This is a genomic window from Opitutaceae bacterium TAV5 (assembly GCA_000242935.3).
GTDB lineage: Bacteria > Verrucomicrobiota > Verrucomicrobiia > Opitutales > Opitutaceae > Geminisphaera.
The window spans coordinates 2,556,999-2,614,669 of sequence record CP007053.1 but is presented as its reverse complement, the minus strand read 5'-3'; the positions used below and the strand labels follow the sequence as shown (position 1 = coordinate 2,614,669).

Annotated in this window: 46 protein-coding genes and 1 pseudogene (2 of these 47 cut by a window edge); 15 read left to right on the top strand and 32 right to left on the bottom strand. The window is 62.1% G+C overall.

What is annotated here, in order from left to right; genetic code table 11:
* Window positions 1-4,162, bottom strand: the 5' portion of a protein-coding gene (locus tag OPIT5_11435) for a glutamate synthase (protein ID AHF90720.1). Its footprint begins 518 nt before the window's first position; 4,162 of the gene's 4,680 nt are visible here — the first part of the coding sequence; its start codon is at window positions 4,160-4,162; its stop codon lies off the left edge, out of view.
* A gap of 820 nt (window positions 4,163-4,982) precedes the next feature.
* Between OPIT5_11435 and OPIT5_11430 the strand changes: the two genes are divergently transcribed.
* Window positions 4,983-6,455: a general secretion pathway protein E gene (locus tag OPIT5_11430; protein AHF90719.1), complete on the top strand. Its 1,473-nt coding sequence runs from the start codon at window positions 4,983-4,985 to the stop codon at window positions 6,453-6,455.
* Between the two features lie 113 nt (window positions 6,456-6,568).
* On the opposite strand, the gene OPIT5_11425 is transcribed toward OPIT5_11430, so the two are convergent.
* The 6 genes from OPIT5_11425 to OPIT5_11400 form a co-directional block, all read right to left on the bottom strand.
* Window positions 6,569-7,075, bottom strand: a complete 507-nt coding sequence (locus OPIT5_11425) for a hypothetical protein (GenBank protein AHF94312.1) — start codon at window positions 7,073-7,075, stop codon at window positions 6,569-6,571.
* Window positions 7,076-7,217: 142 nt separating this feature from the next.
* The gene (locus OPIT5_11420; GenBank protein ID AHF90718.1) at window positions 7,218-8,174 is read right to left on the bottom strand and encodes an NAD(P)H quinone oxidoreductase; all 957 of its coding nucleotides are present in this window, start codon (window positions 8,172-8,174) and stop codon (window positions 7,218-7,220) included.
* Window positions 8,175-8,238: 64 nt separating this feature from the next.
* Entirely contained in the window at window positions 8,239-9,243 is a 1,005-nt protein-coding gene (locus tag OPIT5_11415; GenBank protein AHF90717.1) for a dehydrogenase, read from the bottom strand.
* Window positions 9,244-9,247: 4 nt separating this feature from the next.
* Complete coding sequence (locus OPIT5_11410; GenBank protein ID AHF90716.1) at window positions 9,248-10,330, bottom strand: oxidoreductase; 1,083 nt, start codon at window positions 10,328-10,330, stop codon at window positions 9,248-9,250.
* A 22-nt stretch (window positions 10,331-10,352) separates the two neighbouring features.
* A complete protein-coding gene (locus OPIT5_11405) occupies window positions 10,353-11,123 on the bottom strand; it encodes a 3-dehydroquinate dehydratase (GenBank protein ID AHF90715.1) in 771 nt (256 codons plus the stop codon).
* Between the two features lie 50 nt (window positions 11,124-11,173).
* On the bottom strand, window positions 11,174-12,199 hold the full coding sequence (locus OPIT5_11400) for a threonine dehydrogenase (protein ID AHF90714.1): 1,026 nt from the start codon (window positions 12,197-12,199) through the stop codon (window positions 11,174-11,176).
* A 299-nt stretch (window positions 12,200-12,498) separates the two neighbouring features.
* Here OPIT5_11400 and OPIT5_11395 point away from each other — a divergent pair, with 299 nt between their 5' ends.
* Window positions 12,499-13,446 (top strand): transcriptional regulator, encoded by a 948-nt coding sequence (locus OPIT5_11395; protein AHF90713.1) that lies wholly within the window; start codon window positions 12,499-12,501, stop codon window positions 13,444-13,446.
* 216 nt (window positions 13,447-13,662) lie between these two features.
* Here OPIT5_11395 and OPIT5_11390 read toward each other — a convergent pair whose 3' ends face one another.
* Window positions 13,663-14,640: an AraC family transcriptional regulator gene (locus OPIT5_11390; protein AHF90712.1), complete on the bottom strand. Its 978-nt coding sequence runs from the start codon at window positions 14,638-14,640 to the stop codon at window positions 13,663-13,665.
* A 91-nt stretch (window positions 14,641-14,731) separates the two neighbouring features.
* Between OPIT5_11390 and OPIT5_11385 the strand changes: the two genes are divergently transcribed.
* The 4 genes and pseudogenes from OPIT5_11385 (at window position 14,732) to OPIT5_11370 (ending at window position 17,725) form a co-directional block, all read left to right on the top strand.
* Window positions 14,732-15,772 (top strand): threonine dehydrogenase, encoded by a 1,041-nt coding sequence (locus OPIT5_11385; protein ID AHF90711.1) that lies wholly within the window; start codon window positions 14,732-14,734, stop codon window positions 15,770-15,772.
* Between the two features lie 5 nt (window positions 15,773-15,777).
* Entirely contained in the window at window positions 15,778-16,746 is a 969-nt protein-coding gene (locus OPIT5_11380) for a dehydrogenase (protein AHF90710.1), read from the top strand.
* Between the two features lie 10 nt (window positions 16,747-16,756).
* Window positions 16,757-16,852, top strand: a complete 96-nt coding sequence (locus OPIT5_11375) for a hypothetical protein (protein ID AHF94311.1) — start codon at window positions 16,757-16,759, stop codon at window positions 16,850-16,852.
* Window positions 16,853-16,945: 93 nt separating this feature from the next.
* Window positions 16,946-17,725: pseudogene (locus tag OPIT5_11370) on the top strand (glycosidase).
* A 27-nt stretch (window positions 17,726-17,752) separates the two neighbouring features.
* Here the strand turns inward: OPIT5_11370 and OPIT5_11365 are convergent.
* The 4 genes from OPIT5_11365 to OPIT5_11350 all read right to left on the bottom strand — a co-directional run bounded on the left by OPIT5_11365 (window position 17,753) and on the right by OPIT5_11350 (window position 23,017).
* Window positions 17,753-19,846, bottom strand: a complete 2,094-nt coding sequence (locus OPIT5_11365; protein ID AHF90709.1) for a 9-O-acetylesterase — start codon at window positions 19,844-19,846, stop codon at window positions 17,753-17,755.
* 39 nt (window positions 19,847-19,885) lie between these two features.
* Window positions 19,886-20,551 carry an N-terminal cleavage protein gene (locus OPIT5_11360; protein AHF90708.1) on the bottom strand — a complete coding sequence of 222 codons (666 nt, stop codon included), beginning with the start codon at window positions 20,549-20,551 and terminating at the stop codon, window positions 19,886-19,888.
* A 124-nt stretch (window positions 20,552-20,675) separates the two neighbouring features.
* A complete protein-coding gene (locus OPIT5_11355) occupies window positions 20,676-21,569 on the bottom strand; it encodes a hypothetical protein (protein ID AHF94310.1) in 894 nt (297 codons plus the stop codon).
* A gap of 20 nt (window positions 21,570-21,589) precedes the next feature.
* The gene (locus OPIT5_11350) at window positions 21,590-23,017 is read right to left on the bottom strand and encodes a glycoside hydrolase family 10 (protein AHF90707.1); all 1,428 of its coding nucleotides are present in this window, start codon (window positions 23,015-23,017) and stop codon (window positions 21,590-21,592) included.
* A gap of 116 nt (window positions 23,018-23,133) precedes the next feature.
* Between OPIT5_11350 and OPIT5_11345 the strand changes: the two genes are divergently transcribed.
* A complete protein-coding gene (locus OPIT5_11345; GenBank protein AHF90706.1) occupies window positions 23,134-24,234 on the top strand; it encodes a LacI family transcriptional regulator in 1,101 nt (366 codons plus the stop codon).
* On the opposite strand, the gene OPIT5_11340 is transcribed toward OPIT5_11345, so the two are convergent.
* Genes OPIT5_11340 through OPIT5_11320 form a run of 5 tightly spaced genes read right to left on the bottom strand, consistent with a single transcriptional unit; the run spans window position 24,213 to window position 30,956 of the window.
* Complete coding sequence (locus OPIT5_11340) at window positions 24,213-25,754, bottom strand: MFS transporter (GenBank protein ID AHF90705.1); 1,542 nt, start codon at window positions 25,752-25,754, stop codon at window positions 24,213-24,215. The two genes, OPIT5_11345 and OPIT5_11340, sit on opposite strands and share 22 nt — an antisense overlap.
* 1 nt (window position 25,755) lies before the next feature.
* A complete protein-coding gene (locus tag OPIT5_11335) occupies window positions 25,756-27,750 on the bottom strand; it encodes a heparinase (GenBank protein AHF90704.1) in 1,995 nt (664 codons plus the stop codon).
* A gap of 21 nt (window positions 27,751-27,771) precedes the next feature.
* On the bottom strand, window positions 27,772-28,383 hold the full coding sequence (locus OPIT5_11330; protein AHF90703.1) for a carbohydrate-binding protein: 612 nt from the start codon (window positions 28,381-28,383) through the stop codon (window positions 27,772-27,774).
* A 29-nt stretch (window positions 28,384-28,412) separates the two neighbouring features.
* Complete coding sequence (locus OPIT5_11325) at window positions 28,413-30,260, bottom strand: anchor protein (protein ID AHF90702.1); 1,848 nt, start codon at window positions 30,258-30,260, stop codon at window positions 28,413-28,415.
* 30 nt (window positions 30,261-30,290) lie between these two features.
* Window positions 30,291-30,956: an N-terminal cleavage protein gene (locus tag OPIT5_11320; protein AHF90701.1), complete on the bottom strand. Its 666-nt coding sequence runs from the start codon at window positions 30,954-30,956 to the stop codon at window positions 30,291-30,293.
* Window positions 30,957-31,276: 320 nt separating this feature from the next.
* On the opposite strand from OPIT5_11320, the gene OPIT5_11315 reads away from it, so the two are divergent.
* Window positions 31,277-31,528: a DNA-binding protein gene (locus OPIT5_11315; protein AHF90700.1), complete on the top strand. Its 252-nt coding sequence runs from the start codon at window positions 31,277-31,279 to the stop codon at window positions 31,526-31,528.
* Between the two features lie 181 nt (window positions 31,529-31,709).
* Window positions 31,710-33,098 (top strand): hypothetical protein, encoded by a 1,389-nt coding sequence (locus OPIT5_11310; GenBank protein AHF90699.1) that lies wholly within the window; start codon window positions 31,710-31,712, stop codon window positions 33,096-33,098.
* A gap of 158 nt (window positions 33,099-33,256) precedes the next feature.
* Here the strand turns inward: OPIT5_11310 and OPIT5_11305 are convergent, their stop codons facing one another.
* From OPIT5_11305 to OPIT5_11285, 5 genes are all read right to left on the bottom strand, one after another.
* Window positions 33,257-34,753, bottom strand: a complete 1,497-nt coding sequence (locus OPIT5_11305) for a glutamate synthase subunit beta (GenBank protein AHF90698.1) — start codon at window positions 34,751-34,753, stop codon at window positions 33,257-33,259.
* A gap of 47 nt (window positions 34,754-34,800) precedes the next feature.
* Window positions 34,801-35,556: a DNA topoisomerase gene (locus OPIT5_11300; GenBank protein ID AHF90697.1), complete on the bottom strand. Its 756-nt coding sequence runs from the start codon at window positions 35,554-35,556 to the stop codon at window positions 34,801-34,803.
* Between the two features lie 75 nt (window positions 35,557-35,631).
* On the bottom strand, window positions 35,632-40,389 hold the full coding sequence (locus OPIT5_11295; protein ID AHF90696.1) for a glutamate synthase: 4,758 nt from the start codon (window positions 40,387-40,389) through the stop codon (window positions 35,632-35,634).
* Window positions 40,390-40,498: 109 nt separating this feature from the next.
* Window positions 40,499-40,660, bottom strand: coding sequence for a hypothetical protein (locus OPIT5_11290; protein AHF90695.1), 162 nt, complete (start codon window positions 40,658-40,660; stop codon window positions 40,499-40,501).
* A gap of 61 nt (window positions 40,661-40,721) precedes the next feature.
* Window positions 40,722-41,066, bottom strand: coding sequence for a glutaredoxin (locus OPIT5_11285; GenBank protein ID AHF90694.1), 345 nt, complete (start codon window positions 41,064-41,066; stop codon window positions 40,722-40,724).
* A gap of 250 nt (window positions 41,067-41,316) precedes the next feature.
* Between OPIT5_11285 and OPIT5_11280 the strand changes: the two genes are divergently transcribed.
* Window positions 41,317-41,577: a hypothetical protein gene (locus tag OPIT5_11280; GenBank protein ID AHF90693.1), complete on the top strand. Its 261-nt coding sequence runs from the start codon at window positions 41,317-41,319 to the stop codon at window positions 41,575-41,577.
* An 80-nt stretch (window positions 41,578-41,657) separates the two neighbouring features.
* Here the strand turns inward: OPIT5_11280 and OPIT5_11275 are convergent, their stop codons facing one another.
* The 3 genes from OPIT5_11275 to OPIT5_11265 all read right to left on the bottom strand — a co-directional run bounded on the left by OPIT5_11275 (window position 41,658) and on the right by OPIT5_11265 (window position 45,146).
* Complete coding sequence (locus tag OPIT5_11275) at window positions 41,658-42,884, bottom strand: 6-phosphogluconolactonase (protein AHF90692.1); 1,227 nt, start codon at window positions 42,882-42,884, stop codon at window positions 41,658-41,660.
* Window positions 42,885-43,130: 246 nt separating this feature from the next.
* The gene (locus OPIT5_11270; GenBank protein AHF90691.1) at window positions 43,131-43,901 is read right to left on the bottom strand and encodes a sugar phosphate isomerase; all 771 of its coding nucleotides are present in this window, start codon (window positions 43,899-43,901) and stop codon (window positions 43,131-43,133) included.
* Between the two features lie 111 nt (window positions 43,902-44,012).
* Complete coding sequence (locus tag OPIT5_11265) at window positions 44,013-45,146, bottom strand: oxidoreductase (GenBank protein ID AHF90690.1); 1,134 nt, start codon at window positions 45,144-45,146, stop codon at window positions 44,013-44,015.
* 30 nt (window positions 45,147-45,176) lie between these two features.
* On the opposite strand from OPIT5_11265, the gene OPIT5_11260 reads away from it, so the two are divergent.
* Both OPIT5_11260 and OPIT5_11255 read left to right on the top strand, forming a co-directional pair.
* Complete coding sequence (locus tag OPIT5_11260) at window positions 45,177-45,296, top strand: hypothetical protein (GenBank protein AHF94309.1); 120 nt, start codon at window positions 45,177-45,179, stop codon at window positions 45,294-45,296.
* A 326-nt stretch (window positions 45,297-45,622) separates the two neighbouring features.
* Window positions 45,623-47,062: a hypothetical protein gene (locus OPIT5_11255; protein ID AHF90689.1), complete on the top strand. Its 1,440-nt coding sequence runs from the start codon at window positions 45,623-45,625 to the stop codon at window positions 47,060-47,062.
* 164 nt (window positions 47,063-47,226) lie between these two features.
* Here the strand turns inward: OPIT5_11255 and OPIT5_11250 are convergent, their stop codons facing one another.
* The 3 genes from OPIT5_11250 to OPIT5_11240 all read right to left on the bottom strand — a co-directional run bounded on the left by OPIT5_11250 (window position 47,227) and on the right by OPIT5_11240 (window position 50,020).
* Window positions 47,227-47,604 carry a transposase IS4 gene (locus tag OPIT5_11250; GenBank protein ID AHF90688.1) on the bottom strand — a complete coding sequence of 126 codons (378 nt, stop codon included), beginning with the start codon at window positions 47,602-47,604 and terminating at the stop codon, window positions 47,227-47,229.
* Between the two features lie 498 nt (window positions 47,605-48,102).
* Entirely contained in the window at window positions 48,103-48,978 is an 876-nt protein-coding gene (locus OPIT5_11245) for an AraC family transcriptional regulator (protein AHF90687.1), read from the bottom strand.
* Window positions 48,979-49,237: 259 nt separating this feature from the next.
* Window positions 49,238-50,020 carry a hypothetical protein gene (locus tag OPIT5_11240; protein AHF94308.1) on the bottom strand — a complete coding sequence of 261 codons (783 nt, stop codon included), beginning with the start codon at window positions 50,018-50,020 and terminating at the stop codon, window positions 49,238-49,240.
* A 287-nt stretch (window positions 50,021-50,307) separates the two neighbouring features.
* Between OPIT5_11240 and OPIT5_11235 the strand changes: the two genes are divergently transcribed.
* The 3 genes from OPIT5_11235 (at window position 50,308) to OPIT5_11225 (ending at window position 53,384) form a co-directional block, all read left to right on the top strand.
* Entirely contained in the window at window positions 50,308-50,427 is a 120-nt protein-coding gene (locus OPIT5_11235) for a hypothetical protein (protein ID AHF94307.1), read from the top strand.
* Window positions 50,428-50,568: 141 nt separating this feature from the next.
* The gene (locus OPIT5_11230) at window positions 50,569-51,963 is read left to right on the top strand and encodes a hypothetical protein (protein AHF90686.1); all 1,395 of its coding nucleotides are present in this window, start codon (window positions 50,569-50,571) and stop codon (window positions 51,961-51,963) included.
* A gap of 71 nt (window positions 51,964-52,034) precedes the next feature.
* Window positions 52,035-53,384 carry a hypothetical protein gene (locus tag OPIT5_11225; GenBank protein ID AHF90685.1) on the top strand — a complete coding sequence of 450 codons (1,350 nt, stop codon included), beginning with the start codon at window positions 52,035-52,037 and terminating at the stop codon, window positions 53,382-53,384.
* 70 nt (window positions 53,385-53,454) lie between these two features.
* Here OPIT5_11225 and OPIT5_11220 read toward each other — a convergent pair whose 3' ends face one another.
* From OPIT5_11220 to OPIT5_11205, 4 genes are all read right to left on the bottom strand, one after another.
* Window positions 53,455-54,861 (bottom strand): sodium:melibiose symporter, encoded by a 1,407-nt coding sequence (locus tag OPIT5_11220; GenBank protein ID AHF90684.1) that lies wholly within the window; start codon window positions 54,859-54,861, stop codon window positions 53,455-53,457.
* Between the two features lie 77 nt (window positions 54,862-54,938).
* Complete coding sequence (locus tag OPIT5_11215) at window positions 54,939-55,859, bottom strand: hypothetical protein (protein AHF94306.1); 921 nt, start codon at window positions 55,857-55,859, stop codon at window positions 54,939-54,941.
* A gap of 200 nt (window positions 55,860-56,059) precedes the next feature.
* Window positions 56,060-57,604: a sialate O-acetylesterase gene (locus tag OPIT5_11210; GenBank protein AHF90683.1), complete on the bottom strand. Its 1,545-nt coding sequence runs from the start codon at window positions 57,602-57,604 to the stop codon at window positions 56,060-56,062.
* Between the two features lie 20 nt (window positions 57,605-57,624).
* Window positions 57,625-57,671, bottom strand: the 3' end of a protein-coding gene (locus tag OPIT5_11205; GenBank protein AHF90682.1) for a lipase. The gene runs 910 nt beyond the window's last position; the window shows 47 of its 957 coding nt (coding positions 911-957); the start codon falls outside the window, past its right edge; its stop codon occupies window positions 57,625-57,627.

The window sequence follows — 57,671 nt, the reverse complement described above, 5'->3', positions numbered from 1 at the left end:
CGCTGGGCTTGGGCCGGATGATGATCTCGCCGCCGTTCATGCCCTTGCCGACGTAATCGTTGGCCTCGCCGTTGAGCGTGAGGCGGATGCCGTTGACGAGGAAGGTGCCGAACGACTGGCCGGCCGAACCGGTGAAGGTGAGGTCGATCGTGCCGGGCGGGAGGCCGGTGTTGCCGCGCACGTAGGCGATCTGGCCGGAGAGGAAGGTGCCGATGTCGCGATTGACGTTGGTGACCTTGTAGCGGCCCACGAGGCGGGCGGACTTGCCGAGAATGACGTCGCGCGCCTCCTGCGTGATCGCTTCGTCGAGCGAGCCTTCGTTGCCGAAGCGTTCGTTGCGTTCGCGGGTGTGGTGGCGGTCGTGCTCGCCGGCCGGGTCCGGGTTGTGGAGGAGGCCGGCGAGATCGAGGTACTTCGTCTTCGGGTTGGCGGGATCATCGATCTGTTCGAGGAGGTCCACGCGGCCGATGATTTCGTTGATCGTGCGCGCGCCGAGGCGGGCGAGGTAGTGGCGGACGTCCTCGGCGACGGCGTTGAAGAAGTTGATGATGTTTTCCGGCTTGCCGCGGAACTTGGCGCGCAGGTCCTCGCGCTGGGTGGCGACACCGACCGGGCACGTATTCAGATGGCAAACACGGAACATGGCGCAGCCGCCGGCGATGAGGGCGGCGGTGCCGAAGTTGAACTCCTCGGCGCCGAGCAGGGCGGCGATGACGATGTCGCGGCCGGTCTTCATGCCGCCGTCGGTGCGGAGGACGACGCGGCCGCGCAGGCCGTTCATCATGAGCACCTGGTGCGCCTCGGCGACGCCGATCTCCCAGGCGGAGCCGGCGTTCTTGATCGAGGCGATGGGCGAGGCGCCGGTGCCGCCATCGTGTCCGGAGACGAGCACGACGTCGGCGTAGGCCTTGGCCACGCCGGCGGCCACGGTGCCGACGCCGCTGCTGCTGACGAGCTTCACGCAGACCTTGGCGCGCGGATTCACTTCCTTGAGATCGAAGATGAGCTGCGCGAGATCCTCGATGGAGTAGATGTCGTGGTGCGGCGGCGGCGAGATGAGCATGACGCCGGGCACGCTGTGGCGGAGGCGCGCGATCAGCGGTGTGACCTTGTTGCCGGGAAGCTGGCCGCCTTCGCCGGGCTTGGCGCCTTGGGCCATCTTGATCTCGATTTCCTTGGCGTTGGCGAGGTACTCGGCAGTGACGCCGAAGCGGCCGGAGGCAACCTGCTTGATGGCGGAGTTGGCGTTATCGCCGTTTTCGCGGATGGAAAAGCGCGCCGGGTCCTCGCCGCCTTCGCCGGAGTTGGATTTTCCCCCGATGCGGTTCATCGCGATGGCGAGGGCTTCGTGCATCTCGGGCGAGAGCGCGCCGAGCGACATGCCGGCCGTGGTGAAGCGGCGGCGGATTTCCTCGATCGTCTCGACTTCGTCGAGTTCGACGGGTGTGCGTCCGTCGAAGCGGATCTTGAGGAGGTCCTTGATGGCGACGGGCTGGTGGTCGTCACCTTGCGTGCGCCAGTCGGTCCAGGATTCGTACGTCCCGCCGCGGATGAACTTGTTCATCGAGGCGACCACCTTCGGGTTCCAGCCGTGGAACTCGCCTTCGCCCTTCTTGTTGACGCGGTAGTAGCCTTCGGGCGCGAGGGTGGGCACGGCGGTGGCGGCGGCGAGCTCGGCCGTGCCGGAAGCAGGCGGGACGCCTGCGGCCCGGTCGGAGGCGGGCGAGACGCCCGCGCCACCCTGCGGAGAGGCAACGCCCACGGGCTGGAAGCCCGTGCCACTTGCCTGCGGCCAGGCACGGGCGTGGCGGCGGAGGGTTTCTTCGGCGATCTGTTCGTAACCGATGCCGCCGACAGGCGACGGGGTGCCGGTGAAACACTCCTCGACGACGTCGCGGCCGACACCGAGGGCTTCGAAGATCTGCGAGCCGCGGTAGCTGGCGAGCGTGGAGATGCCCATCTTGGCCATGATCTTGAGCAGGCCGGCGTCGATCGTCGTGCGATAGTTGATACGCGCGGTGAGAGGATCGACCGGCTTGCCGGTCTTTTCCGTGACAGCGAGGTCGCTGACGGTGTCGAGCGCGAGGTACGGGTTGACGGCGTTGACGCCGAAGGCGAGCAGCGTGGCGATCTGGTGGACTTCGCGGGCTTCGCCGGTCTCGGCCACGAGGTCGCAGCGGAGGCGGAGGCCGGCGCGGACGATCTGTTGATGCACGGCGCCGACGGCGAGGAGCATCGGGAGGGGCGCGTGTTGCGCATCGACGCCCTTGTCGGTGATGACGATGAGCTTGGCGCCGTCGTCGCGGACGGCCTTCCCGGCGGCGGCGGCGAGGGCCTTGAGCGCGGGCTCGAGTCCGGCAGGGCCGGCGGCGGCATCAAAATGCGCGGCGAGGCGGACGACGCGGCCCTTGAGCGCGGGCAGATCGGCGAGGGCGGCGAGTTCGCTGTTGAAGAGGATGGGCGTGTCGAGTTCGACGAAGCCGGTGGTTTCCGGAAGTTCCTCGAAGAGGCCGAGGCGGCCGCCGAGGATCATCGAGAGCGACATGACGGCCTTCTCGCGAATGGAGTCGATCGGCGGGTTGGTGACCTGCGCGAAGAGCTGCTTGAAATAGGTGTAGAGGAGGCGCGGGCGGCGCGAGAGGACGGCGAGCGGAGTGTCGTCGCCCATCGACCCGGTGGGGTCGAGGCCTTCGGCCAGCGGGGTGAGAACAAGTTCGAGTTCGTCGGTTTCGTAACCGAAGGCGAGTTGTTCGCGGACATCGGGCGCGGCGGGCGTGTCGACGAGGTTTTGCCCGGCGGCGTGAGCCTGGAGATTGGCGAGGTGCTCCTCGCACCAGTCCTTGAGATCGCCGGAGCGGGGATGGCGGGTGATGGCGCCCTTGATCTCGTCGTCGCGCAGGAAGGCGCCGGATGTCAGATCAATGGCGATCATGCGGCCGGGGCCGAGGCGGCCGGCTTCGGTGACCTTGCCGGGGAAGTCGTGCACGAGGCCGGCTTCGGAGGCGAGGATGACGTAGCCGTCGTCGAAGATCTTGTAGCGGGCGGGGCGGAGGCCGTTGCGGTCGAGGGCGGCGCCGATGGTGCGGCCATCGGTGAAGATGATGGCGGCGGGGCCGTCCCAGGGCTCCATGATACAGGCGTGGTAGCGGAAGAAGGCGCGCGCCTCGGGGGTGAGGGTATTGTCCTTTTCCCACGCGGGCGGCATCATCATCATGGCGGCGTGGAGAGGATTGCGTCCGCCAAGGGTGATGGCCTGGAGGGCGTTGTCGAAGGTGGCGGAGTCGCTCATGCCGGGCTGGATGAGCGGCTTGAGGTCGTGGAAACGCTCGCCCCAGACGCCGAAGGCGGTGGAGTTCTCGCGGGCGCGCATGAGGTTGCGGTTGCCGCGGATGGTGTTGATCTCGCCGTTGTGCGCCATCATCCGGAACGGGTGGGCGAGCTCCCAGGTGGGGAAGGTGTTGGTCGAGAAACGCTGGTGGAAAATCGCAAAGGCGGTCTGGAAGAGCGGCGACTTCAGGTCGGGATAGAACCGGGCGATCTGGGCCGGGGTGAGCAGACCCTTGTAGACGATGGTGCGCGAGGAGAAGGAACAGATGTAGAGGCCGCTGAAGTTTTGCGCGTAGGTCTTGTTCTCGATGGTGTTCTGCGCGAGGAAGAGCTTCCGTTCGAATTCGTCGTCGGAGACCGCTTCGTCGGTGCGGGCGACGAGCGCCTGGACGATGAGCGGCTGGGTGTCGAGGGCCTTGCGACCGAGGCAGGAGGCGTTGACGGGAACATCGCGCCAGCCGAGGAGGGTGAGGCCTTCGGCCTGGATGGAATCGACGATGAGCTTGCGGGCGTTGATCTCGGTGTAGGCGTCGCGACGCGAGATGAAGAACATGCCAACGCCGAGGTCGCTGTCACGACGGAGCGGAGGAAGGCCCTTTTGCGCGAGGTAGTCCTTGAACAGCGGGAGCGGGAGCTGGGTGAGCAGGCCGGCGCCGTCACCGGTCACGGCATCGGCATCGATCGCGCCGCGATGGGCGAGGGCCTTGAGAGCGGCCACGGCGCGGGCCACGACGTCGTAGGAGCGTTCGCCGTTGAGCTTGGCGATGAAGCCGACGCCGCAGGCGTCGTGCTCCTGCTCGGAGTGGTAAAGGGGAGACGGGATGATGTTGGCCATGTTGGTAAACGGGTGTGGTCGCGTCGGGCGGGAGGATGGAGGGAGGGAAACGGATTTGAAAAGGGCGGATGCCGGATTCTGGCGTTAAGTGGCGGTGAGAGTGTTGCCGGTTTTTCTGGTTCTGGACGGTCGGGTTTCGGAGAGATTGGCTGCCGGAACGCGTAGCAGGATGCATGCGCACACAAAAAAGCCGGTCTCGTCGCTGGTTCTGCGAGGCCGGCCTGATCGGTTGCTAGTCGTCTTGGTAGGGTCGGGTCTCGTCAGAAAAACCGGATGGTTTTAATCGTGGCAGTCGTCGTTTTGGAGCGTTTGGAGTCAACCGGGGCTACGGCAAGGATGCCAGTGACAGGGTCATCAGCAGGATGGTCGTCGAGCGATTTGCAGGTGGCTCCGATACTCATTCGTTCTTGTTTTGGTCGAGACAGGGGTCCAACCAGTAGGCGGAGCGACCTGCTGTTCAAGTGAAACCTTCACGCCCGGGCGCAGCAATTTCCCGACCGTATCTCGCGTCTCACTACTATAAGCAGGGAAAATCACAATCGCGGGCAGCCCGCGAACGGTCACGAGGATGCGCAACCACCAGGGGAAGCCTCCCCGGAATTGCGACACCCCGGAGCGGCCCGGAAGAAGGCTCCGCCACCTCGCAAACCGGCAGTCATGCCTGCGACACAATGACTCACCCGGAACGGACCCGGCGACCCGGTTTGCGGAAATCCTGACTCGCCGCCAATGCCAGCCTGACACACAAGATATTGTCCACGAATATCATAATTACGAAGTACCGGTTGGCATGTTTTATGAAGGGGTACCCGGTCAAGCTATGGCGACCGCGACCCGAAAACAGAGATCCCTGTCCACGGACGCGAAGCCGGCAGCCTCACCGGAGCCGGCCTCTCCGGCCGCGCGGCAAGGCAGCCCCGCCCCGGCGGCAGCAGCCGGCGCCGCGCCCGGCACGCACGCCAATCCGCGCGGCCCCTCCGGCAACGGGCCGGATACGGAAACACCGCGTGCACTCCGCCTCCATCTCTCCCGGGAGCTGAACGCGCTCCTGCACGAGGGGCCGACAGATAACGACGACACCGCACGGACAAGCGCTCTGGTGGGAGCCTTGTTGAAAGACGCCGTGCGCGAAAATGTTTCGGACATCCATCTCGACCCCGCGCCGGACGGTTACCGGCTGCGCGTGAGGATCGACGGGGAATTGTCGGACACGGCCCGGCTGGATACGGATACAGGCCTGCACGTTCTGCGCTCCTTCAAGAGCAATGCCAGCATCGAGCCCGCTTTCGCCCTCGCACCCCGGGAAGGGCGGGCGGAATTCGCGGTCGATGACCGCACGGTCGCCGTGCGTGTGGCCACAGTCCCGACGGTGATCGGCGAGAAGCTGGCCTTGCGGCTTCTTTTCACGGAGCCGGCACGGATGCAGTTCGAAGAGCTGGGCCTGAGTCCCGCCGACCACCGGACGCTTTCCGCCGCGCTTCACGATGCGCGGGGCATGATCCTGATCAGCGGCCCCACGGGCACCGGCAAGACGACGACGGCCTACGCCCTCCTGCACGAACTCCGGAAAACCGGCCGGGCCATCGTGACCATCGAGGAGCCGGTCGAATACACCATCGAGGACGTCACCCAGATTCAGGTGAATCCGCAACAGGGCCTGGGTTTCGCCGAAGGGGTGAAGGCCTTGCTGCGGCTCGATCCCGACGTCATCTTCATGGGCGAGATGCGCGACGCCGTCTCCGCCCGTGCGGCGCTGGACGCGGCCGACAGCGGTCATACGTTTATCAGTACACTGCACGCGCGGGACGCGGCCGGCACCATCACCGTCCTGCGCAACTTCGGCCTGGCCGATCACGAAATCGCCGCTTCGCTCGATCTGATCGTGGCGCAGCGTCTCGTGCGCCGGCTCTGCCCCGCCTGCCGCCGGCAGGAGCCGCCCACCCCGGCCGAAGCGCAATGGCTGGAAGACTGCGGGCAGCCGGTGCCCGCGCTCACCTGGCATGCCGGCGGTTGCGAGGAATGCCGGCACGCCGGCTATCGCGGGCGGATCGGCATTTTCGAGGTTTACCGCCTCAGGGAGAAAGATGCCGACATGATCCTGCAACACGTGGACGAGCACACCCTGCGCCGCCGCATCCGCCGCGGCGGGACACTCTCCTTCGTGCAGGACGACCTGCTCAAGGTGGCCAGGGGCCTCACCACGCTTTCGGAAATCCGGTCCGTCGGAGGCACGGGTTTCTACCTCCCGACGACCCGGAAAAGAACAACGACATCAACCCGTCAACCCGCCTGACATCATGCGCTGGTCAACCCTGATCGCCCGTATCGCGGGCACCGAAATCCGGATACATCTCACTTTCTGGCTTTTCCTGGCATGGATCGGCCTCGGCTATTATCACGCCGAGATCATGCGCAGCGATTCTGCCGTCCGTCGCTGCGGATGCGCCGTTGGAGGACGCCTTCCGCGAAATGCAGGGATACGGGTGCCCGGTGCTGACGGTCACGGACCGGCACGGGCGTTTTGTCGGGCTGATGACGATGGAAAACGTGGGCGAGCTGATGCGGGTGCGCTCGTTGCTCCCGGTCGGTGACCACCCGGGCTGGAGGCAACGGGAAGCAGCCTGCCATCAGGCCGGCTGAATCTCCGGACGGGCGCCGTGGAGGCAATACCCGACGCCGCCGCAGAGCCGGAAAATTATCGTAATATCCTTTCGGATACGTCGGCATTCGCCGACTCCGGTTCACGGGAGTTGCGGTCTCCCGGCCGAGTTTTTTCAAGAGCGGCTGCTCGGGGGCGAAAAAACCCATCGCGAGCAGGACGAGTTGCGCGGAGAGGGTCTTTTCGGGGCCGGGCTGCCCGACGGGGACGAACTGTCCCTTGTCGTTCTTGCCCCACTTGATCTGCACGGTCACGGTAACCCTCTTCGGGGGACGAATCCGTCGAGCGACTTTTCGAAGATTTTTGTGATGATGGCATCGCCCGCCGAGTAGCGTCGACTGGCGATGGTTGATGGAATTGCTGCCATGCCAGTGCGCATCGGGCTTCCGATTGCTTTCACAGCGTCATGACGACTTTGCCGATGTTTTCCTGGTTTTGCAGAATGGCATGGGCTTCCTCCGCGTGAGTGCGCATCGGCAGTATCTTGTGAATGACCGGGCAGAGTTTCCCCGTCGCAAATTTTTCCCAGAGCAGGGATTCCAGGCCGGACAGGATTTTTGCCTTCTCCTCCGACGTGCGGCTGCGCAGCGTGCTGCCGATCAGCCTGAGGCCGCGCCGGAAAAATGCGTTCATATCGATCTCCGTCTTCGCCCCGCCCAGCGTGGCGATCACGATCCAGCGTCCGCCCGGCGCCATTCTGACGACGTTTGCGCCGAGCCCGGCGCCGGCCACGCAATCCATCGCCAGGTTGACAGGATGTCGCTCCATGATCGCCCCCAGGTCGTCCGTCCGGCGGTTGACGACAATGTCCGCGCCGATGGTTCGCACGAAGCACGCCTTTTCTTCCGAACCAACGGTGGTCATGACCGTCGCGCCGAGTTCTCTGGCCAACTGGATGGCGGCGATGCCGAGTCCGCTGGCGCCGGCCTGGATCAAGACCGTGTCGCCCGCCTTCATGCCGCCTTCCAGGCAGAGGTTGAGCCAGGAGGTGGCAAACGCTTCGGGAATCGCCGCCGCCTCCGCCATCGACAAGCCGGGCGGGACGGGAAGCGCCATGTCCGCGGGTACGGCCACCTTTTCCGCATAACCACCGCCGCCGAGCAGCGCACACACCGGGTCGCCCCGCCGGAAACGGCCCTGCGCGGGCGCTTCGAGCACGACGCCCGCGACCTCGAGGCCCATCCATTCCGGCCAGCCGGGCGGCGGCGGATACTCTCCGGCCCGTTGCATCAGGTCCGCGCGGTTCAACGCCGCCGCGTGCACTTCGATCAGCAGTTCGTTTTCCCTGGCCACCGGATCGGGCACTTCGCTCCAGATCAGGTTCTGTTGTCGATCAATGAGGATGGCGTGCATTGCGTATTATGATTCAAACTATAATACTTCCCCCCCCCCGGGGGGGGCCGAGGCAACGGAAAATTCACCCGGACCAGTCCCCGCAGGCATCGAGGAAACAGCGCTGGACCCGGAGTTCATGCGCGTAAGGCCAAGGGTTCGGGATTTCGCCACGAACAATGCGGGCGAACTCCAGCAACTGCCCGTCGTAACGGCCCTCGGGTGGCGGCTGAGGCACTTCCTGCGTGCCCTTTCTGAAACCGCCGGCATCTTCCAGCAAGGTCACGAAGACGCGTCCGCCAGTCATGTTCCCCTGAAGCTCCAGAGGCTGCACCACCAGCGTGCCCCTGTCGCCGCAGATCACCAGGTTTCGCCGCTGGAAGCCGCCGGCTTCCACAATCGAAGTCCGCAAGGTCGCAGTGAGCCCCCCGGCGAACTCCATCACGGCGAGACCGTTGTCCACCACGCCGTCGTCGCGCGTGCACGTGGACATGGGGACAACGCGTTTCGGCTCGCCAAACAGGATGACCGCCAGATCGACGAGATGACAAATGAAGATCCAGGGCGCGCCGGCTTTGAAGGTCTTGATAACCCTGCGAAACTCCTCGCCGTCGTGGCGGCTCATCACCGCGTCGAACGTGGAGATGTTTCCCAACAGACCGCTCTTGACGGCATCGATGCAGAACTGAATCGCGGGACTGTTGCGATACATGTAACCCATCTGGACCGCGAGACGGCGCGTCTCCGCCTCCGCCAGAAGTTCCTGAAACGGCGGCAGGGTTTCGCCGCCGGGCTTGTCGAGGTGGATGTGCTTGCCCGCGCGGATACAACGCAGGGCGGCAGGGACGAGCGCGTGCTCTTCTGTCTCGACCATCACCGCGTCGAGACCGGGGAGCGACAGCAGTTCGTCGCTATTCATCCACGGCAGGCCGTCATACATGGCGTGATGACCGAACGCGGCCTTTTGCTCCGGGTCGTCCTCGGCCACGCCGACCACGTCGAACACCTCGGAAAACTGGCGCAGCGTTTTGATTTTGTAGGCGTGCATGTGGCCGACGCCGAGTTGGCCGATCCGGATCTTTTTCATCATTCCATCATCCGAGCCAGCTGAATTGAGGATTCTGTTTTTTCACGATCTCGGTAATGCGGACGACTTCCAGCGCGTCGGCATTTTTCACGGGAAACGGGATGCCGAGGCGGAGCGCCGAATGGAGGTGTCGTGCGATTTCAACTTCGACTTGTTCCCACATGTTGCCTTCGGGTTCGACGGGGCGTGTTTCCTCGACCCACGGCAGCAGCGGGTCGCTATTCCAACGCTGACCGGGCTGCGGCGTTTCCGCGTTGGCGGCGGCGGCTGTCCATTGAAATTCCGGATGGAGATAACGCAGCCGAATCTGCTTCTGGTCTTGTCCGTAAGTCAGCGTTCCGCGATCGCCATAGAGCACGCAATACGAACCGTCCTGCGCGACGATGTTGCTGATCTCGATCTCTCCGGAAATGCCGCTGGCCCCGGTGAGCATAATTCGCAGGTGGTCGTCGGCGTCCCCCGACGTGAGCACGCGCCGCAGCGAACTCCACACGTCGCGCGTTGGCACGCCGATGAGTTGCAACGTTTGGTCGAGCAGGTGCGGCGCCCAGACGAAGAGTTGTCCGCCGCCGCAATCGAGCCGCATTTGCCAGTCGTTGCGCCGTAAAAACCCGTGCGATTTGGAAAATTTAGCGACGTGGATTTTTCCCAGAATGCCCGACGCGACAATCGCGAGCGTGTTTTGAAACGCCGGCTCGAAGCGGTGATTATGCCCGAAAAAAAGTTTTCCCGGATACGCCTTGTCGAGGCGTTTGAGCAACTCGAAATCCGCCGCGGTCACGCCGACAGGTTTTTCCAGAAGGACAATTTTTCCGGCGGCGAGCGCCTGTCCGGCGTGACGCGCGTGATCGAGCGACCGCGTGGCAATGATGACCAATTCCATTTCAGGCCGCGCGAGAAATTCCGCGAAGTCCGAAAACGGTTTGCCTCCGAATTTTCGGGCGATGTCGCGAGCGCGTTGGGCGTCAATATCGCAAAACGCGACGGGTTGATACCGTTTGCGGTCTTCGGAGAAGACCCGGCTATGCTGCATGCCGATACGGCCAAGGCCGCAGACGCCAAATTTAACGGGGAATGTGGATGTATTCATAATGTTTGGACAGGGGGGACGATTATGTGGCGTTAATGTTCCAGTGAAGGTTGTCCAGAACCGCCTTTACCGCGGTGATAGTGGGCTGGGAGCCGGCGCCGCTTTCATAGCGTTGCACGGCGAAGAAAATGGATACGCCGAGCGCCGGTCCGAAAAACCGGTGCGGACGGGCAAACTTTCCGTTGCACAGATGGATGAACGGCACCTTCAACTCGCGCCGCAGGGCGAGCGTGGTGCGGATCGCCTCCTCCAGTTCCTGTTCGGTATCGGCAGTGTGGACAAGCTTCACCACGTCGGCCCCGCGTGCCTCCACGGTTTTGAGGTGTTCGACCACCTGTTCGGTGGAACGAAAACAGGCCATGTGAGAGGAAATGACCACATCGGCGCCCCTGGCGTGAATGGCGTCAATCAGGCGCATCTGTTTTTCGACGGCGGCGGGAGCGCGCGTGAGTTCGAGCGGCGACGGATCATACAAATCACCCATTACATCGATCATCGATGCGCCGGCATCCGCGGCGGCGAGCAGGAGTTCCTGGCGTGCGTCGTCGTCGCGATTCTCCCATGAGTCCTTGCGGTAAAAGCAAGCCATGAACGGCAGGTTGACCGCCTCGATGATGCTTTTCAGGGACTTGCGGTTGCGAAATTCCGGTTCAAGGTCGTGCAGTTCGATCGCGATGCCGCCCGCGCCGTCAAATTCGGAATTGGCCGCCTTGGCAATCAGCTCCTGCGGCGTTGCTCCACTGAAAAGCGATGTGATGACCGGAGGACTCTGGTTCAGAAATGTTTTTTTCATTACACGGGTGCGTGTGGGGGGGATTGAACAGAAGACGGCGTCTTCATTTCTTATAGTTTTCTCCAGTCGAACACGGCCCCGACAGGAAAATCAGCAGGGGCCCTGGCGAGCCGGTCATAAACCGCCGGCGCTTCGTGCGGCGAATAGACCGCCGATAAAATTTTCGCCATGTCCAGACGTCCGTCCGCCATGAAATCCAGCAACGCCCGCGCGTCATCCTTCCAGGTCCAGGCGTGCGGGCGCGACTCCTGTTTCGCCCGCGCATCCGTGTGCGCGCCGATCAGCTCGATGCCCGGACGATGGACGTCCTGATAGAAATCGATGTCATTTTCCGCGACGCGGGTGCAGCCCAGCAATGCCACGCGTCCGAACTTCGCGGTGAAGGCCAAGGCCTGCTTCAACGCGGCCGACACTCCCGTGACTTCCACAACCGCGTTTACACCGCCGCGCGAGGCATCCCGGACTTTCCGGATGTGGTCCTTGTCGGCAGGATCGAACGCGTGATGGGCGCCAAGCGAGAGCGCCAGGGCGCGACGCCGCTCGCTCAAATCCGTGGCGATCACCGGCGCGCCGCCGGCGATGCGGCACAGCGCCACCGCAAACGCGCCAAGGATGCCCATGCCGACCACCGCCGCGCTTTCGCCAAGCTCCAGCCGCGTCTTGCGCAGGCCATTGAGCGAGAAGCCGGCGATCACCGCAAAAACCGCGTGCTCGGAGGCAAGCGCCTCGTTGTCGATTTTCAGCAGGTTGGCTTCGGTGATGTCGTTGTAGTTTGAATGCATGCTCCCCCAATGAGTCAGAACACGGTCGCCGATTTTCACGTTGCCGACATTTCTCCCGGCTTCGACGATGCGCCCCACGCCACTGTAGCCGAGACATTTCGGAAATTGTCCGGAAGGTGCGTCGGCGAGGTTTGGCAAATCCAGCAGGCAGGCGCGTTCCGTGCCGGCGCTGATGGCGGACACCTCGTTTCTGACGAGCACCCTGTCGTCATCGAGTTCGCCCTGCTCGATATCGGTCAGTTTCGCCGTTCCTGCGGAGGTGAATAAAACTGCTTTTCGTTTTGCGGGGGTCATCGTCTGCGTGTGTGGGGCAAGGGGAAGGAACCTTGTTTGTGTGGAATGAAGGGTTTCATATCACGCATGATAACAGAAAGGTTTTCAGAATTATCATTGAAAATAATCTTTCTTTTCCGAAAGAAAGAAAAGTTTTCCAGGAACCGGAACAGATTTTCAAAAGAATGAAGACGACCCAATCGACACGGAAAGGCAAGGTGGCAGGAAGCCAAAGGAACGGACGATTGGAGGAAAAGGCCGCGGAACCGGCGGCGCCCGCGGTCAAAATCGAGGAGGTCGCCCGGATCGCCGGCGTCTCCATGGCAACCGTCTCACGTGTATTTAACCATCACCCGAATATTCGCCCCGAACTCCGGCGGCATGTGCTGGCCGTGGCGCGCGAGCACGGCTACCTCCCCCGACTTTCCCTCAAGCAAAAAAACGTCGTCATCATCACGCCTTACAGCCCGGTGTATCCGGTCCACAGTTGCGTGGACATGATCCTGATGGCCCTCACGCAGGAGATGCCCCGGCGCGGTTTTCGGCTGGAAATCCTGCCTGCCGACAATTGCGAGCGGCTTGACGACATCCAGTTCTGCGCGGCCGTGGCCATCGGGGCGGAGCCGGCTTCATTCGCCGACTGGCCGGACCGTTTTCCGGTGCCGCTGGTGATTCTCGATCGCGAGGGCGCGGCCAATCCACCCCATGTGTATTACATCCGCTCGGACGAGGAGCAGGGCATGGAGCTTGCGATCGGGCATCTTCACGAACGCGGCTGTCGCAAGATCGGCTGCATTATTCACGGCGAGCCCGGCACGGGCAACACCGGCCAACGTCACGCGGCCATTGTTCGTGCGCTGAAATCCCGAAAACTCCCTTGCGAGGATTCGCTGATTTTTTTCTCGGGACCGGGCGACGAAAGCTATGTCGAGTTGACGGGAAAACTTCTGAAACAGGGGATTGATGCCCTGTTTTGTCCGGGAGGGAACGCCGGGATCATCTCGCTTTATGCATTTTCACTCTACGAACGACGAGTGCCGGACGACATATCGCTGATCGCCTCGGAACAGACTTCCTTCTCGCGCTATACGGTGCCGCCGTTGACGACGATCTCCCCCGATTACCAGGCGATGGCGGCGGCCACTGCCGATGTGATCGAGGCGAGGCTGACCGACCGCAACACACCCGGACGAACCGTCCTTCCTTACAGACTGATCGCACGGGAGAGTGTCATATCCCATCGGAAGGGCCGCCCCCGGAAATATTGAGGGAAGTTCTAAAAATTCATTTTTGAACAGAAGAAAACAAAGGTAACGAAAGTAAAACAAAGGAGACCCCTAAAAATAAGCGAACGGTAAGCATCCCTGGTTATTTTTCGTTCTCTTCGTTGCCTTCTGTCCAGTTCCCGGGAGTTCCCTTGAGACATTTGGCATCTGTCTTTCCAAAAACAGACGCATGAACCGTGGCCACGCCCGGCGCGCCCGTCAGCGCGCGAGCAGGTCACGGCAGTTGCGTGGCGCCCATGTAGTATGCCGGCCGTTTGTCAACGGCGGGGTACTGTCACTTTTCGATGTGCGGTGCTGCTCACGGTAGGCGCCGGGAGCGATGCTGCAAAGACGACGAAAAAGGGCGGAGAAATAATACTCGTCGCAGAAACCGCAAAGATCGGCTATCTCCTTGATTGGCAGCATCGTGTGGGCGAGGAGAGTGCGGGCACGCGCAATGCGAATCTCGTTGAGGTAACGCACCAGACTTCGTCCACGGATTTTGCGAAAAACGTGGCGCAGATGATCGTGACTCAGGCCCACATGGCGGGCCACCTCGGACAACGATTTGATCTCGTCGTGATGCTGCTGGATGTAGCGTTCGGCGGCCTCCACCTGACGCGCCGCCCGCAATGAAAATGACGCGCCGTGCCGCGCCCTGGCGGAGTCGGCGGCGACGGCCAGTTCGATCATGTGCAGCATAATCGCGCTCGTGCGAAGATCCAGAAGGACGGAAATCGCGTTGGGCAGGCCGTCGGGTTTCCCCGCGTCCGGGACGCCGTGGTAGGCGTCCGGTCCCGTGGACAGACTTCGCGCCAACGTTTCTATCTCGGCGCAAAGCGCGGTGTCTGCGATGGCGGGAACATGGAGACAACCATTCAATCTCAGTCCGGGAGGCGCGGCCGCCAGCACGCACCAGTCCTCGCCTCCATCATCCACCACCTGATCGTGCAGCAGATCGGGCGCATAGAAAATCGCGTCACCTGCGGAAAAATTCACCCGTTCGGGCTTCCTGTTCTTGGGGAACACTGTGGTGTGCCCGCAGCCTGTGGGATGGAATACAATTTCAATGGCATTTGGATGCAGATGGCGCGGCGTTTGGTGGCCATCCACGAGGTGGTGTCTCATGCCAACCATGTAGGAAAGGAGGTGCCCAGAAGCGAGGTGACGGTGAAGTTTTTTCCAACCATTATCCATGCCTCCTGAAAACAGAAACAGCCGGAAAACACAAACAAACACCGATAACTCAACTGGCCGCGCCAATAAGGCCCGCCAGCCTGGTTTGCGTATGAAAAACACCTCCATGTTGGCTGGCCGAAAACTGATTTTCACGGGGAAAGGACAAGTTGAGTGCGTTCCTTGCGAAATCCCCGTCCCCTCCGCCGGCGAGGTGCTGGTGCGAAAGGTGCGGACGTTGATGAGCACCGGAACGGAGAATATCGTTTTTAACCGTAATTTTGATCCGGGCACGCACTGGGATCGTTGGGTAAAATATCCGTTTCATCCCGGTTATTCCGTGATGGGCGTGGTGCAGGAAATCGGCCCCGCTGCTGACTCGTCAAATAGCGCAGACGAGCAAGCGGGACGGCCGTTGAAAGTTGGCGACCGGATTGTTTGTCGCAATCCACACTCGTCGCACGGACTGTTAAAGGCAGAGGAATGTTATCCTGTGCCGGACAACGTGAGCGATGATGACGCACCGTGGTTCGCTCTCGCCAAAATCTCAGGACACGGCGTGCGCGCCGCCGACATTCGCCTCGGCGACCCCGTCGCAATCATCGGCGCGGGCCCCATCGGACAGATGGCATGTCGCTGGGCTTTGATGGGAGGGGCCGGGCGCGTAGCCATGATCGATCTTTCCCCGGAACGCCTGAACATGGCCGCCGCCGCCGGAGCGATTCCCGTGGCGGTTCCCGCCGCGGAGGCAAAAGACGCCGTGCTAAACGCGCTCGGAGACGAAGCGCCCCGCGCGGTCATTGACTCAACGGGAAATGCCGCCGTGCTCCACGCCGCATTTGCAATGGTGGAGACCTTGGGAACCGTGGTGCTGCTCGGAGACACCGGGTCGCCCGTCAGTCAGACGCTGACGCCCGACTTTATCCGACGCGGCCTTACCTTGCGCGGCGTGCATGACGGTCGAAATTCACCCGAATGGAACAACCGCGTCGCCGCGGACCGTTTTTTTGCAGCGGTCGGAAACGGACATTTTTCGCTCGCAGGCCTGAATACGCACCGGTTCCGCCCGGAGCAATGCGTGGAAGCCTACCGTCTGGCGAACACGGACCGCGTGCGCACCATGGGCATCCTCTTCGACTGGTCGGAGGGTTAGCCATTATGGAAACCCGGAGACACAAGCTGGGCATACTCGGCTGCGGGGGGATCATGCGGGGGACTTACACGCCGATTATCCGCCGCCTTTCCGACCGCGTGGAAGTCGCGGCGGTCTGCGATCCAAACCCGCAAAATCTCTCCACCGCCGCCCAACTTTTTCCCTCAGCCAGCCCCTGCCCGGACGCCGCGCAACTGTTGGAAACACCCGGCCTCGACGCCGTCATGGTCTTGACGACCGAGCGCGCCAATGCCGCGACGGCCACTCTGGCCATGCAGGCCGGGACAACCGTTTACCTCGAAAAACCCCCCGCCATTTCGCGGACGGAATTCGACGCGCTGCTGGACTGTGAAACGCGGACAGGCACCCGGCTTTTTGTCGCATTCAACCGCCGCCACACGCCGCTGCTCAAGTGCATCGAGTTATCGAATACGACAATCCGCCACGTCCGCGGGCGCATGGCGCGCCTTCGTCGTCGCCTGGATCATTTTCCGACCACCGCCATTCACCTGATCGATTCCGCACAATTTCTCTTCGGAGATTTTTTTGCCGAAGCCGAAGTTCGCTTTTCGCCTTCCCCGGCGGACAGTTGGCACGTGCGCGGCACATGGCCCGGCGGAGTCACCTGCGATCTCGAATTTCTTCCCGTGAGCGGCGCCAACTGCGAATACCTCGTATTCGAGGGCGACGACCACACGCTCGACATCCAGTTCCCCAACGCCGCCAGCGCCTTTCCCTGCGGACGAATCCTGCGCACAAACGCCCTCTCCCCCCCTCCCCCGGCAACAACTCCGGGCGACGACACCGAAGAGATGGGCTACGCACCCGCCTTCCGCGCCTTCATCGCCGCCTTGGACAGCGGAGATCATCCCGCCCCCATCTGGCGGCTTTCCACCTGCCGCTCCACAATCGCCATCATGGAAACGATGATGCAACAGCCATACAACCCGCACCACCTGTTTTTCAAAAAATAGTAGTCTTACTATGAATACATATCCTTGCCGCGACGCCACAACCATCCTGAAGCGCCATCCTCAAAATCCGCTCATCCGTCTGGAAGATTATCCCGGCACGGCGTAAATCTACAACCCCAGCCCCGTCCAGTTTGGCGACGAAACCCTGCTGCTTGTCTCCGTTGTCGATCATGCCGCCACGCGCGGTTACGGACGCGACGTGGGTCAGACGCGCATTGCCCGCAGCACCGATGGCATTCACTTCACGCTTGGACGTGAAAACTTCATCGACGTCCAGTCCGATGAACATCCGTGGTCATTGTACCACCACTACATCGACAACCGGGTGACAAAAATCGACGACACCTGATATATCATCACCCCCGTCATGGTTCACGGATACGACGGCCCCGTCGGCATGCTGGGCCACACCACCGACTTCAAGACCTACGAACGCATTGCCATCATCACCGCTCCGAAGAACCGCGGCGCGTCGCTTTTCCCCGCAAAAATCAACGGACAATACTGGAAACTCGACCGCCCCGGCGGGGGCGACGGCGGCAACGGTGACATCTGGATCAGCTCCTCGCCCGATCTCATTCACTGGGGTAATTTTCAACCGCTTCTCGCCGCCGGCTATCGTTACTGGAACACGCAAAAGATCGGCCCCACGCCGCCGCTCTGGACGCCTGAAGGCTGGCTCGACATCATGCACGGCGTTTTCACGCCCGCAGGCGGCACCTACTACTACGTGGGCGCGATCCTGCTCGATCTGGAAAAACCGTGGAAAATTATTGGCAAAACCAACAGTTGGATACTCGCCCCGAAGGAACCTTGCGAGCGCAACGGCAATTGCGACAATACCGTTTTCCCTTGCGGTGCGCTCGGCGATTGGGACAAGGACGAGCTTCGCCTCTATTACGGAGCCACCGACGACAAAATCTGTCTCGCCACCGGTTCCATGCATGAACTCGTCGCGGCCTGCAAACAAGGGCTGTAAAACGTTCCAGTTGTTGCAGGTGGTCGCTCAGTATTTGGTGTTGCGGGTGATGGCCGGGAAATCGTCGGTGCGGAAAGGCGAGGCAGGAAGCCCGGCGGCGTTGTAAAGGTTGCAGGTCGGGTTCATTGCCCATGCGTACCGGACGGCAACCGGGGCGGGCACGGATGGCGACCAGACGACGACCCTGTTGTCGTTTTCTATTTTTGCCTGCGCCCAGGCCCACTCCTGATCAGCGCCGCAAATGGCAAATCCTTCGAGTTGACTGCCGACGCTGTTGCGCACGAGTGGAACGAAGCGCTCCACGGTAGAACGTGGCTGCCAGGTGGCGGGAAGTTCGCGGGCCACGAGACCGCCATCCGCATGGGTGAAGGTGAGGCGGATACAGGAGCCCTCGCGCTGGTGCGACGCGAAAACAGGACCGGAAAAGGTGATTTTTTGACCATAGGTATTGGCCAAGGCGACACGCGCGAGGCGATCGCCGACGTCGATTTTATTGCGCGGATGAACGTCGTCGGCTTCACCAATGTCAATGAGCACAGCCTGACCGGTTGCAGGAAGTTTGAGCGCGAGGTTTTGGGCTTCGCGAATCTCCGCCCAGGCATTGTCACCGGCCTTGTCGGATTTCCCTCCAAAATTAGCGAGCTGGCAAAAGTAGAATGGGAAGTCATCGCTTTTCCATTGTGCGCGCCAGTCGGCAATCAAAAGAGGGAATGCATCACGATATTGCCAGGCGCGACTGGCGTTGCTTTCACCCTGATACCAAATGGCTCCGCGGATGGCGTAGGGAACAAGTGGATGGATCATTGCGTTGTAGATGTAGCCACCAATGTCCTGGGGCTTCTGTGGCATGATCGGGAACGCGGGCATGCCGGGAGATTCGGGCACGGGGAGTGGAAAGGATTTTTCGACGTGCATCTGCCATTCGCCATCGATGGGGCGAAAGATGAAACGCAGTGGGGGTCCGCTGCGAATGACCGGAATGCCACCGGGATTATAAATGCGAACCGCCAAAGTGTTGGCGCCGGCCTTGACGAACTGGCCATTGACGTAGATCGGGCGGGGTGGGCGGGCGCCCGTGGCAGGGGTGACCTCAATGATTTTCTCGCCGTTGAAATATACGGTATAGAATCCGTCGATACGTCCGATTTCCAGCGCTTGCTGGATGCCGGCATTTGCGACGGGAACTTCAAGTGTGCGTCGATACCAGACAGTGCCAGCGGGAGGCAGAGTGACTGATGCGGCGGTGACGGTGGTGGATGGGAGAGGCAGATGCACAGGTGTCCACGCAAGGGTCGGGCCGGTGCCTGTGGCCGGGCCAAACACGTCAGCGGGAGAAAGGACGGGGGTATCCATGCGTTGATTACGAATAGACCATGCAACAAAATCTGTCTTGTATTTTTCGATACGATTTGAAAAAGTTTGCTCATCATCGCGGTAGCGATCAGCGGAGGTCTTGAGGTCGGAATTGCGGGCGAGACCATCGGGACTGATCCAGCCTTCGATGTTGGTTCCGCCCCAACTGGCGTGAATGAGTCCTACCGGTTGGTTGAGGCTTTTCTGGAGTTCCCGGGCGAAGAAGTAGCCAACGGCGGTGAAGCCACCGGTGGTGCGGGGACCGGCGATGCGCCATTCGCCCTGCACCTCGTCCAAAGGAACAGGGGATGTGTCGCGTTTGACACTGAATTGACGGATGTGAGGGTTGGCGGAGGCGGCGATGAGGGGCCTGGAATCGGTGCAATTGTAAACGGTCCACGCCATGTTGGATTGACCGGAGGCAAGCCACACTTCGCCGACAACAATATCGCCGATGCGCAGTGTGTTGTTGCCGGTGACCACAAGTTCGAACGGGCCGGAGGAGGCGCGGGAAAGGTCAAGTTGAATACACCATTTGCCATCGCTGCCAGTGGTGGCTTTGGCAACGACGAGGGCATTGCCACCATTACCAAGTGACACGGTGATTTGTTCGCCTGGGGAGGCTTTTCCCCAGACGGGGACACGGTCCCTTTTTTGAAGAACAGCGTGTTCGGAAAAAATGGACGATAGCGTAACATCGGCGCGCAATGCGATGTGCAACAGAGCGATGCACGCGACGAGAGTGCTGAGGGATTTGCCGGGTTTCATGTGAGGGTATAAAAATATCGGATGGGGGGAGGAGGGGGATCAATTGTTGCGGGAAAAGTTCCAGCGGTTGTCGCCGCCACCGCCTTCACCATCGACGTGATAGATCCCAGGTTGAGGGCTTTTGATTGCTTCGACGTGACCGTCAGCGAAAAGAAAGTTGGCGATGTCGCCGGGATGGCGACGCGCGAGGCCATAGATAGACAAGTAGAAGTCGCCACTGGTGTCTGTCTCAATCACAAGGAATAAACGTGAAGGCGTGCCGATGATTGCATTGTAATTCCATCTTGGTGACCGATTTCCGTCATTCCTGGGGTCGATGTTAGGATTGTATCCGTAGGGGATTTTCCGTGCGACTGCGTCGTAATTGTAGGCCGGGCATAGGAGAACGCCCTCGGCGCGCGGAAGCGGATTTTTACCAAGACGGTTTTCGAGACCGACATATGGGGAGAGTGCTACCAGCCATGTGTCCTGAACTGTATTGCCGTCAGACAGCGGGTAACCGTAGCCATAAGGGAAATGATTTTTATTATCGCTGGCGTAGGTGAGCATGGCGGTTCCGATCTGGCGCATGTTGGAGGCGCAAGTGACCGCCTTGGCTTTGCCTCGAACAACCCCCACCGTGGGGATGATGATCGCGGCCAGAATACCGATGATGGCGATGACGGTGAGCAGTTCGATCAGTGTGAAAGCGGATGGTTTTTTCATGGGACAATTGGAGAATGTACTAGGAGCGCGAATACGGGACTAAATCGGGGAACGAAATGGTGGGGTGAAAAACACAGGCGTGGTGTCTGTCCGCCTGTGAGCGTCGGGGATACTTGACTTGCCATCAGGAGCGGACCCGGGTTCGGGAGTGTCGCAGGAAAAACATGCCGGACGTGGCGAGCACAGCGAAAAGTACCGCGCTGCTGGCCGGTTCGGGGATCGAGGTTTGCGAGATGCTGATGGCATCAACGTCGAGGGTCAGCGTGTCGTTGCTGCCGGTTATGACCGAAAAGTAGTTCGGGATGGCACCCGAGGGCGCGGCGATGTGAGGGATTGTGCCGCCCGATGCACTGCTCTGGACGATGGAGGTTAGGTCAGCATCAGCGAGTGTGCCGAAGAGTTTGACCGATTTGTATTTTTGGGTCGTCGGATCAATCACAATTTCACACCGCACATAGCCACCAAGCGCGGAAAAATCGGTGTATTGGCCGATTGTGAACGCAGCACTGCTTATGCCGGTGGAACCGTTAACGCGAAGGTCGATTTTACCGTCATTGTAGAGCAAACCGAACCAATAAGGGTTGGCAAAATCAGTGTTCTTGGTGCCCAAATAAAACTGAGCCTGGCCCCCTGTGCCCGCGGACACATCCGCGCCGACCGCGAAAGCAAAAGCAATGGTGATATCACCAGCACCGGCAGTCGTGTCGAAAAAAGAACTGCCAAGATTGAGCGTGGCCGAGCGAGCTGTGGAGGCGTCATTGGTGATGCGCAGATGCTGGCTGCCGGAATATGGATTGGCGATGGAGGCAATGATAACTGCGCTGCTGGAATTGTTGAATCCGTCCTCCCACTTCGCGGAGGCGGTGGGTTCCGTGATGCCGATGATCGTACTGCCAGCGGTATAGGTGGAAGTTTCAAAACCAGTGGCGAACTGAGCGTGGATTACCGGCGTGAAAAACGCAGCAACTACGAAGATCGCGGACCGGATCGTGAGGATGTAACGGGATGTGTTTTGCATGGTTGGGATGATGGGTGGATTCAGGTTATTGCATTGGTGGATTCGTTCACCGGAGCCGCCCTGGACGAGCAGGCTGGAGCGTCGATGTTGAGGGTGAAGTGGACCGGACTGTTTTTGTGGAGGCCGATGGTGTGGGTGGTGCGATGGCCGCCGGGGTGTTCGACGGTGATTTCGTAGTCGCCGTGGAAGCCGGAAAATTCGCAGATGCCGTCGGCATCGCTCAAGGTTGTGAAGCAGGTGGTCCATTCCTCGCGAATGAGTTGACGCAGGGCATCGTAGGCGGGTTTTGGGGAGAGGTCTTCGCGGAGGAGGCCGGCGCGCAGGGCGCTTTCGCGTCCGTGGGCGACGCCGTCGGCAAGGTTCCACCAGTAGATACCCTCGACGCCGGGATGGCTGAACCAGAGGTGGTAGAGTTCGCGGAGAAGGCGGGCCTGGAGGTCCTCGGCAACAATGTCGGGAAGATCGGGATACGCGGGGAGGGTGATTTCCGAAATATGGATGGGGCGGCCGGGACGGGTTTGGGCGTGAAGATCGAGGGCGGCGAAAAGCCGGTTGGGATCGAGGTGAGTGTCGCGGGCGCGGATAAGGTCTTCGACGGAAGTGGTGAGAACGTTGTTTTTGTCGTAAAAGAAGAGGTGATACTGAAGGCCGAGCCCGTCGATTTTGTGGCCGCGCAGGAGCAGGTTTTGTTCAAGGAGGTGGAGGCCGGTGGTGCGACCCTCGATGTTTCGCCAGGAGTAGGTGGTAGCTTCGTTGAGAAAGAGGGTGGTGGAGGAGGGGAATGCGCGGGCGGCTTCGCAAAAGGCGTCGGCGATGTAGTCGTCGGGCAGCATGGTGGCGCCGGGAAACAGATGCTTTTCCATCGGTTCATTGACGACGTCCCACATGGGGATGCTGCGGCCGTAGCGACTGGCGATTTCGCGGATGCGGCGGGTGATAATGCACCCGGTCTCATCAGGATCGGAGGGGAGCCATCCAGGTATCCATTGGTGCCATACAAGACAGTGGCCTTTGGGGGTGATGCGGTGGCGTTCGCAAAAGTCCACGACGACATCGGGCGGCGGGCGGCGCGGGATCGGGGGGCTGCCTGCGGCGAAGCGCGGTTGGCCCCGAACGGGTTCGAGGTCGGACCAGTAAAAGGGGACGACGCCGGAATTGAAGAGGTCGAGGAAGGCGCGCTCGTAGGCGCGGTTGTCTTCGCTGGCCTTGAAGCCGTCGAGGAGGAACAGGTTGCAGCCGAAAAGGAAGTCGTGACGAGTCTGGCGGACGGTGATGGGGACGTCAGCGGCGGGAAGCCCGTCCGCGTTCACGAAGCGCAGTTTCGCCGGTCCCATGCGGTGACGGCGAATGCCATTGGCGACGCGCTTTTCGACGCTGGTTTCCGGGTTGCGGAAATGAGCGAGTAGCTGGTCGGCGATGTTTTGTCGGGTGTTCGCGGTTGGTGTCATCGGACGGTGGAAAAAAAGTGGGGGGGGATGGAAAGCGGGTGCGGGCAGGCGGGATTGAGCACGGACAGTGAACGAGGCTTGCAAGCGCTCAACCGATGCCGGATTTAATGTATTAAATGAAGGAAGAAGATGTCCGTAATTCTCCCCGTCGGCCTTCGCAGGCCGATGTTGGCCGCCGGGCGGGAGTGACGGCGGCCACGGTTTCCTGGGCGTTGCGCAACGATCCGCGCATCCCGGCGGCGACGCAGCAGCGGGTGCTCAGGGCGGCGGAAGAACTCGGCTACACGCCCGATCCGGTGCTGGCCGCGCTGGTGGCGCGCCGCGACCGGCATCGTTCCCGGGTGACCAGCAGCAATCTCGCGGCACTCGTGGACGACCGCTGGCAGGCGGAGCGAATGAGATCCTGGCACCGGTCGTTTATCAACGGCATGAAGCGAGCATGCGAGCGCCTGGGATATGCTCTCGACGTGCTGCAAATCCAGGCAGATCTCGGCGCGAACAGGCAGCCCGACCGCATTATGCACGGACGCGGCATCCGGGGCATGGTGCTGCTGCCGCTTCAGTCGCATGATGTGCCGCTGTGCTTGAAAGGGGTGAAGTGGGAACGCTTCTCAATCGTGGTGGTGGGCAATCCTCCGGAGAGCCTGCCGTTTCATCGCGTGGGGAGTGACGCGTTCAATGCCATGCACATTGCCTGCAACCGGCTGCGTGAACTCGGCTACCGGCGCATCGGACTGGCGCACGCCCTGATCGCCGAGCAGCGGTTGCGCTACGAATGGCTAGGCGCGATGAGCAAGGAGTTGTTCGCGCCGGACGCAGTGGACGGGAGCAGACTGGAGATCGTCCCGCCGTGTCTGCCGGAGGATTTTTGCGAGCGAACCTTCACGGAGTGGGTCAGGGTAAACAGGCCGGAGGCGGTTGTCGGAAATGATCCGGCAATTCTTGAGTGGTTGCCCGCAAACGGCTGGAGTATCCCGCGCGACATCGGTGTTGCGTTGTTGAATCGTGATTCTGTGGATACGCCGGTCGCAGGCATTTCGCAGCATCTGGACATCTCCGGCGAGACGGCGGTCGAACAACTGCATACGCTTTTGCTGCGTGGGGAAACGGGTTTTCCTGAAATCCCCAGGGAGGTCTTGATCCGCCCGCACTGGGTGGATGGGCCGACTCTGCGCAAACCACGCCGGTCCGCCGCTCATTCGCCCGGCGCCACGTAATCCTTCGGCCCGCCGAGGTTCATGAACTGACGATAAACATACACTGCGCAAACCAGCGCGATCGTCGCGAGCAGGCAACCGGTTGTAAATGTGTGCCGGTATTCATCTCCCGTCCTGTCGATGATGAGGCCCACCGTCGGCGCCAGCACCATGCCCGCCACCGAAGAACAAATGCCTGCCGCCGAAGAAAATTGGGCAAATCTGGAATGCGGAAACAATCGCGGTCCCAGTGATGCTGCGCTCGTAAAATAGCTCCCCGTCAGCACCCCGTGCAGAACCCACGCGACAAGAAACGTGCCGGGCGTTTTCGCAAAAACCGCCCCCCACGCCGTCACCAGCATGTAGCCCAGCAGCGTGGCCATCGCCATCCGCAACGGATGAAACCGGTCAGCCATCCAGCCGAGGAACCAGGCGAGACTCAGCGAGATCAAATACGTCAAAGCCAGAAATTTCCCATACGTGTCCTCGCTCACGCCCAGTCCCTTGGAGTAGGGAATCGCGTAGATGTTGACCGGCGCAAACGCCAGCCCCGCCGTCATCAGCATGACGAACACCGAGACGTAATACGGACTCGTGAAACACTCGCGGAAATAAACGCGCGCCCCACCGATGAATCCCGTGAACATCCCCGGTTTCAGCCACGTCCCCGTCCCTGCCGGCTTCACCTTGTCCAGCGGCGGTGGCGGCGGATAATCGCTCTCCTTCACCTTCAGACACACCCACATGAACGCCACGCCGTAAAACACGCCAATCACCAGCAGGATCAGTGTGAAATGATCCGGTATCAGCCCGAAAATCCAGTAGTTGAAAATCATCCCGTCGATCAGGCTCACCGCGCGGAATAACCCGTAAAAACGCCCCAGCAACGGTCTCGGCACCACATCATTGATGAGCCCGCCAAACACCGACGAGCCTGCGATCGTCGCAAACTCAAACGCCGCCCAGAACACCGCGAAACACACCACCGCCACCACCATCTCGTTTTGCAACTGCGCCAGCAACCACGCGCCCGCCTTCGTCGTATCCAGATTTTCATGCAACCACGCGCCAATCACATGCTCCCTGCCAAACGCCCCGTGCATCCACTTCGCGATAAACGGTGTCACCGCCAGGCCGATCATGCCCAGCGCCGCCGCCGGCGTCGTCACCAGCAAAAACGGGATGCGCCGCCCCCATTTGCCCCGGTGCCGGTCGGATTTCATGCTGATGACCGGCCCCAGAATCAGGGCCACCAGCGCCGGGAACGAGCTTACCAGCAACCCGAACAACAGCTTCGGCACGCCCAGGCTGTTCAAATACCATTGCGACATCGGTCCCGCCGACCGGTCGCGCATCGACCACGCAAAGTCGCCCCACAACAGCCAGAGGAACAACGCCACGATCCCGCCCGAGGTGTAGGTCAGCGTGCCGACCGACCATGTTTTTTGGCCCGTCTTCGGGTCGATCACCGGCCCGTTCACCGGAGCCGCCGTGACCGGCGTGGAAGGAGTGGAGGTCGATTCGCTGATCGGAGCGGACATGTCAGCGTGCCGGGATGATCGTGATATGGAGGGTTGCCCGGGTCGTGGGCGCGGGCAGATCGAGGCCGAGACGCGTTCCCTTGCTCCCTTGCTCAGGCACTATCCCGATCACGGCGTCTTCGCTTTGAGTCAGAACAACATCGTGACCATCGGCCTGAGCCTGCCAGAAAACATCAAGCGACGTGCCGCCGGAAGGGGCGCGAACGCGAAGACCGGTGTGCCCGGCGGAGAGACCGGCGGCGGGGGGCGCGGACCGGGTTTGCTCGGGACGAAAAATCAGTGCCGTGCCAAAGGCCTGAGGTTGTCCGTCGCGGAATTTTACGCGGTCAATAATTTCAACACGTCCTTGCGGAGCGTCGCTGGCGGAACGGGTGAAAACAAAGGTGCGCGTGAGTTTTTCGAGCGCGGGAACGTCGGGCGCATAGGCGCTGGTGATGTCGATTTCCCAGAGATCGATTGTATCAGTAAATTCGTTACGCAAGGTGATGGCTCGGGCGTCGGCGCCGGTGCGCTGGAGTTTTCCGGCGACCAGGGGGACGGGATGGCCGAAGGAGTTCATCACGGAGCTGGTGTAACGTCTGGAGCTAAAAGTATCCTTCACGTAAGTATCCACTCCGAGGTCGGAGAGGATGGATTCGCCATCGCAAACGATGACAAAAGAGCCGAGGTCGTTGTGGTTGTGAGGCTGGTTGTTGTGGCCGCCTTTGAAGGCGGCGGCCAGACCGGCGGCAGGCGTGGCGCGGCGCACGACGAGTGCGCCGCCGTCGGGAAACCAGTCGCGCAAGCCGGGTTCGGGGGGGGAAGGGGGGCCGGCGGGGCGGGGTAGCGAGAGGTCAAAGGGCGTGATGCAGAGGTTGGGACCGATGCCGACGGGGTGGATCATTCCCAAGCCGACGCCGGGACCGCGTATGCCGTAGGGGAGTTGGTAGCGGAGCGTCGCAAAGTCGTGCATCCAGGCGGGGGCGCGGGCGTTGACAGAGGCGTCGCCGAAGGGCGGGTAGATGCCGGCGGCGATCTGCCATCGCGTATCAAAGGTTGCGATACGCTGTTGTTTGGGCGCGTTGAGAAAGTCGATTCGTCCGCCGGTGGCGAGGCGGGTCAGTTCTGAGGCGAGGATGTAATTTCCGTATCCGTAGAACCAATATCCGATGCCTTCATGACAGAAGCCGTCGTCCCCAAAACCGGCGATGAAGGCGGGAGTACAGGCTTCAAATGCGGTGATGAAGGTGGCCCGGTTGTCGTCGATGTCCGTGGGGCCAGCAGGGCCGAGGAGGAGGGCGCTCATGAGGATGCTGCCATGACAGACGGCGTTCCAATTGTTGTTGGTAGTCATCCACCAGTATTCCGGGCCGGGGTTGTCGCGGGAGCGGATGCGTTCGAGGTAAGGGGCAAAAACGCGTGTTTGGATTTCCTTGCGGATTTTGGCGCGTGTCGGGGCGGGGAGTTTTAGGCCGAGCAGGTAATGGGCGAGGGCAAGGTTGGCGGCGCGATTAACGGCGCCGAGTTCCACGAGGTCGTAAGCGGCGTGCCAGTCGGCGCGTCTGCTGGCGTGGGCGGGAATGGCCCAGGTGGGTTCGTCCAGCATGGCGGCGATTTCGCGTTCGATGGCGGGAAGCAGTTTGCCGTCGTTGCGCAGTCCTTCGGCAAAGAGGAACTGGCCGAGGCGTTTCGTACGCGTCATGTAGGGGGCTTCGTAAGCTTTGCGGTCTCCCGTTTTCTCAAAAATAGCGAAGAGGGCTTCGGTGAGTTCGGGCGTGGGGAGGCGGGCTTGTCGGTCGGCTTCGGCGAAAAGGTCGTTGGCGGGATGGGCGCGGGCGATGGCGTCCCAATAAACGCGATCGGCAAAGGGCGGGGTGAAACAGACAGGCGAGGCGGGGAGCCATTGGGAAATTTCGGCTGCGCGGGCAGCGTCGAGCGCGGGCAATCTGTTGTCGGCAGCGTGCGTGGTGATTGTGGCCGCGAGCAGGGCGGCGGTCAGGAATGTTGCGTGTCGCATGCGGGGGGAGGTCGAGAGCGTTTATTCGCGTTCGAGGATTACGTCATCGATCAGGATCGAGCCGCTGGCTTGCCAGGCGAAAAGATTGAGGATAAGGAAATTTGCGCCTTCTGGAATTTGCAGGGTGGTTTCCAGTTTCGTCCATTCTTGCGGGAGCGAGACGGGCTTTCCGGTTTGAGGAGGCGGCAGGGCAGCGCGAACGGTGCTGCCGTCGGCAAGGAGATAAAAACAGTCGTCCGGCGTTGCGGTGTTTCCGTCTTGAAGTGTAAGTCGCGCGAGAAAACCGCTGGTGCCGATTTTTGCCTGTGCGTCCGGGGCGGCTTTTATCCAGAGGGAGAAGCGGTAGCGTTCGCCGGGGGCGACGCGCACACCGCGTGTGCCGATGCCGTAGCGGGCAAATTGCGTGGAGCTGATTTTCGCGGCGATTTGGCCGGTGTGCGCGCCGCTGTCGGCGAGTTCAAATATGGCCCCGGCGGCTTTGGCGTCGCCGGGCGCGAAGAGGTTCCAGTTTTGTTTCCCTTGTTCAAAGTCGCCGTTGGCAATCAGGTTTTGGGTGCTCTGCGCGGCGACGGGAAGCATGCCAAGCAGGAGCGTGGAAATGAAATACAGGGCGAATGGTTCTTTGGTTTTCATGTGATGTGCGTCGGGGGGGGGAGGGAGGTTCAGGCTGCGCGGCGGCGATGGACGAGGGCGACCGCGAGCGTGGCGAGGGCTGCAAGTGTGCCAACCGTGGCAGGTTCGGGAACGGAGGTGATGGTGAGTTCACCGGTAAGTTGGGAGAACGTAAAGGTGTTGAGCGCATCGGCGGAAAGACCGCTCCAAATGTTGTCGTTTTGGGACAGGGCGATGGTTCCGTAAATGCCGGCCAAGGTGACAGAATCAAAACCGTCTCCAGTAAGCGTGAGTCCGTCGAAGAAGGTCACGGCGTCGGTGGCAAGCGCGGCGTCGAGTTGGAGCGTGAGAGCCCCGATGGCGGCAAATGTTGTATCGGAGGTTAAAATACGTCCGGTGGCGGCGCCGTTGCAGGAGAGGGTGAGCGCGTCGCTGATGAAGGCGCGTGTGGTGAGATCAAGGGTGGCCCCGGCTTGCACGGTGACACTGGTGGCGGCGATGTTGGCGGTGCCTGCGAGTTTCAGTGTGCCGCTCTGGACGTTGAGGGAACCGATGGCACGGTTGGATTCGAGTGTGGCGGCGGCTCCGTCCGTGGTGTCGGCATAGAGGAAGGTGGAGTTGGCGGAGATCGTGCCGGTGCCGCCGAGGTTGTTGGTTCCGCCTGCGGTGGTGGCAAGGAGGGTGGTGGTGCCTTCGACGTTGGTGGCTGTCGCGGCGGAGAGGTTGAAGGCTTTGGCTTTGAGGGTACCGTTGCCAGTGATGTTCCAGGTGGCGTTGGCAAGGTTGAGGGTGCCGGCAGAGGTGTCGAGGATGTGCGTGTTGGTGTCGAGCGTGAGAGTGGCGCCGGTGCCGCTGGAGCGTTTGAGTTCGGTGGTGACGGTGAGATTGTCGTCGAGTTTCAGGGTGAGGGACTGGTTGTTGTCGGCCCAGAAGTTGAGGTTACCGATAGAGCCGTTACCGGAGAGTGTTTTGATGGCGTTGTTCGAACCGCGAAGGGTGAGGGAGGAGATTGTTTTGTTGTTTTCGAGGCTTTGGTTTGGGTTTGCCGAGCTTTGGAGGACGACGCCGAGGTTGCCTGAGATGGTAACGGCAGTGCCAATTTTGTTTTCGGAACCGGCAAGTGTGAGTCCGTTGATGTTGTTGCCGTTGGTTTGAATGGAGCCGCCATTGGCAATGAAGTTGTCCATGATGCGAAGGCGGGTGTCGGCTATCGTCGTGGTATAGGTGGCGTCGATGTTGGTGTTGGCCGAACCGATTACGAGTGCGCCGGAGTTCATCGTGACGTTTCCGTTGATGGAATAGATGAAGCTGGTGAGGGTGGTGGCTGATGATCTGACGGCGAGTTGCATGGCAAGGGTGCCGCCGTCAAGGGTGAGCGGGCCGCTCAGGTAGGTGATGGAATTGTTGTCGGTGGATGTTTTACGTCCGAATTCGAGGATGCCGCCGTTGCCGAGCGTGGTGCCGGCTGTGGCGGTGAGCACGGGAATGCTGGCACTGGTGATGGCGGCAAAGTTGTCCCCGGCAGTCGGAGCGGTGTTGATGAAGAGGCGGGCGTGTGCGGTGTCCGCGGCGGAGATGTTGAGCGCGTTGGTGAGCGTGAGGGTGCGGCGGACTTCAAGCGTGTTGGTGGCTGCGGAGGTCTGCGCGTAGGTGAGTGTGCCGAGTGTGCCGGGGGCCGCGGCGTCGTAGATGAGGGTGCGGTTGGCGGTGGCGTCACCGAGCGCAGCAGTGTCGTTCGCAGCGGGGCCGGTTGGGGAGTCGGTGGGGGTCCAGTTGGTGGCGGTGGACCAGAGGTTGTCAGTGTTTCCCGACCAGTTGTAGGTGGTCTGGGCGGCGGCTGAAAGTGTCGCCGCGAGGAATAGAACGATACAGAGGTTAGCGCGGGTTGTGTTTTTCATGGATGATGGGAAGTTGAGAGAGAGAGAAAATCAGGGGCTGGGGGTCACGGGTTCGGTGCCGACGTGCCAGTCGAAGAAGAGGACGTTGCGATGGTTGCCGTGAACGGGCTTGAGGGGGAGGGCGTCGCGTTTGGTGTCGTCGACGCCGTTCTCATAATCAACGTCATGGAGCGCTTTGGTTTGGGAAGGGGTGTTATAACCGGCGACAAAACCGTAAGTGCGGACAGGGTCGGTGGTGGTTTCCGATGTCGGGTAACCCATGGGCCAGCTTCTGTCGTCTTTGTCCGGACCCGTCTTGACCTTGCCCGCCAACTTATAAACAGCGATGTTTGGCTCCGCAGGTTTTACGGCTTTCTTCAAGAGGAGGGAACAGAGGTAATTGTCGGGGAGTTTCCCGATGGCACTTTGCAGGCTGATGTAAGGAGCGATGTATCCAAAAAGGTGTTTCTGGGATTCGAGTAACATATCGCGTTTGACGAATCCGTAGCAGGGACCGGGGAGTTTATCCCTGTTGTCGTTGACATACATCTGGATCGCCACTCCGTAGTTGCGCAGGGCGGTTTTGCACTGGGCGTTGGCGGCGGAGGAGCGGACTTTGCCGGTCACGGGGATGATGATCGCGGCAAGGATGCCGATGATGGCAATCACGGTGAGTAATTCGATCAGGGTAAAGGCGGTGTGTTTTGGGTTTCTCATAGGCGTGCGTTCACAAGGATTGAGAAGGTGGTGGAGGAAGGGGGGGCAAGTTGTGGCGGTGAATCCGGATGCAGTCACCAGGCTGTCCTTGGTGCCTCCCTTCGCCAGTTAATCTATCGGCGTTTGTTTGTGTTTTCCGGCTGTTTTTGCGCGCACCAATGGTGCGGATATGAACGGAGGGGATGATGGACGCTGGTTCCATAAGATGGGAGATGCGGTGAAGAACAGAACGGTAAGGCACACGATTGTGTGTATAGCATCAATCAAAATAAACCCTTCTGTGTGTAAACACGGTTGTGTCTGACGGGTAGGTTTGTCGGATGCAATTTGCCCAGGCATTCGCAACGACACTGAGGACGCTCCGAACCGAGCGCGACTTGACCCAAGAGCAATTGGCCGAGCGGTCGGGCGTGCATCTGAATTCCGTGGGGTTATTGGAACGGGCGGCCAGGGAGCCCAGCCTCTACATCGTATTCCAACTGGCGAAAGGCTTGGGCATGACTCCGGCAGAATTGGTTCGCGCGGTCACCGCACGCAATCCGCGCATCGAAACTCGCTCCGGCAATTTTTGAGGCAATCTTGCAGGCCGGAAATGTTGCCAGCAAGCTGGCGGGGGTTACGCTGGCCTGTCTTATGCCGTGTATTCAACTTTCCGATATTTTTTCCCCTCCACGGTCCGTAACGAAACTGGCGAGGGCTGCGACGCTTTCGCCCGGCTCCGCCGGTGGCGAAGGCGGACAGGTTACACAGGCGGTGCGGGTCAGCGCGCGGCATGGACGGTATCTGGAATTTGATGACGGCACGACGTTTGTTCCGGTGGGGCTCAATTTGAGTTTTCCACGTTTTGCTAAAAACGCGGAGGAGGGACTGGTATGTTACGGGGAATGGTTGCACGAACTGGCGGCAAACGGGGGTAACTTTTTTCGTCTCTGGCTGGGACATCCATTTTTCGACGTGGAGCCGGACCGGGCCGGCGAGTTTGACGAAACGGCGGCGGAGCGGCTTGGCCGGGTGCTTGACCTAGCATGGTCGCTGGGACTGCGAACCAAGGTCACACTGGAGCATTTCCGCAGTCTGGAAACAGCGCCTGTCGCGGAAATCTTTCCGGGGGCGGCGCGGTTCGAGCGCGGCCAGTATCACTGTTCCAAGGGAGGGCCAGTGGAATCGATGGATGCGTTTTGGCGCGGGACGGAGGCGCAGGCGTTTTATTTGGAAAAACTCGATTGGCTCGCGGAACGATTCGCGGGACACCCGGCGGTGATGGCGTGGGAGTTGTGGAACGAGATCAACGCCGCGCAGGGTCATGGCTGGGAGGTGTGGACGGAGCAGATGCTGCCGGAGTTGCGGAGGCGTTTTCCGCGTTGTATCACGCTCCAGAGTCTGGGGAGTTTTTGTGGTGGGTACGCGGAGCCAGCGTATCGCTGGTTGTGCGGGTTGCCGGGCAATGATGTGGCGCAGGTTCACCGGTATCTTGATCCGGGCGCGGAGTGGGAGGTGTGCCGCGGGCCGGTCGATGTGCTGGTAGCTGACGCGGTGCGCACGTTATGCGAATGGAGGACCGAGGCGGGCGGGGTGACTTGTCCAGTGTTGCTGGCGGAAGGAGGCGCGGTGGAGGCACATCACGCAGGGCCGTCGAATCTCTACGAACGGGATCACGAGGGGATCATTTTGCACGATGTGCTTTTCGCGCCGTTTTTTGCCGGAGCGGCGGGCTGCGGGCAGGCGTGGCATTGGGATGTGTATGTGGCGCGGCATCAGCTTTGGTGGCATTTCGGGCGTTTCGCCCGCGCTATCGCGGGGTTCGATCCGGTTGCGGAAGGCGCGGAGCCGGTGTTTTGGGAGACGCCGCGGTTGCGGGTGTATGCGTTGCACGGAAAGGACGTATCCTTGATTTGGCTACGAGATCGCCGGTGCGACTGGAGCAGCGAACTGGAGGCTGGCCGGGACGCCGTGCCGGTTGCGGGCGAGCATTTATGCCTCCTATCCGATTTCGCCACGTCGGGGTTGGTCGAGTTTTATGATCCGTGGCGCGATTGCGGATGGGCAGACCGGCAGGGACTGAACGGGAACGCAGGCATCGCCTTGCCGACTTTCACGCGATCCCTGGTCGTCAGATTGATGACGGAGGCGCCGTCGCGCTGACGCCCCATTCCAAGGATGGGGCGGTGAGTTTGGCCTGCAGGCAGGGAATGGGGATGGCTTTATTTGAACCGGTTTTTTCAGGGCCGGGGAAAATACACTCCCCGGACCCGTTTCCTCCGGCTCCTTCGCCGCTGACATCACAATGATGTCCCATTCTACTATGGGAGTTGCGTGGCGCCCATGAGGAAGCGGTCGCATTCGCGGGCGGCGGCGCGGCCTTCGTTGATCGCCCACACCACCAGGCTCTGGCCGCGGCGGCAGTCGCCGGCGGCAAAAACCTTCGGGTTGCTCGTCGTGTGCACGTTGTGGTCGGCCTTGATGTTGCTGCGCGCGTCGGTCACCAGACCGAGCTTTTTCAGGAGCGGCTGCTCGGGACCGAGGAAACCCATCGCCAGAAGGACGAGTTGCGCCGGGAGCGTCTTTTCGGTGCCGGGCTGCTCGACAGGCACAAACTGGCCCTTTTCGTTCTTGTCCCACCTGATCTGCACCGTCACGAGTTCACGGATACGGCCATCGGCATCGCCGATGAATTTTTTCACGGTGGTGAGGTAGACGCGCGGGTCGGCGCCCTGTTTGGCCGCGGCTTCCTCCTGGCCGTAGTCCATCTTGTAAATTTTGGGCCATTCGGGCCAGGGGTTGCCGGGCTGGCGTTCGAGCGGCGGTTTGGGCATGATCTCGATCTGCGTGACGGAGCGGCAGCCCTGCCGGAGCGAGGTACCGACGCAATCGGTGCCGGTATCACCGCCGCCGATGACGACGACATCCTTGTCGTGGGCGGTGATGGCGGACACGGCCGGAGATGAGCCGGCAGGCGAGGCAAGGAGCGCCCTGGTGCTGGCCGTGAGAAAATCCATCGCGAAATGGACGCCGCCGAGCTGGCGGCCCTCGACGGGCAGGTCGCGGGGCTGCGTGGAACCGGTGCACACCACGACGGCATCGTGGGCGGAGAGCAGTTCGTGCGCGTCGACGGTTGTACCCACTTCGGAATTACAGATGAAGGCGACACCCTCCTGCTTCATGAATTCGATGCGGCGGAGGACGACGTCGCGCTTGTCGAGTTTCATGTTGGGGATGCCGTACATGAGGAGCCCGCCCGGACGGTCGGCGCGCTCGTAAACGGTGACGGTGTGGCCGGCGGCGTTGAGCTGCGCGGCGGCGGCAAGCCCGGAGGGGCCGGAGCCGATGACGGCGACTTTTTTCCCGGTGCGCGTGCGGGGTTCCTGCGGGATCACCCAGCCTTCGTCCCAGGCGCGCTCGATGATCGAGTATTCGTTGTTCTTGATCGCGACGGGCGGGTTGTGGATGCCGAGCACGCAGGAGCCTTCGCAGGGCGCGGGACAGACGCGGCCGGTGAACTCGGGAAAGTTGTTGGTCTTGCCCAGACGCTCATAAGCCTGCTGCCAGAGTCCGCGATAAACGAGGTCGTTGAACTCGGGGATGAGGTTGTGGATGGGGCAGCCCGCCGCCATGCCGCTGATGAGGCGGCCGGTATGGCAGAAGGGGACGCCGCAATCCATGCACCGCGCGCCCTGGTTGCGGAGTTTCTTCTCGTCCATGTGGAGATGAAACTCGGACCAGTCGTTGAGGCGGTCGAGGGGAGAGCGATCGACGGGGAGTTCCCGCATGTATTCGAGGAAGCCGGTTGGTTTGCCCATGATGGTGTGTGGCTGGTGGTGGTGGTTGAGAGTAATGGTTTTTTGACTTAAGCCGAGGGCGGAGGGGGAATGGGGATGTTGAGGATGGCTTTGCAGGCGGGGTAGGCGGTGCAGCCCCAGAATTCCTTGCCGGCATTGGGGCCGGTTTTGGCTTTGCGCCGGTGCATGGGGCTGCCGCAGTCGGGACAGGGAGGCGCGGCCTCCTGCCGGGCTCGGGCGGCTACGCGAACGGCGGTCAGTTTTTCGCGGAAACCGCCGGTCTCGGCAAATTTTTCACCCTGCGTTTCGAGTTGGCGCATGATGGTGCGTATGGCCCGGGTAAGAATGATTATCTGGGCGTTGGCAACTACGCCGGGGTTGTCGGACTCCAGCCATTTCGAAAATTTTTTCTGCTGCTCAAGGATGTGTTTGCAGGAGTCATGGATGAAGTCGTTGCCGTAGTTCGGGCGGTCGAGACGCACGGCAAAGACTTCCCTGGCTTCGGGGGAATCCCGGTGCCAGGGAACCTGGCTGTGGCGCAGGAGCCAGTCTTCGTAGTCGCTCATGAGTTCGGCGAGGCTGGCGCGGGCAACGTCGGTAAGCTTCATCTCGGTTTCCCTGGAGGTCGCCGAGCGGGCAGAGCCTTCGACGAGGTTCACTTTGCCGGAGCGGGCAGCCTGCGTCATCTGGTCATACTGGCGGCCCGTGGGATCCCGGCGGCGGTCAAGGAATTTTTCGCAAAACCGGTGGGTCGCAAATTGGGCGATGCTCGCCAGTACCCACGAGTCGAGCGTCCGATAACCGCCGGATGGTTCGAAATGCATATGAGGGGGGAGACGTGGTGGTGGTTTCCGACTTAAGTCGATGGAAGGCGACTTAAGTCGATTCAGAGGGGACGGTTAATTGCCGCCGACACGGCTGAGGTCGCGGGCGTTGGCGTCGAAGGCGGCCATGATGGCGTCGTCGCCGGTGAGGCCCTGGGATTTGGCTTCCTCGATGCGTTCGAGCATGCGCTTGTAGTCCTTGGGCATGATCTTGACGAATTTGGGTAGCGTGGCGCTCCAGTTGTCGAGGATGCGACGGGCAAGGGCGCTGCCGGTGAAGGTGGCGTGGCGCTCGATGAGGTCGCGGAGTTCGGCGGCCTCGGTGTCTGTATCGACTTTCTCGATGCTGATCATGCCGGCGTTGATGTTGCCGGAGAGCGAATCATCTTCGTCGAAGACCCAGGCGACGCCGCCCGACATGCCGGCGGCGAGGTTGCGGCCGGTGGGGCCGAGGATGACGACGCGGCCGCCGGTCATGTATTCGAGGCCGTGATCACCCACCGCCTCGACCACGGCGGTGGCGCCGGAATTGCGCACGCAGAAGCGTTCGCCGGCCATGCCGCCGACAAAGAGTTCGCCGGAGGTGGCGCCGTAGAGCGCGACGTTGCCGGCGATGATGTTGCTCGACGGGTCGAAGGTGGCGTCGGCGGGCGGGCGAATGATGATGCGTCCGCCGGAAAGGCCTTTTCCTACGTAGTCGTTGGCGTCGCCGTGGAGGCGGAAGGTGACGCCGCGGGGAAGGAAGGCGCCGAAGCTCTGGCCGGCGGAGCCGTTGAAGCGGATGTCGATGGTGTCGTCGGGCAGGCCTTTGGCGCCCCACTTGCGCGTGACTTCGCTGCCGGTGATGGTGCCGACGACGCGGTTGATGTTGCGCACGGGTATCTCGGCGACGACTTTCTCGCCCTTCTCGATCGCGGGTTTGCAGATGTCGAGGAGGGTCGTCACGTCGAGCGATTTTTCGAGGCCGTGATCCTGCGGGATCTGGCAATGGCGGCCGACTTCGGGGCCGGAGTCGGGCACATAGAGGATGTTGGAGAAGTCGAGTCCCTTTGCCTTCCAGTGTTCGACGGCCTGGCGGGCTTCGAGGCGGTCGACGCGGCCGACCATTTCCTCGACGGTGCGGAAGCCGAGCTGCGCCATGAGTTCGCGGACTTCCTGCGCGATGAAAGTCATGAAGTTGACGACGTGCTCGGGTTTGCCGGTGAACTGCTTGCGCAGGCGCGGGTCCTGGGTGGCGACGCCGGCGGGGCAGGTGTTGAGCTGGCAGGCGCGCATCATGATGCAGCCGGTGGAGACGAGCGCGGTGGTGGCGAAACCGAACTCCTCGGCGCCGAGCAGGGCGGCGATGACGACGTCGCGGCCGGTCTTGAGCTGGCCGTCGGTCTCGACGGCGATACGGCTGCGGAGGTTGTTGAGGACGAGGGTCTGGTGCGTCTCGGCGAGGCCGAGCTCCCAGGGCAGGCCGGCGTGCCAGATGGAGTTGAGCGGGGAGGCGCCGGTGCCGCCGTCGTGGCCGGAGATGAGCACGACGTCGGCGTGGGCTTTGGAGACGCCGGCGGCGATGGTGCCGACGCCGACTTCGGCCACGAGCTTGACGCTGATGCGGGCAGCGCGGTTGGCGTTTTTCAGGTCGTGGATGAGCTCGGCGAGGTCCTCGATCGAGTAGATGTCGTGGTGCGGCGGGGGCGAGATGAGGCCGACGCCGGCGGTGGTGTGGCGGGTGCGCGCGACCCAGGGATAGACCTTGGCTCCGGGGAGCTGGCCGCCTTCGCCGGGCTTGGCGCCCTGCGCCATCTTGATCTGGATTTCACGGGCGCTGACGAGGTATTCGCTGGTAACGCCGAAGCGGCCGGAGGCGACCTGCTTGATGGCGGAATTTTTCGAATCGCCGTCGGGCAGCGGGAGGAAACGCTCGGGGTCTTCGCCGCCTTCGCCGGTGTTGGACTTGCCGCCGAGGCGGTTCATGGCAATGGCGAGGGTTTCGTGCGCCTCCTTCGAGATGGAGCCGTAGGACATGGCCCCGGTCTTGAAACGGCGGACGATCGATTCGACAGGCTCGACTTCCTCGATCGGGACGGATTCGGAGGGCTTGAACTCGAGCAGGCCGCGCAGGGTGCAGAGGTTTTTCGACTGGTCGTCGATGAGGCGTGTGTAGGTTCTGAATACGCCGTAGTCGCCGGTGCGGACGGATTTTTGCAGGGCGTGGATGGATTCCGGATTGAAGAGGTGGAACTCGCCGGAATCGCGCCACTTGAACTGGCCGCCGGCGGGCAGGGCGGGGTCGCGCGTGGCGACCGGGCCGCGCGGATCGAAGGCGGCGCGGTGGCGGATGAGCACTTCCTCGGCCACGGTGTCGAGGCCGATGCCGCCGATGCGCGAGGGCGTCCAGGTGAAATAAAGGTCGATGACTTCCTGACTGAGGCCGACGGCCTCGAAGACCTGCGCGCCGCGGTAGCTCTGGATGGCGGAGATGCCCATCTTGGACATGACCTTGACGACGCCCTTGGAGGCGGCCTTCACGAAGTTCTTGCAGGCGGTCTTGTGGTCGAGGCCGGGCAGGAGCTCCTGGTGGATGAGGTCGTCGATGGTCTCGAAGGCGAGGTACGGGTTGACGGCGCTGACGCCGTAGCCGATGAGGAGCGCGAAGTGGTGCACCTGACGGGCCTCGCCGGTCTCGATGACGAGGCTGGCCTGGGTGCGGAGTCCTTCGCGGATGAGGTAGTGGTGGAGGCCGGCGACGGCGAGGAGCGCGGGGATGGGGGCGTTGTCCTTGTTGACGCCGCGGTCGCTGAGGATGAGGACGCTGGCTTCCTCCTCGGTGATGAGGCGGTGGGCCTGCTCGAAGAGGTCTTCCATGGCCTTGCTGAGCCCTTTCTCGCCGCGGGAAACACGGAAGAGGATCGGGAGCGTGGCGACCTTGAGGCCGGGAAGCTGCATGCGGCGGATCTTGGCGAGTTCGTCGTTGGTGAGGACGGGCCAGTCGATCTCGACACGGCGGCAGGCGGAGGGCTGCGGATTGAGGAGGTTGCCCTCGGTGCCGAGGCGCGTCTCGGCGGAAGTGATGATTTCCTCGCGGATACAGTCGATGGGCGGGTTGGTGACCTGGGCGAAGAGTTGCTTGAAGTAGTCGTAGAGGAGGCGCGATTTTTCGGAGAGAACGGCGAGCGGGGTGTCGTTGCCCATGGAGCCGACGCCTTCGACGCCGTCGCGGGCCATGGGCGAGAGGACCACGCGCTCGTCCTCGTAGGTGTAGCCGAAGGCGAGCTGGCGTTGCTTGAGCGTTTCGGGATCGGGCTCGGGCAGGTCGGGCGCGGCGGGGAGGTCGTTGAGGTGGACGAGGTAGTCCTTCAGCCACTGCTGGTAGGGATACTCGGCGGCGAGCTGGTCCTTCACCTGCTCGTCGTCGAGGATGCAGCCCTTGAGCGTATCCACGAGAAACATACGGCCGGGCTGGAGACGGCCCTTGGTGGCGATTTCGGAAGCGGGGATGCCGTCGAGCACGCCGGCCTCGGAAGCGAGGACGACGAGGTCGTCCTTGGTGATGTAGTAGCGGGCGGGGCGGAGGCCGTTGCGGTCGAGGATGGTGCCGATGAGCTTGCCGTCGGTGAAGACGATGGCGGCGGGGCCGTCCCAGGGCTCCATGAGGCAGGCGTGGTACTGGTAGAAGGCGCGCCGGGCAGGCTCCATGGTCTTGTGGTTGGACCAGGGCTCCGGGATCATCATCATGGCGGCGTGCGGGAGGGAGCGGCCGGCGAGGTGGAGGAGTTCGAGGGTGTTGTCGAACATGGCCGAGTCGCTGCCGTTGGGGTTGATGACGGGGAGGATTTTCTTGATGTCGTCGCCGAAGAGGTCGCTGTTGAAGAGCGCCTGGCGGGCGTGCATCCAGTTGACGTTGCCGCGCAGGGTGTTGATTTCGCCGTTGTGCGCGACGTAGCGATACGGGTGGGCGCGGTCCCAGCTCGGGAAAGTGTTGGTCGAGAAACGCGAGTGGACGAGCGCGATGGCGGTCTTGAAGTCGGGCTCGCGCAGGTCGAGGAAGTACTCGTTGAGCTGCGTGGTGAGGAGCATGCCCTTGTACACGATGGTGCGCGAGGAGAGGCTGGGCTGGTACCACATGTCGGCGCCGCCGAGCCCCTCGCTGACGACTTCGTGCGTGGCGCGCTTGCGGATGACGTAGAGCTTACGCTCGAAGGCGAGCTCGTCGGTGACCTTGGGCGAACGGCCGATGAAGATCTGGCGGATGAAGGGTTCGCAGGACTTGGCGGTGTCGCCCAGCATGGCGTTGTTGGTGGGGACGGTGCGCCAGCCGAGGAAGATCTGGCCTTCGCTGCGGATGATCTGGGCGAGGTGGTCTTCCAGCCGGCGGCGTTGCGTGGGGTTGCGCGGCAGGAAGACGAGGCCGGTGCCGTAGTGGCCGCGGCCGGGGAGCGTGATGCTGACGGACTTGCAGACGCGGACGAGGAACTCGTGGGGGATTTGCAGGAGCATGCCGGCGCCATCGCCGGTGTTGGTTTCCGCGCCGGTGGCGCCGCGGTGATCGAGTTTTTCGAGGACCTCGAGACCCTGCTCGACGATGCGGTGGGTGGCGCGACCCTTCATGTCCACGACGAAACCGACGCCGCAGGCGTCATGCTCGAACCAGGGATCATAGAGACCCTGTTTGCCGGGACGCAGGGAGGACGCCGGACGCGCGACGTCGGACGCAGCGGCGCAGGCGGCGGGAGCGTGCGGGCTCGTGTGGGCGGCAGGCGATGCGGACGCGATGGAGGGAGCGCACGCAGCGGCGGAGGCGGTGTGGTCGGTCAACTGGGTCTTCACGGGAAAAGGTGGCAGGGAGGGAATCGGGTGAGGGAGGAGCGGTGTTGGTCGCACCGGGTCGGAGGGATCGGGTTCCGGCGGCGAGGACACCGGGAGACGGTGCGGGCCGGAACGAAAAGAATTTTTAACCGGGGCTATTAATCATGCTTCGCAGGGGCCAAAAAAAGCCGATCTCGCAAGAGATCGGCTCGGTGACGGGAAAGATCCGGTGAAAACAGAGGAGCGCGTGGCCGCGTCCGGGTGGCGGATCGGCATCGGGCGTCTGGTTCAGGTAGAAGAAGTTCATGCGGAGGGAAGGGCGAGAGGGTGCCCGGCGCGGGCTGGCGAAAGGGAGAGGGAGGAGGGCTTCAGAAAAAGCGGATGGTTTTGGTGGTGGCCATTCGGGCGTGTTCCTCGTCGGAACAGCCGGCATTGAGCGGCACGTCGGGGGCGGCGGCGCTGTCGCCCGGTTTTACGAGATCGTTGGAAAGCAGGTAGTTTTCGACTTCCTCGCCGGAGACGTCGGCCAGCATGACACCGTCAACCTCGACGCAGGGCGAGAGGGGCTGGCCGGATTTCTGCACCATCTCCGCGTAGTTTTCGCGGCTGTTGATGATGTCGATGTCCTCATATTCGAGTCCATACTTGCGCATGATGGCGCGGACGCCATTGGACCAACCGCAGTGCGGCTTGAGATAGGCTTTGATCTTCATGCGATGACTATATGTCGAAGTGGACAGAGGTGCCAACCTGTAGGCGGAGAAATCCGGTGTTCAAGAGAAAGTTTTACGAATGTGCGCGGCGATTTCCGGGACGCGCCCCGCGCGGCAGCCGTACAGATCGTCTCCGGATTGCCGGATGCCTGTGTCGCAGAAGCACAAAGCGAGGAGCCGGACGGATGGTCATGGGAATCACAGGATGTCACTTGCCAGTCGGGTGCATGAATGACAGGCAAGATTTCCCATGACCACTGAATCTTACGGAGAAAAACCGGTCTCGATCGGCGACTGGATCCTCACCTTTATCCTCATGAGCCTGCCCCTGATCGGACTGTTTTTCCTGTTCTACTGGGCATTCAGCGACTCGACCGCGCCATCGAAGAAAAACTACTGCCGGGCCGCGCTGATCCTGTTCGTCATCGGCATCGGGCTGGGCCTGCTGTTCCTGTTTGCCTTTGGCGGACTGGCCTTGCTGGCCGGCTCCCAGGCGGGAGTGATCCGCTGATCTCCGTGCATCGCCGGCGTCCCGGATGCGCCGGGATGACCGCGGGATAACGCGGGATAACGCGGAAGGAAACCGTCCGTTCAGCGAAATTTTACACACACCGCCGCGTCCAGAGGCAGGGTGGCGCCGGCGTCGGTTGCCGCCGGAGCCAGACCCCCGTCGGGTGTGATGCGCAGGGCGGAGAGGTTGCCGGTGCCCTGGTTGGCGGCGATCAGCCAGCGACCGTCGGGCGCGAGCGTGAAGTGGCGCGGGCCGCGTCCGCCGGCGGACACATGACCGGCCGGCGTGAGGCGACCGGTCGCCGGATCGCGGGCGAAAATCGCGATCGAATCATGGCCGCGATTGGAGGCGTAGAGGCGCAGACCGTCAGGCGAGAAGGCGAGCTCGGCCGTGGTGCTTTCGCCGGCGAACCCGGCCGGGAGCGTCGGGACGTCCGCGACGGGGGCGAAGGTGCCGGCGGCGGCATCGCAGGCGAACACGCTGACGGTGTTGCCCATCTCGTTGATCACGCAAACGTGGCGGGCGTCGGGCGAAAACACGGCGTGGCGCGGGCCGCTGCCGGGGGGAAAATCGATCCAGGGCGCGGTTTCGTGCGGGACCAGCGAAGACGAGGCGGCGTCATGGCGGAAAACATACACGCGGTCGGCGCCGAGGTCGGGGACGAGAAGCAGACGGTTGTCGGGCGAAAACGTGACGCCGTGCACGTGCGGCTTGTCCTGTCGGCGCGGGTGACCATGGCTCGCGTGCGTGTGCTGGAAAAAGGCGGTCTCGCGCTCGATGCTGCCATCATCGGCCAGGCGCCAGGCAATGAGGCTGCCGCCGGAGTAGTTGGCCACGGCGAGCGTGCGGCCGGTGGCGTCGACCGCCACATCGCACGGGCCGGCGCCGCGCGTCGGGGCCGAGTTGAGAAGAGCAAGCGAGGCGGCGGAGCCGGTTGCCGCGCCGGAAGAGGAGAGCGCCAAGGCGGTGACGGTTGCCGTGGATTCGCTGACCACATAGAGCGCCGGAGCGAGACGGGAGCCGACTCCGGGGGCGGGCCGGAGAGCGAGAAACGAGGGCGATGGCAGCTCCGCGGCGAGTTCCGGCGCACCGAAACGCCCGGCCGCGGCATCGAACGCCACGCGGTAAATGCCGCGGCTGGTTCCCTTGGTATACGTACCGACCCAGGCGGTGAATGTCGTGTCGGCCGCGGCCGGGAAGGAAGCGGAGCCGGAAGGCGAGGCGGAGGCGATGGAGGAAGACATGGCGGCAAACAGGAAAAACCGGCCCGGCACAAAGGACAGTCCGGATGCGGACAGGTATTTCATGGGAACGCACCGAAACAGGACGAGGCAGGCAAGCGCAAGCGCGATACGCGGGATGCGATACCGCGCGCCGCGCGCTCCCCTCCCCCCCTCCTCTGCCCTTCGCGGAGCCCGCACGGAGGATCATCTTTACGTTTCCGCTGATGTTACGCGGTTACGTACGACGTAGCCACACGCGTCCCTGCGTGTGGAGACGACGCGCAGCGTCGGCCGGACCGGAGGACGAGACGCTGACGCGCCGCTTCCCGCTCAGGCGTCCACTCCCGCCCACGTCGTCCGGATCGCTTCCACGCAACGGGCCGTCGCCTCCACGGCGTCGTCGCCCTCGTATTCGACGACCGCCGAACCGGTGAAGGGCAGCGTCCGGAAAACCTTCAGGAATGCCGGCAGATCCAGCGCCCCGCTACCCACGACCGTGTCGCGGGGCCGGCCTTTTTCGTCGAACACAAAATCCTTCAGGTGCACCCCGAACAGCCGCACGCCGAATTTTTCCAGCCACGTCACCGGATCTTCGCCCGCCTGCAAACACCAGGCGGTGTCGAGACAAAGCCCGACGCGGGCTCCTGTTCTCCGGAAAACGTAGTCCAGGATCGTGGCATTCCCGAGCCAGTGTTTTCCGCCGTGGTTATGAATCGCGACGCGCATGCCGAACTCTTCGCCAAGTTTTTCCGCATTTCGCAACGTCTCCTCGTGACCTTCGGGATCGAACGAACAGCTCACGACGTCGCACCCGGCGCGACGCGCGAATTCAAAAAACCGGCGGTTCCACGCGTCGTCGGGCCGCAGCCCCACCACGCCGATCCCGCTCACCCGCACGCCTGCCGCGCGATACGCCGCCAGCGCCTGTTCCTGTTGCGCCACGTCGTCGTAGTTCACATGGCATGCCGACAGGTCGATGCCGTCGGCGCCGCAATGCCGGACCGCCGCGGCGACGTCGGCGTTGTCCTTGATATGGCGAAACGAATAGCTCTTCACGCCCAGTTCACGGGCGAGATCGAAAGAAGATGGATTGGTTTTCATGATGAGATGAATGGAGGTGGCACGGGCTTCCAGCCCGTGATTCTGGAAATGAGTGGCATGGCCATCCTGGCCATGTGCCCGCCGGCATCATGGGCTGGAAGCCCATGCCACTTATGCGCCGAGCGTTCCTTCCGGGAAAGGCACGCCGCACTGCCTGTAACATTTTTCCAGTACGGCCACGCGCCGGCGCACCGCGTCGGGAGTGATGAGCTGCGGCGCGCCCTCGCGGATCGTCCGCCACAGGCTGTCGTACATGTCGGCCACGGGTTGCTCGGCGGGCGGCGCGCCCGCTCCGGCGTCCGCCTTGACGACCGGTTCCCAACTGGCCGTCTCCCATGCCAGCTTCTCCGAATTGTAACTGCGATCGGGCGTGGGCCGCTCGTCCACCGGCCGCTCCGGCATCGTGGACCAGTCCACCCACTTCCAGTCGAGCCGCGAACCGTTGCCGCGCAGCCCGCCCGCGGTGCCGCACACCAGCCAGCGGTCGTCCGGATACGCGGCCGTTGCGAGCAACTCGATCTGGATCACCGGCGCCTCCGCCGACTCCGTGCCCGGCTTGCCGCGGAGGAGGATGCGCACCTCGTCCTCCGCATCGCCGCTCGCCAGCGAACGGCGCAGGTCGCACCACACTTCCGGCTCGCCCGGGCCGAACAGCTCCAGCGCGTGATCGAGCGGGTGCGGACCGTTGTTGTAAAGCTGCCCGCCGCCAAACGTGCGCAGCGTCTGCCAGTCCCAGCGGCGCGAAAATCCGTGCCATGCCGTGCGCACATACGTGATCCGCCCGAGCCGTCCGCTCGCGCATACCTCGCGCACTTTCTGAAAATCCTGCTCGAAGCGCCGTTGCTGGAATGGCTGCAGCACCCGCCCCGCCGCCTTTGCCGCCGCGATCATCGCATCCACGTCGGCCGTGGTGAAACCGAACGGTTTTTCGCAAAGCACATGCTTGCCCGCCGCCAGCGCCTGCCGCGCCTGGCGCGCGTGCCAGAGATTGGGCGAAGCCACGATCACCAGTTCCACTTCGGGATTGGCCAGCAATTCCTCAAAGGAAGCCGCCGGACGAATCCCCGCCGCCACATCGGACGGCAGCGTCGCATAATCGCTGCGCCGCGCCTCCAGCGGATCGAAGACCGCCTTGATGACGAACCGCTCGCCCATGCGGGCGAGCGCCTTGGCGTGAATGCCGCAACCGCTGCGGCCGAAGCCGCAGATACCGACGCCGACGGGTTTTGATGACTGAGTACTCATGGGAAACAGGAAAAAGATAAAGGAACCCCGATGATATCGAAAATCCGGCAACCCCGCGTCCTCAATTCGCCCGATCCCATGTACAAAAAATACCCACACCTGCTCCGGTCGGGCAAGCGCAGCCCGGAGTTCGGACAGGGAAACCGCTAAAATACGCTAAAGAACGCTAAATGACCGGTCCTTGTCGCAGGACAGGGAAAAAGACCGGGTATGGCCGGATTTTATACCAAAGCCTTCGGATTTTTACACCAAGGCCGCAAAGAGCACAGAGCGGCGCAGCCGCAACCGAAGTGGAGGGACGCCGCGCTTTGTGGCAGGGTCCGGGTGTGAAAACAAATAACCAGACATCCACCAGCGGGCACGGCGTCCCGGAGGCCTTTGTTAACAAATTTGGCGGGCAGATCACAGGGATACTTTGCGGATTTGACCGTGTGAGGTTCCGGGCGACGCTGAGGCTGCTGTTTCAGCCGTCGGCGATGGAAGCGTACCTGCAGGCGTGCGGGGTGCTGATCAAGCACTTCAAGCCCTTTGCCGAGAAGATCACGCAGCGCATCCGGCAGGCGGCGTGGGCGGCGGCGGAGGCGGCCGGGCGGCCGGTGCGCTACCTGGGTTGCGCGCAGCAATCGAAGGAGGAGCTTGCCCGGCAGATTGCGCGGGAGGAGGGGATTGCCAGCGGGCTGATCGCGGTGTTCAGCGCGGTCGAGCCGTGCCTGTCCTACGCGGTGCGCGGCGAGCGCGAGAGCAGGGAGATCCACCTGGTGCTGGAGAACCGCAAATGCACGCACCTGTATCACTATTACCAGCACCCCGGTTTCGGCCTGATCCACGTGCGGGTGCAGACCTGGTTTCCGTTCAACGTGGAGGTGTGCCTGAACGGGCGCGAGTGGCTGGCCCGGCAGATGGACCGCGCGGGACTGGACTACGAGCAGCGCGACAACTGTTTTGCCCGGGTGAGCGATCCGGTGCGCGCGCAGGCGCTGCTCGACGAACAGTTGAAGACCGACTGGCCCCGGGTGCTCGACGGGTTGCTCGAGCAGGCCCATCCCCTGCACGCCGAACTGGGCCGCCCGCTCGGGCAGCGCTATTACTGGAGCGCCAGCCAGACCGAGTTTGCCACCGATGTGATGTTCCGCGACGCGGCCAGCCTGGCCGGGTGGTATCCGCAGTTCCTGCACCACGGCATCCGCAGCTTTGGCAGTGCCGACGTGCTGCGCTTCCTCGGGGCGGCCTGCCCCGACAAGTTCCGCGGAGAAGTCACCTCCACGCTCAGGCGCCGGCCCGAAGGGGTGCGGCTCAAGCATGTGGTCAACGGCAACTCGCTGAAGGTTTACGACAAGCAGGGCAGCGTGCTGCGGGTGGAGACGACCATCGTCAATCCGCACCCTTTCCGGGTCTACCGGCCCAGCGAAACAGATCCGCAGCAGCAACCGGCATGGAGGTACCTGCGGCGGGGCGTGGCCGACCTGTGGCGGCGGGCCGAGGTCAGCCGCGCGGCCAACGGCCGCTATCTGGGCGCCCTGGCCAGCGTCACCGGCAAAACCCCGCTCGCCCAGGAAGCCCGGCCGGTGTGCCGGGCACGCACCGTGGACCGGCAGCGTTACCGGGCTCTCAACCCGTGGGCTCCCGCCGATGGCGCCTTGCTGGAAGCCATCAGCCGCGGCGAGTTTGCCCTCAACGGCCTGCGCAACCGCGATCTGCGCGCCTTGCTGTATCCGCCCGCCTCCACGGCCGCCGACACAAAACGCCAGGCCGCCGCAGTCACCCGCCAGCTCGCCCTGCTCCGCGCCCATGGCCTGCTCAAAAAAGTCTCCGGCACCCACCGCTGGCTGCTCACCGACCACGGCCGCAGGATCGTCACCGCTCTCCTCGCCGCCCATCAGGCCGATGTCGATCAACTCACAAAACTCGCCGCATAAAAGGCACATATAAAATCCTCTCAAAAATGTGCGAATCCCCAGGATAGCAGTGCAAAGGATTGCCAGTTGCCTTCTTCGCATCCTTTGCGGCCTTGGTGTAAAATCAAAAATATTCGGGACGCTGGTATTAGCGTTCTTTAGGGGCTGTCTTCAAAATAAAGGAGTCAGGCGAGGAGCCAGAGGAGGATGCATGCGAGGGAGAGCATGGCGGCGAAGGAGTCGTGGAGTTTTTCGTAGCGAGTGGAGATGCGGCGGTAATGTTTAAGTTTGGCGAAGGTGTTTTCGATGCGGTGGCGTTCACGATAGAGGTGCTCGTCAAACGGGGGTTTATAGGATCTGCTCGGGTGCAAGGCTATGACGGCGGCGCCGCCGAGTTGGTTCACATAAGCACGGATGGCATCGCTGTCGTAGCCCTTGTCCATGATGGCGAAGGCCCCCGGTTTCAGATATTTTGTGAGCAAGGGTTTGCATTGGTCGAAGTCGGAGACGTTGGCACCGGTGAGGATAAAGCCCAGCGGGTAGCCGAGCGCATCGCAGGCCATGTGGATTTTGGTGGACAGACTGGCTCTTGATCGGCCCATGGCCTGGGCAATCTGGCCACCGGCCGGTCCGGCAGCGTGCTGATGAACCCGGCAGCTGGAACTGTCGATCATCAGGTATTCCTCGTCGCGTTGAGCGCTGATCGCGCTCAGCAAGGCCTTCCACAAGCCGGATGCGGTCCACCTTCTGAACGAGGTATAGACGCTCTTCCACGGACCGAAAAACGGCGGAAGATCTCGCCATGGCACCCCGGTGCGAAGCACCCACAGGATCGCTTCGATGCGAAGACGCTCGTCCTTGCACCTGCGGCCACGCTGCCGCGGGCCGCTCAGAGTGCTCCGGTGGCCGTTAATTTTTTTAGCTCGTCCCACCCGCCGTCGGATATAACGAACCTTATCTGTTGGTTCACAACAAAATATGAACCATTCATGTCGCACCAGGTCAAGAGAAAAGTATCCTTTATTTGAATACTTTCCCAACGCTTATTTTGAAGACAGCCCCTAGCGTGATTGAGCGGTCCCCTTCAGAACCTCCGACGGGCTGCGTCCGAATTTTTTCCGGAACGCCCCCGCGAAATGTTGCGACGTGGAAAACCCCGTTTCCATCGCCACCTCCGTGACCGACCGCTCGCCGTCTTCCAGCAATTGCCTCGCCCGCTCCAGCCGGATCGTCCGGAAACGCGCGCAGGGCGACTCGTTGCGATGCGCCACAAACAACCGCCCCAGCGCCGAGCGCGACAGGCCCGAAAGCGCCGCCAACTCCTCCAGCCGCAGCGGATTGCCCGTATTCGCCGACATCATCTGCTCGATCCGCTCCACCCGGGCCAGCTCCTCCGCCACCGTCCGCGCCTTGCCTGCCCTGATCGGTCCGCCTGCCCTGGCGCCATCACCTGCCGGCAACCGGTCAAACCACTTCACCGGCAACACGCTCAGGCACAAACGGTGAAACAGAATCGCCACGCGCAGGTTCGCTGTCACCACCGCGCGAAGCGCTGCCAGTTCCCGTGCATCGGCCAGTGCCCTGCGGTCGAGCTTGCAGGCCATCCCGCTTCCGGCGCCCAGTTCCGGCCAGGGTGGCGAGAAATCCACCACCATGTATTGCCCCGACTGGCTCTCCGCACGCGGCTCGCGCTCCAGTCCTGGCGCGATCCATACGCCCTCGCCTGCGCGCAGCCGGTGCACCGTGCCTTCCACCCGTTGCGCAACGACGCCATCCAGCACGCAATAAAACTGGTGAAACGCCTGCGTGTGCGCGCGAAACGCATACCCCGCCTGAAACCGGTGCGAATGCAGGCGGATCGCCTGAATGGGAAAAAACAGCGGGCAACTCACAATGCCGTCACAGCATGACCTCCGCCGACCGGCGCGTCGAGTCATGTTCCGGAAATACCCATATCATGCCGGATATCTGCCGCCGTATTGCCTCCGGCAGAACCACGCCGTGTCCTCCTGCGCGTTCCCGTGCCAGACCCGCGCATGGCGACGACGACCGGCCGACTTATCTTTTTTCCCGGGTTGCCCAAGGCCACGCCCCTCCGTTCAGACCCTCCCTGGCCGCCCCCTCCCCGGGAACGCCTTCACCGGACAACTGACCGACAAAAAAAATCCCGGAACGGGAATTCCGGGATTTTCAGGCTTATTTGCGTCTCCGCAACGCCGCGAGCCCAAGCGCCGCCAGACCCGACAAGGCGGCGTAAACCGCCGGTTCGGGGACGGCCGACAGGGTTTCGACCCTGAGATTTCCGATCGTATAGTATTCACCGTCATCCGATCCGCCTCCCCAGGTGGTTTCGATGATCATGCTCAAACCGCCATCGGCATCGATGTTCGCAAGATCGGATCCGTTCAGGAGAAAGCTCACGGTCAGCTTGCCGTCCTCGTCCGTGACGATCTTGTAGTTGTTACTGCCGTAATCGAATACCTGACTGCCTCCCGTGGAAAAGTCCGCCTGGTAGATTTCCCCGGTGGCGTTGTTTACGAGGCCAAACAGGAATTTGGTGTTTCGCGTGATTGTCTGCCGTCTCAATTCCACCCCCTGCTCCCGCACAATCCAGGGAGCCACCTCGACAAAACTCCCGATGGAACCTGCACTGGCGAGAAAGGTGACATCAAAGGATATCCGGGCGCCCTGACTTTGCAGAACGTCGTCACTCACCGAAAACGAGGTGTAATTCTGTGTCCAATAGCCCGATCCCGACCGGCCAGCCATAGTCAGCAACACATCGGGATTGTCCTTGGGGTGGAGACTGGCACTTGCCGAGCCATTTGCATAAAAAGTCCGCCATGTGCCGTCCTTGGGCAGCCCCTGAAGGTCGCTGACGACCTTGGTGTTGGTGCCTCCTGTTTCCGGCCCCGAAACAGCATTGGAGAAGGAGGGGATGAACGAGTTGTCCACAACTGTCCATTCCTGAGCCTTCATGACCAAGGCAGACAAAATCAGGACAACTAATGCGTTATATTTTGCAAGATGCATTGTAGCTATATGTTATGTAATAAGCGCCCATTAAACATCATTCCGCCCAGCTTATGCAAGGATTTTGCGAGAATAAATGCAACCAACTGACATTCCATCCTTCCTGACCGTGGTTGCCCCATCCCCGGTGCCTCGCTGTCGGCTGAGTCTCTCCTCCGGACGCAGTCCACGAATCGGAATCGCAATCCATCTACCTGCGTAATCTGCACAGGTCAGTCGCCACCCCCTTTCGGATGTGCGTGACCGGCGTGCACCAGCACGAACGCGGCATTCCGGAACACCCGAAGATCGTCATGATCGGAAGGTTTGGCTTCTGGCAGACTGGCGACACTACGCGCCGCAAGCGGCGGTGAGAGGACGCGAAGCGCGGATGCCGTTGGCGACCCGAAACCGGTGCGAATGCAGGCGGATGGACTGGACCGGATGGATGCTGCCTGACCCGCCTGCCCACACTCCGGACTGGCCGAAATGAAGATGAGGCATTTTATGGATGCATGAGCTGCCCTCGCCTCGTCTTCACGGTCATCCTCTTCGTGTATGCGATCGTTGCCCCCTCGCCCCTGTTTGCCGACACCGTCGGTTATTCCGGCAAGGAAACCATCACCCTGGAGCAAGGCGCACTGGCAGTCCGCCATACCTATGATTGGGGAAAATGGGACGCCTCCAATACCCTCAACAAGGAGCCGGATCATGTCGCGGCCATGTTTTCCGAAGCCAACAAATGCGCCCGCATCACGGTTACGGATACCTCCTCACAGGCGGTGCGTCTCGACACACCCTGTCCCGCATTCACGCGGCTCTGGCTCTCGCCCGACAACCGGTTTCTCGTCGGGCTTTCACACATCATGATCTCCAATCCGGTGCAACTCGCGGTCTGGGAAATTCCTGCGTCGCCGGAAGGCAGCGCCCGGCTGCTCTGGCGCGAGCGCATCCACCCCAACGTGTATGCGCTGCCAGCCGAAGCACTTGCCAGTTTCCGCAAGAAGTTCCCGAAAACCTGGCAACTCAACGCGCAAGGCATTCGCCCGTGGGGGGAACTCGTGGTGTTGTCCGGAACCACACGCCAACGCGGGATCCCTGAGGCAGAGAGAACATACCTTGGGGAGTTTCTCCGCCCCTGGCATAACCGCCACCCCTACAGCCCCCATTTCAGTTCTACCGTGACCAACTTCGTATACTGGTACAGCCAGGACGATCCGGCACCGCGCATCGAGATGCTCTCACCGGAGCTCATCGAACTCTCGCTACTCGACCCCGGCAACGTGCGGTTTCGTATCCACATCCCCCTCCCGGCATCCGGCGCAACAAATCCTCCCGGACCCACAGCGGAAACCCCCTTTCCCCGGCAGCGGTTGCGGCAGGAAGATTTGCCCGAACTGCAACCTGCCTCCGGTCGCGGATTTTTCGTGAGCCAGGTGCGAACCCGGGCACTTGATTCGCCGTGCCTGCTTCGCCATTTCGCCCGCCTTCCGGCTGCCGGGTCATCCGTCAGTGACACGAAAAAACAACTCGCGGACATGCTCCGGGCCATGCAGGTGCCGCCGGATTCGGGGGATAACGTCACCACTCCGGCCAATCATTATATTATTCCGGATACATTTGAACTCACGCCGCTCGAAGCCGACGGCGCGCGAACCCTCGCCATTAACGCCTTCAGCGTCCTGCCCGGACTCAAGTTCGAGCAGTTGAAAAAACTCCGCTGCCAGATGATCGGTCTGCGCTGGCAAGACCGCCGCCTGGCCCTGCTCAATTTCATCCCGGCATCCGGTCCCGGCGATCCCCCCGGCTGGCAGACGCAACTGCAGACCGAAGATCCCCCGCTGCAAATGCTCTACGACCCGGCCCGCCATGCCATCATCCGCCTGCGCATGCCCGATATGGAAAACTGACCGAAAGCGCCGTCACGGCTCCCCCCCGCGTCCTCCCCGCCCTCTCCCGCCACCGCTCGCCTCCTGCCGACATGAAAAACCGCCTCCTCGATTTCCTTCCATTTGTATTCATAATCTCATGCCACCTGCCCCTGTCCGCCGCTCCGGAATGGAAAACCGTAGAAATCTCGGGAGGCCCCTGGCGCATCACCCATCGGCACGATCCGGCAAGTCCGCAGATGGCCCGCCTTGCCGGCGACCCGGGCACGCACGCGCAGTTTTTCTCCGAACAAAATACTTTCTCCCGTCTTGTCATCGGCATGACAAATGACGCATCGGAGAGAAACGGAGAAACGGCGCGCCCTGAAATCCCCTGCCCTCCCCTCACCCGGCTCTGGCTCTCGTCCGACAACGATATTCTGGTGGGACTTTCCGATATCGACCGGAACAATCCTTGGCAAATTGCCATCTGGAATCTCGCCACGATGCCCCCGCGGCTCATCCGGGCGGAGCATGTTCCGGATCGTATTTCCCGCCTGACCAGAAGGGAACTGGTCCGTTTCCGAAATCGTTATCCCGATGCCTGGCACGTCCTGGAATCCCGTGTGGGCGACAACGCCTGGGATGAAGCCGTCGGCATCGATTACACGGCTCCGGGGATGGCGAAAACGCTGGGCGAAGAGGCGGTCCGCTTTCTGGAGAACCACGATACGCCGTCGCCCCATGTAACCAACATCGCCCGCCTGTCCGACGGTCGACTCCGCTGGTTTCATCCGGTGGATCCCGGCATCCGCCTGCGTTTTTTCCCAAACCGGAATGAGGGCAAGACGGTGAGCGTCACGCTTCGCGACCCGCAGGGCATCCCCGTAACCTTTGCCCATATCCCGCTCGATCCGGTGGAGTCCGGCGCTATCCCGGAAACGCGGAATTATCTGGAGTACCGCCATGGCACAGACCGCGACCTGCTTCCCTCCATTCAGCCGACGGATGACGACATTCTGTTTTATCGCGAGCGCAACCTCGTGGCCCGGCGGGGCGGATTTATCCCGGCCGATGCCCTTGCGGACAAGGAGACACAGCGCAATCTTCGCAATACACTCGGGCTCAGGCATGACAAGCCGCTGGACTTCTTCCAACCCACGGGCGCGCAAATCGACACCGCGCTGGTCCTCGCAACCCATTTCTTCAATGTGGTTCCCGAACTGTATCGACATAACCTTTACAAGTATGTGGCGCAGGCGATTGGTATCGAGTGGAAGGGGCGGCGTTATGTATTGCTCAACTTTGTCCCGGAAAAAACTCCCGACCTTGGCAAGCGTGCCTGGCTCCCCGGCCCCGACAGGTGGAACGATCCGACCCCCTCGGTGCAGATGCTTTACGACATGGAAGCCCATGCGAATATCCGCCTCAGCGAATATCATCCTTACGTCTCCATGGATTGAATCCCTGGCTACGGGGAACTGACCGAAAGCCACGCGGGCTCATGTTCAAAAAATGCGCGGCAAAACGATGTCAGAGTTTTCCGCGCCGCTCTTCGAGCAATCGCCGCGTCTCGCGTGCGCGCGCTTCGGTAATCGGGAAAAAATACAACAGCACCAGGGCCGGAATCGCCGTGACCGACGGGATAAAGTAAAAACAGTAGCGCATCTTGTCGATGACACCCGCCGCCTGCTCCGGACCGGCGGCCGCATGATAGCCGGTGGCGGTCAGAATCACACCCGCCAGCACCGCCGTGGCCGAGGTCGAGAGCTTGGAAATCCATGCCGAGATCGAGGCAATGGAACCCTCGCGGCGCAAACCCGTGCGCAATTCGTCATCGTCGCAAATATCCGCCTTGATCGACGTGATCAGCAGCCAGAACCCCATCCCCGCCGGCACCGTGAACACAAGCACGCCCAGGCTGAGGTACGGGTGCGCCGGATCGTAAAGCGCCCATTTTGCGAGAGAACTGACGACGAGAAGCACCAGGCAGAGTGCGAGGGATTTCCGTTTTCCGATGCGTTGCGAGAGCCGGTTCAGCAAAAACACCGACACAATCCCCACCACCAGCGTGGCGTTGCCAAAAATGCCGTTGTAGATGCCCTGCTTCGTCGTGTCGCCATCGAACAGGTAATAAAGCCCGATGTAGAACCCGAGATACTGCACGGTGCGCGACCCCACGACGGTGAAAAGCGTGATCGCCACCATCATCATGAAGGGCTTGTTGCGCAGCGTCATTCCTATGCCTTTCAGAAGCCCGGTTTTTTCCTGGCCCCTGGCTTTTCCGAAATTGCGCTCGCGCAGGAACAGGATGGGCACGAGCCCGCTGACGATGATCAACACCCCCACGCACACACCCATCCAGCGTGCGCCGACGATCGTGTTGCCGCCCCACACAGGCATTTGCGTGAACGCATAGGTCCACGGCACCACGAGACTGACGGCGGTGCCAAGGTAGGCGCGCCACTCCATGATGCGGGTGCGTTCGTTGTAATCGGGTGTCAGTTCGAATCCGAGCGCGGTCCACGGGATCGTGAAAAAAGTCTGGCAGGTGAAAAACAGCATCGCCCCGAGCGTGAACCAGATAAACAAACCCGTGCTCCCGAAGCCTTGGGGGACGAGCCAGACCAGGGGGAAAACGAGTCCCGCTCCGAGCGCCCCCGCCAGCATGAAGGGGCGACGGCGTCCCCAGCGGGTGCGGGCATTGTCGGAAATGACGCCGACCACCGGATCGGTAATCGCGTCCCACAACCGGCAGATGCCGATGCCCAGGCCGAGCAGACGCGGGTCGAGGTGGAGCGCGATGTTGAAGATCGGGTTGGCGTTGCTGATGAGGGAATCGGTGCCGATGTGGTCCGAAAAATTTCCCATGCCAAACGCCATCCGGCGTCCCACCGGCACGCGGTCTTCGGGCGCCGTCGGCTGCACTTTGTGAATCAGAGCGGCATCGGCGGGAGGGGGGGAGGAGGGTTGAGACATGCTTGGGCGATTCGCGCTCCATTGTTGCGTCGCCGGAATCAGCGCCGCACGCGCCGCCACACAAATGCTCCAGCCAGACCGCCAAGACCGAGGAGCAATGCAACTGTCGCAGGTTCGGGAACGGCGAAGGTGAAGGTAACCGAAACATCATCAATGGCAAACTCGACGAAGGCAGGAGAAGTACCAGACCGGTAATGACCGATGCTGAGCGTGTCGAACGTGTAGGTGAGCACCTGCGCCGCCGCGATGGTCGCGGTCGAGGTGAAGGACGCGGGATTCGTCACGTTGGTGAACGTCTGGCTCAGCAGCAAGTCGCCGTTCTCCTGCCGGGAGATCGAATAGGTGAACCGAAAGACATCGCCGATGTTGCCGGTGGTGGGTTCACCGATCACCCCGTTCAAATAGAATTGGGTGCCCAGGTACACGGTGGCCGTGTACGTGGTGCCGGGGTCGCTGTCACTAAACTCCGGTCCCGCATTCAGGCTCCTAAACTGGCTGGGATTGGAACCACCTTGACCCGTTCGTGGATCGGCGCGAATGGTGCCCATGTAGCCGCGATCATCACCAATCCCTGCCGTGTCGTTGCTGTTGAAGAAACCGAAGATCACCCGATTCGCAGTGTTTTGGAGATAAACAATCCCCTTGAAGTCAAACGAGACGGAGAGCGTGTCGCCGGTGTTGGCGAGAGTCGTGCCGGTAAAATCGGTATAGGCCACGCGAGCATAGGCACTGCCGCCCGATTGGCTATTGAAAACGAGCGCGTTGCCGTCAAGTCCGACCGTGTTGCTGGTTGATATAGTTCCCCGGGTGCCGGTCTGCCAGCCGGAGGTTCCGTCGGAAAACGACTCGTTTAACAGTGTCGTGGTCTGGGCCGAAAGCGGCGTGGCGATGATGGTGACCAGCGGGAAAAGCGCGGCGAGGGCGCGGCAATGACGGAGGGTACGCGATGTTGTTTTCATGGGTGTAGTGATGTTTTGCCTACGGATTGATGATGCGTTTGGTTCGGGGAAAGCAGCTGGTGCGGATTCGCGAACGGATCTGTGTGAAATCTATCGAGGCCGATTGCCTGGGCATTCGCCATCCGGCGATTACTATACGTAAAGTCAGAGTGAAAGCGTAGCGCTGGTGGTGTCGGCCGACGCCTTCGTTCCGGGCATGATCAGCGGGTTGTCTCCTTGTCGGTACGGAAGGGCGTGGCGGGCAGGCCGGCCTGGTTGAAAAGCGTGGCCACGGGATCGTTGATCCAGGCGTAGCGGGCATAGAGAGGCGCGGCTACGGAAGGATTTTTCAGGATGAGGGTATCGTCATTTTCCAGGACAGCGCTGGCGGGCATGAAATTGCCGTCGGCTCCGGCGATCTGGAACGCGGAGGGAGCGGCCCCGTCGGCGGGGGCCGGGCGCAGGACGAGCGGGGAGCCGCCTGTGTCGAAGGTCAGACGGATGGCGGCGTGGCCCTCGTCCGGGTTGGCGTCGAGCAGGCGCGGGCTGGCAGGAATATTTTTTTCGCCACCGGCGATGGCGCGGGCGAGCAGGGCGAGGCGTTCGCCGACCTCGCGTTTTTTGACGGGATGCACGGTGCGGGACTCGCCGACGTCGATGGCGACGGCCATGCCAGTGGCGGGTTCGGAAAGCGCGCGAGCCTGTTCATCGCGAAAGGCCGCCCAGCCGGTGCCGAGCGGCTTGCGCGCGGCAGCGTAGTTGGGAAGTTGCACAAAGAGAAAGGGCAGCGAGGGCGATTCCCAACGGGCACGCCAGTCGCGGATCAGGCTGCGCTGAAGCGCGGCGTATTCGCCCGGCCGCGACGCATTGTTTTCGCCCTGATACCAGATCATGCCGGCAAGCGCATACGGAATCAGCGGGTGAATTTCGCCGTTGAAAATCACCGAGGGTTCGGAGCTGCTGCCGGGACCGACGGGGGCGCGTGGCCGGCGCTGATTGAACGTATCGAGCTTTCCGGCGGCCTCCGCTTCGGCATGCGCTTTTTCCCAGGCGGCAAGGGCGGTTTTGTAGCTCTCTTCGCGTGCCGGCCAGGTGGCGGCGAGTTCCTGCCAGCGGTTGCGCACGGCGGGCGAGGCATCGAGGGCGTCGCTGCTGATCCAGGCTTCGATGTCCGTGCCGCTCCAGGCGGTGTTGATGAGGCCGACGGGGACGCCGCCGCGTTGCCGGTGCAGGGCGCGCCCGAAGTAAAACGCCACGGCACTCCAGCCGCGCACGGTTTTGGGAGAGGCGACCTGCCACTGGCCCTCGAGTTCGGTGAGGGGCGTGGAGGATTTGGCGCGCTTCACCTTGAAATGCCGGAGCGCGGGGAAGTCGGCCGTCTTTGCGTCGTCGCGTCCTCCCTCGGCCTGGCTGACGTGCCAGACCATGTTGCTCTGGCCCGAGCAAAGCCAGACGTCGCCTGCGATCACATCGGGGAGGGTGATGGTCGTATCGCCCATGATGACGAGATCGGCGGCCGGACCGGATGGCAGCGCGGGCAGCGTCACGCGCCAGCGTCCGTCATCGCCGGTAACGGTTTCGGCAGAGACGGCATTCCAGCTCACGCGGATTTTCTCACCCGGGTTGGCGGTTCCCCAAACGGGCACGGGCTTGCCTTGCTGGAGAACGGCGTGTTCGGAAAACAGCGCGGCTGGTTTGGGTGCCGCAATGCATGATAAACTGGATACCAAAAGCGTGAGGGCAAAGAATGTCGCAACGTGGTTCATGAGCGGATGAATGGCGGGGGTCATTTCACTGTGAGCGGAGAGGCGAGCGGGAGGGAGGGGAGGATGG

Coding starts and splice junctions, on each gene's coding strand:
- OPIT5_11430 (AHF90719.1), top strand. CDS start 4,983: ATGGCGACCGCGACCCGAAAACAGAGATCCCTGTCCACGGACGCGAAG.
- OPIT5_11420 (AHF90718.1), bottom strand. CDS start 8,174: ATGCACGCCATCCTCATTGATCGACAACAGAACCTGATCTGGAGCGAA.
- OPIT5_11415 (AHF90717.1), bottom strand. CDS start 9,243: ATGATGAAAAAGATCCGGATCGGCCAACTCGGCGTCGGCCACATGCAC.
- OPIT5_11410 (AHF90716.1), bottom strand. CDS start 10,330: ATGAATACATCCACATTCCCCGTTAAATTTGGCGTCTGCGGCCTTGGC.
- OPIT5_11405 (AHF90715.1), bottom strand. CDS start 11,123: ATGAAAAAAACATTTCTGAACCAGAGTCCTCCGGTCATCACATCGCTT.
- OPIT5_11400 (AHF90714.1), bottom strand. CDS start 12,199: ATGACCCCCGCAAAACGAAAAGCAGTTTTATTCACCTCCGCAGGAACG.
- OPIT5_11395 (AHF90713.1), top strand. CDS start 12,499: ATGGCAACCGTCTCACGTGTATTTAACCATCACCCGAATATTCGCCCC.
- OPIT5_11390 (AHF90712.1), bottom strand. CDS start 14,640: ATGGATAATGGTTGGAAAAAACTTCACCGTCACCTCGCTTCTGGGCAC.
- OPIT5_11385 (AHF90711.1), top strand. CDS start 14,732: ATGAAAAACACCTCCATGTTGGCTGGCCGAAAACTGATTTTCACGGGG.
- OPIT5_11380 (AHF90710.1), top strand. CDS start 15,778: ATGGAAACCCGGAGACACAAGCTGGGCATACTCGGCTGCGGGGGGATC.
- OPIT5_11375 (AHF94311.1), top strand. CDS start 16,757: ATGAATACATATCCTTGCCGCGACGCCACAACCATCCTGAAGCGCCAT.
- OPIT5_11365 (AHF90709.1), bottom strand. CDS start 19,846: ATGAAACCCGGCAAATCCCTCAGCACTCTCGTCGCGTGCATCGCTCTG.
- OPIT5_11360 (AHF90708.1), bottom strand. CDS start 20,551: ATGAAAAAACCATCCGCTTTCACACTGATCGAACTGCTCACCGTCATC.
- OPIT5_11355 (AHF94310.1), bottom strand. CDS start 21,569: ATGCAAAACACATCCCGTTACATCCTCACGATCCGGTCCGCGATCTTC.
- OPIT5_11350 (AHF90707.1), bottom strand. CDS start 23,017: ATGACACCAACCGCGAACACCCGACAAAACATCGCCGACCAGCTACTC.
- OPIT5_11345 (AHF90706.1), top strand. CDS start 23,134: ATGAAGGAAGAAGATGTCCGTAATTCTCCCCGTCGGCCTTCGCAGGCC.
- OPIT5_11340 (AHF90705.1), bottom strand. CDS start 25,754: ATGTCCGCTCCGATCAGCGAATCGACCTCCACTCCTTCCACGCCGGTC.
- OPIT5_11335 (AHF90704.1), bottom strand. CDS start 27,750: ATGCGACACGCAACATTCCTGACCGCCGCCCTGCTCGCGGCCACAATC.
- OPIT5_11330 (AHF90703.1), bottom strand. CDS start 28,383: ATGAAAACCAAAGAACCATTCGCCCTGTATTTCATTTCCACGCTCCTG.
- OPIT5_11325 (AHF90702.1), bottom strand. CDS start 30,260: ATGAAAAACACAACCCGCGCTAACCTCTGTATCGTTCTATTCCTCGCG.
- OPIT5_11320 (AHF90701.1), bottom strand. CDS start 30,956: ATGAGAAACCCAAAACACACCGCCTTTACCCTGATCGAATTACTCACC.
- OPIT5_11315 (AHF90700.1), top strand. CDS start 31,277: ATGCAATTTGCCCAGGCATTCGCAACGACACTGAGGACGCTCCGAACC.
- OPIT5_11305 (AHF90698.1), bottom strand. CDS start 34,753: ATGGGCAAACCAACCGGCTTCCTCGAATACATGCGGGAACTCCCCGTC.
- OPIT5_11300 (AHF90697.1), bottom strand. CDS start 35,556: ATGCATTTCGAACCATCCGGCGGTTATCGGACGCTCGACTCGTGGGTA.
- OPIT5_11290 (AHF90695.1), bottom strand. CDS start 40,660: ATGAACTTCTTCTACCTGAACCAGACGCCCGATGCCGATCCGCCACCC.
- OPIT5_11285 (AHF90694.1), bottom strand. CDS start 41,066: ATGAAGATCAAAGCCTATCTCAAGCCGCACTGCGGTTGGTCCAATGGC.
- OPIT5_11280 (AHF90693.1), top strand. CDS start 41,317: ATGACCACTGAATCTTACGGAGAAAAACCGGTCTCGATCGGCGACTGG.
- OPIT5_11275 (AHF90692.1), bottom strand. CDS start 42,884: ATGAAATACCTGTCCGCATCCGGACTGTCCTTTGTGCCGGGCCGGTTT.
- OPIT5_11270 (AHF90691.1), bottom strand. CDS start 43,901: ATGAAAACCAATCCATCTTCTTTCGATCTCGCCCGTGAACTGGGCGTG.
- OPIT5_11265 (AHF90690.1), bottom strand. CDS start 45,146: ATGAGTACTCAGTCATCAAAACCCGTCGGCGTCGGTATCTGCGGCTTC.
- OPIT5_11260 (AHF94309.1), top strand. CDS start 45,177: ATGATATCGAAAATCCGGCAACCCCGCGTCCTCAATTCGCCCGATCCC.
- OPIT5_11255 (AHF90689.1), top strand. CDS start 45,623: ATGGAAGCGTACCTGCAGGCGTGCGGGGTGCTGATCAAGCACTTCAAG.
- OPIT5_11250 (AHF90688.1), bottom strand. CDS start 47,604: ATGGCCTGCGATGCGCTCGGCTACCCGCTGGGCTTTATCCTCACCGGT.
- OPIT5_11245 (AHF90687.1), bottom strand. CDS start 48,978: ATGACTCGACGCGCCGGTCGGCGGAGGTCATGCTGTGACGGCATTGTG.
- OPIT5_11240 (AHF94308.1), bottom strand. CDS start 50,020: ATGAAGGCTCAGGAATGGACAGTTGTGGACAACTCGTTCATCCCCTCC.
- OPIT5_11235 (AHF94307.1), top strand. CDS start 50,308: ATGTGCGTGACCGGCGTGCACCAGCACGAACGCGGCATTCCGGAACAC.
- OPIT5_11230 (AHF90686.1), top strand. CDS start 50,569: ATGAGCTGCCCTCGCCTCGTCTTCACGGTCATCCTCTTCGTGTATGCG.
- OPIT5_11225 (AHF90685.1), top strand. CDS start 52,035: ATGAAAAACCGCCTCCTCGATTTCCTTCCATTTGTATTCATAATCTCA.
- OPIT5_11215 (AHF94306.1), bottom strand. CDS start 55,859: ATGAAAACAACATCGCGTACCCTCCGTCATTGCCGCGCCCTCGCCGCG.
- OPIT5_11210 (AHF90683.1), bottom strand. CDS start 57,604: ATGAACCACGTTGCGACATTCTTTGCCCTCACGCTTTTGGTATCCAGT.